We start from the raw sequence: 57,219 nt of genomic DNA, 5'->3' as shown, positions 1-57,219 counted from the left end.
AGACCGAACGCAAGGCACCGACCGTCGTCGTCAGCCGCGACGGCACGCTCAGAGCCGACCACGAGCACCTCCTGGAGCTGTTCGGTGCACTGGTCCGCAACGCGATCGAGCGCGATGCCGGCGCGGTCAGTCTCGGCGTGCTCCAGGCGACGAGGTCCAGAGTCCGCCGGCTCTCTGGCTTCTACGTCGAGGACGACGGCGACGTCATCCCGCGACGGGTTCGCGACCCGCCGTTCGATCCCTACGCCGGCGACGTGACGGTGGGACTCGAACTCGAACTCGCGCGCCTGCTCGCTCGCGATCACGGCTGGGAACTGACTGCCGACCCCACACAGCACGGTATGCGCTTTGAAATCACCGACGTCACGACGCTCTCGCCGACGAAGGAGTGAGCGTCAGGACGGCTTTTCGATACACTACTTCAGGACAGATCTTCGAGCACTTGTCGGTAGGAGTCGCTCTCGTCGAGCTGGAGCAGGGCCTCGTCGCTCTCCTCGCGGATGACGGCCAGCCGATCGACGAGGCGCGCGTACTCCTCGCTCGCTCGGAGTTCGGGCTCGGTCTTCTCGGCGTCCAGTAGCGCCTTCTTCGAGGCGAGCGCGAAGAACTGCTGGATGCGATCGTCGTACTCGCTGCGGAGGCGGAGCCGTTCGACGGTCTCGACGAGATCCTCCCGGGAGACGGGTTTGACGAGATAGTCGTCGAACCCCATCTCGACGATGTCGAAGTCCGGCTCGACGGCGGTGACCATCGCGACCTTGCAGTCGATCCCGCGCTCCGTGATCGCGTCGAGCACCTCGTCTCCGGAGAGGCCGGGCATCCGACGGTCGAGGAGGACGACGTCGATCGTGTCGTCGAGCGCATCGACGGCCTCGTCGCCGTCGTAGGCCGTCCGAACGGCACAGTGGTCGCCGAGCCAGGCGCTGTAGAGGTCGGCGAGATCTGATTCGTCCTCGACGATGAGGACGACCGGCTGTCGAGCGCCGGTCACGAGAGATCACCGTCGAAGCCGTGCATGCTTCGTCTAATTGGAGGTCCGATATTTCAACCCATCGGCGTTCGTGCAGGTGACTGTGGCGAGAAACGGATCTGAGCGGTGCGGGATGGACGACCGACCGGTGGCTTCCCGCCGTCGGTCGGTCAGAAACGAGTCGACGTGTACCGATCAGTCAAGCGCCGCGTCGATCGTCGACCGGGCCTCGGCGATCTCGTCGGCGGATGCTTCGAGGGTCTGCTCTCCGATGTCGATCGTGAGGCGGCCGTCGTCGGTCCCGGAGCCGATTCGGCGAACCGACGCGACGCCGTCGAAGCGCGCCTCGACCGCGTCCGGATCGGTCGTCTGGATCAGCGCCCGGCCAGGGGCCTCGGCGAAGAGCTCGCCGGCCGGATCCTCGCCGGGCAGTTCGACGGCGAGCCCGGCCGACTCCGTGACCATCTCAGCGAGCGACACCGCGAGGCCGCCGTGGGAGACGTCGTGGACGGCGAGGGTGTCGTCGCGTCGCGCCACGTCGGCGATTCCGTCGAGGATCGGTGCGGGGTCCTCGGGCGGCGCTGGGAAGGCGTCGGTCCCGCCGAACTGGGCGAGATACTCGGAGCCGCCCAGCGTCGTGGCCGCCTCGGCCAGCGCTGGCTCGCCGACGAGGAGGAGTTCGCCCTCCGGCTCGGCGTCGATCCCGGGCGCGTCGTACCCCTGGCGCGTACCGACCATCGCGAGCGTCGGCGTCGGCGGGATCGGGCCGGCCTGCGAGTCGTTGTACAGCGAGACGTTGCCACCGACGACCGGCGCGTCGAGCGCCGAGCAGCCGTCGGCGAGCCCGTCGACGATCGCTGCGAAGCCGCCGTAGACGTCTGGCTTCTCTGGGTTCCCGCCGTTGAGGCAGTTGACCGCGGCGAGCGGGGTGGCGCCAGCCGTCGCGAGGTTCGTGGCGTTCTCGACGGCGACGGCGCGGGCGCCCTCGTAGGGGTTTGCATCGGTCCAGTTCGGCGCGGCGCCGGCAGAGATCGCGAGGCCGACGCCCTGCCCGGTCGCGTCGGAGCCCGCCTCGATGTCCGCGGCCTCCCGGATCGCGAGGAGTGCGGCGTCCTCGCCGGGCTTCTGGGCCGTTCGAGCGCCCACTTCGTGGTCGTACTGTCGGTAAACCCACTCCTTGCTGGCGGTGGTGGGGCTCGCGAGGACGGCGTCGAACGCGTCGGCGACATCGACGCCTTCGGGGCGATCGCGGGACTGGGGGTCGGGCGCCTCCATCGGGAAGTCGTTAAACGGCGCGCCGTCGCCGAGGAACTCCGCGTCGGCGTCGACGACGGTTTCGCCCTCGAACGTGCAGACGTAGTTGCCCTCGGTGACCTCGCCGATGACCGTGCAGCCGAGATCGTAGCGATCGGCAACCTCGCGCACGCGGTCGACGTTCTCCGGGGTGACCTCATAGCACATCCGCTCCTGACTTTCGGCGAGCAGGATCTCCATCGCGTTCATGTTCGGCTCGCGCTGGTGGACTCGATCGAGGGCGATCTCCGCACCGAGGCCGCCCTGGGCGACCATCTCGCTGGAGGCGCCGCCCAGCCCCGCAGCGCCGAGGTCGCGGGCCGCTTCGAGCAGCCCCTCGTCGACGAGCTGTTCGTTGCACTCGATCAGGAGCTTCTCCGTGTAGGGGTCGCCGACCTGCACCGCGGGTCGGTCCTCCGTCTCTGCGTCCTCGTCCAGATCCTCGCTCGCGAAAGAGGCGCCGCCGAGGCCGTCGCGGCCCGTCGAGTTCCCGACGAGCACGAGCTTGTTCCCGGGCTCGTTGACCGCGGCGCGGACCAGCCGGTCCTCGGTCGTGATACCGACGCAGGCGACGTTCACGAGCGGGTTCCCCTCGTAGCCCTCGTGGAAGTCCACGCTGCCGCCGACGGTGGGCACGCCGATCGCGTTGCCGTAGTCGGCAATCCCCTCGACGACGCCTTCGAAGAGATAGCGGGAGTGCTCGCGGTCGAATGCGCCGAAGTACAGCGAGTCCGTTAGTGCGATCGGGTAGGCGCCCATCGACAGCGTGTCGCGGACGATCCCGCCGACGCCGGTCGCGGCGCCGTCGTAGGGGTCCACGTAGCTCGGGTGGTTGTGGCTCTCGATACCGAGCGTGACGTAAACGTCGCCGTTCGGTGCGTCGGAGAGATCGGGGACGGCGTCGCCGCCAGCGTCCTCGGCTGCGTCGGCAACGGCGTCCGCGAGTGGGTCGGGGAGCGCGACGACGGCCGCGTCGTCACCCGGCCCGACGACGATCCGGTCGCCCTCGGAGTCGAACGCTCCGAGCAGTGGGCGGGAGGAGCGGTAGGCGCAGTGTTCGCTCCAGAGGTTCTCGAACAGCGCGGCCTCCGCGCGGGTCGGTTCCCGACCGAGCTCTTCAACGACGAGTTCACGGTCGGCCTCGGCGAGGGGCATTCTGGTAGGGCGTTGCCCGAGACCGAATAAATGGCTTCCCATGTGCGAGGCTGCCGAGCGGTTCCACGCGGCTTCCCCGAACTGCGAGACGGAGTGAATTCCAAGTGAGATGAGTGAATTCCAAGTGAGATTGGTCACCCGATCTCCGGTTTCGATGCTCGCGCATGGCCGACCACAAAATATTTGACATGTTCCCTCTCAACTAGAATCCATGGTCAACCCGTTCGGATTCTTCCTCCTCGCCTTGGGACTCATCGCTGTGGCCTGGCCATACGAGGTCGCCCGGTTCGAGGAGCGTCTCGACGCGATCGGGAGCAAGCGGTCCTGGTCGGAGGTCGAGCCGGCCGACTGGCGGGTGCTGCTCACGCGGGGAATCGGGGTCCTGTTCGTGCTCGTGGGCGGCGGACTCTTCCTCTTCGGCTGAGCGGGCGGTAACGCGCGGTCGGCGACAACCGGCAGCGATGCAGTTGATGCACTTTACTAAGAGGGAGGAACGCGACTAGTCGATCGTGAACGTACTCATCACTGGCGCCCACGGCACGGTCGGCACGGCGATCACGGACAATCTCGGCGACGACGACCGCTTCGAGTTCACGCTCCTCGACGTCGCCGCTCCCGACGGTGCCTACGAAGGTGAGCCGCCGGGAGACGTCGTGACCGCCGACGTCACGGAGTACGACGAGCTGCGCCCCCACTTCGAGGGGCAGGACGCGGTCGTCCATCTCGCGCTGATTCCGGGCACCGGGGGTGCAGACGCGCGGGACATCCCGTGGGACGACGCCCAATCTGACAATCTCGAGGCGTTGCACAACGTCGCGGCGGCCTGTGAGGACGCCGACGTCGATTCCTTCGTCTTCGCCTCATCGAATCACGCCGTCGGCCTCGTCGAAGTGACGAACACACCCGACGTCTACCACGACCAAGGCATCGTCGCGGGCCACGACGAGCCCCATCGTCCCGACTCGACATATGGGCTCACGAAGAGCTACGGCGAGGATCTCGGTCGGTTCCTCGCGGAGGTCCACGACGTCCGGTTCTACGGCCTCCGGATCGGCGCGGTCCGGGACCCGGAGTACGACCACCCCTACGGCGACGCGGAGGCCGGTGTCGAGGAGGGTCGCTGGGACCGGGGAAGCGAGGAGTACGACGAGATGGTCGCGCGCATGAAGGGGCTCTGGCAATCCCGGCGCGATCTCGCACAGCTCGTCGAATGCTGTCTGACCGACGAGACCGTCGAGTGGGACCACTATTTCGGCGTCAGTGCGAACGAACGCCGGTGGCTCGACGATCTTGCGTACGCGCGCGAAACGATCGGATACGATCCCGTCGACAACGGTGAGACCTGGGACGCGCCGCCCGAGTGATCGTCGGCTCGGTGGTAGCCACTGCCAGCTACGATCCCTCGGCACTCCACAGGTCAGCGCGTCTCACATTCCGATCCCCTTTTGACGGCTGCGTCCGAACGCGAACCCGTGCTATCGTGCGAGCTCCATACGCACTCGGAGCTGTCCCACGACGGACGCGACCCCGTCGATCTCCTCGTCGAGCAGGCTGACGCCGTGGGCCTGGACGCGCTCGCGGTGACGGACCACGACGAGATCGAGGCCAGCGTCGAGGCAGCGGAGCTCGCGACCGAACGCGGTATGATCGGCATTCCCGGTCTCGAGGTCACCAGCCGCGCCGGCCACATTCTCGGCCTCGGCGTCGACCGTCGCATCGAGCCCGGGCTCCCGTATGAAAATACGCTCAACCGGATTCGCGACGCCGGCGGCATCGCGGTGATCCCACACCCCTTTCAGGAGTCCCGCCACGGCGTGATGGCGAACATCACCCGCGACCAGCTCGCGATGGCCGACGCAATCGAGGTGTACAACTCTCGGCTGTTCACCGGTCGTGCGAACCGGCAGGCCCGCCACTTCGCACAGGAGAACGGACTGCCGATGACAGCCGGCAGCGACGCCCACATCAGCGAAATGGTCGGCCAGGCTCGGACGCTGATCGACGCCAAAGAACGGACCCTCCAGGGCGTGCTCGACGCCATCCGGGCCGGCGACACGAAGATCGACGGCAAACGAACGCCCTGGCGCATCAGCCTCCGCCAGTTCGCCGGTGGCGTCACCCGGCGCATCCGGCGGCACGTCCCCTCACAGGGCTGAGGTGGCGCACGTGGACACCGACCCCAGCGAACGAACTGACGATACTGATTCGACGACGGACGCCGACTGCGTGGGATCGACGACGCCCCCCGATGAGTCGGTCTTCCGTGGCGATCGTGACCGGGCCAGGATCGCCGTCGAGCAGGGCGATCCGCTCTCGGGAGCGAACGGGTTCGCCGGGCTGCTCGAGCGGCCGGACGACCCGGACGCTGGACAGGCGCTCGTTCGGGACGTGCTCGGCCGGGAGCCACTCTTCCTCGAGCGGGACGCTCCGACGGACGAGCTGCCGAGCAGCGACGACTGGGCCGTCGACCCGACGACACTCGACGCTCCGGAGCCGTTCCCCGCCGGTTCGATCCAGGACGCCGACGGTCGCCGGCAGCGCCTCCGGCTGCCACGGAACTCCGGCGTCGGCGACGTCGGCGGGACCGCAGCCGCGGTGCCCGGCACCGAAGTCGACGAACTCCGGACCGCGATCGACGACGCCCTCGCAGCCCTCGATCCCGAGACGCCGGTGGCCTTCTCCGGGGGCGTCGACTCCGGACTGGTCGCGACCGGTACCGACGGCCCGCTGTACGTCGCCGGATTCCCGGACAGCCACGACCTCGAGGCCGCCCGCGACGCCGAAATTGCGATGGATCGCGAGCTCCACGAGATCGAGCTGACCCACGACGAGCTGCGTCGGGCGGTTCGCGAGGTCGCCGTGGCCACTGGACGGACCAACCCGATGGACGTCTCGATCGCGGTGCCGCTCTTCCTCGTCGCCGAGCGCGTCGCGGCGGACGGCCACGAGACTCTCGCAGTTGGACAGGGCGCGGACGAGCTGTTCGGCGGCTACGCGAAGGTAGCCAAAGCGGCGGGCGATCATCGGGTCGACGCCGATTCGGTCACGGCTGCGCGGGACGAAGTGTTGCAGACGCTCCCCGAGCAGCTCCCCCGAGACGTGCTCGCGATCAGAGCCGCTGGCGTCGAGCCCGTCGCGCCACTGCTCGACGACGCCGTCGTCCGCGCCGCGCTGGCACTTCCTGAGGCGCTGCTGGTCCGGGACGAGGAGCGCAAGGTTGCACTCCGACGCGTCGCTACCGATCGGCTCCCCGATTCGGTCGCGAACCGGGACAAGAAAGCGCTCCAGTACGGCTCGCTCGTCTCCCGGGAGCTCGACCGACTCGCCCGACAGAACGGCTACAAACGCCGGATGGACGACCACGTCGGAAAGTACGTCCGGGAGCTCGTCGAGGAGTGATCGACGGTTCTCAGTGACGGTTCTATCACCACCGACGGCTCAGTCGTCGCGAAGCCGTTCGTAGGCCTGCTGGACGAGCATGAACTCCGACCGATCGCCGTCGGCGCGGTCTGGGTGGACCTCCTTGACCTGCTGGAGGTAGGCCTGTCGCACGTCGTCGCTGGATGCGCTGCCTTCGAGTCCGAGGGCCTCGTAGGCCTGGGCCCGTCGGAGTTCGACGTCGCGGACGATGCCCTCTTCCAGCCCGTCGTCCTTGCAGTCCGGGCAGAACTGCTCGGTCCGGCCGTCGACCGTGACGACCTGGTAGAGTTCGATGGAGAACAGCCCACCACACTGATCGCAGGTGTTGTTCGTGGTCGCCGGTTTGGTGGTTGCGCCGTCCGTGACGGCGTCGCCGGCGTTCGTCGCCGCCTGGCCCGGCGTCTCACCGCTGGTCGACGAAGTGCTGGCCGTGGCGGCACCCGACTGCGCACCGGCTGGACCTGCCTCGTCGGCGTTCGAATCGGTTCGGGAAGCTCCTGCTGTCGTGGTCCCGGGGCTGTCGGTGTTGCTGACGCTTGGGGACGCACCGGCGCCCGTGGCGGACGGATCGGTGCCGCTGGCTGATGCCGATCCGTTGGCGCTGGCCGTGGACTCGGTCCCGGACTCTCCTGCAGCGGCGGTCACTCCGGCCGGTCGCTCGCCGCCTGCAACTGTCTCCCGGCAGTCTGGACAGAGAACCATCTCCGTGCCGTCTGGTAGTTCGGTCCGGGAGAGCGTCGCGGCGGTCACCCGATCGCCACAGCCCTCGCAGTCGGTAACGGTGCGCTCGGCGAGCTCTTCGGCGTGGTAGCGACACTCCGGACAGACCACCATCGAGCCGCTGGGGAGGATCACCTCCTCGAGCTGCTGTGCCGGGCCCTCCCGGTCGCAGCCGTCACACGTCTTCGTCCCAGCGGCGGTCATACGTGGAACGTTGGTCGCCTCCACACTAAATTCCTTTCGCGGTTGCGTCGGTGCCGGGACTCCATCGTCCGTCGATCTGGCTGAACCCAGTGCCGCTTGCGAACAGAGGATCGAACCGCAGACACTCCAGCACGACAGACGCGGCGCGCCGTGCGAGACGGTCAGAACGTGGCCAGCTCGCCATCGATCACGCGCTCGGTGATCGACGTGACGTCCGCGAGCCGGTCGTCGACGATCTCGGTGACCTCGGCCTCGATATCGGAGACGGCGATGCCGTCTTCGGTCACGACGTGAACGTCGGCGACGTGGGGCTGGTCGATCGGCCGGCCGATCTGGGAGAGGAGGCGGACGCGAAGGTCGCGGATCCCATCGACCTCGCTCACGACGTCCTCGGCGATCTCCGTCGAGAGCAGGTTGTAGATCTTCCCGATGTGGTTGACTGGGTTCTTCCCGGAGGAGGCCTCCATCGACATCGAGCGATTCGGCGTGATGAGGCCGCTGACGCGGTTGCCGCGGCCGACGGAACCGTCGTCGCCCTGTTCGGCGCTCGTACCGGTAACCGTGAGGTAGACGGACTCCTGCTCGTAGTCGTCGGCGGTGTTGACGTAGACGTCGACGGAGCGATCGGTGATCTCGTCGGCGACGGACTCGACGAACGATCGGACGCCCTGGACGGCCTCGTCGTACTCCTCGAGGTTCCCGACGTACTCGTCCACGATCGCGGCGGCGACGGTGACGTCGACGTGATCGCCCTCGCGCTTGCCCATGATCTTGACGTCCGGGCCGAGCTCGGGGTTGGTGTCGGCGTACTCGGTGTTGAGTCGGTGTTCGGCCTCGTAGACGATTCGCTCGGTCTCGGTCATCGGCGCGTGGCCGACGCCGAAGCTGGTGTCGTTGGCCATCGGGACGGAGACGCCGTCCTCGCCGAAGACCTCCTGGAGATCACCGCTTCCTTCGCCGAGTTTGACGTCGACGATGATGTCCGAGCCGACCTCGAGTTCGGGAATGTTCTCCTCGAGATACTCTCTGGCGGCTTCGAGCGCGATCCGCTCGGTCGGGATCCTCGTCCCCTGGTACTCCTTGGTCGCGCGCCCGACGATCAGCAGATAGATCGGCGACTGCACCTCGCCGCCGCCGTAGGCAGGTGCGGCCTCGCCGGCGACGAGCTGCGTCTCGTCGGTGTTGAAATGCAGTACTGTACCCACGCGGTCGAGATACGCTTGCGCCAGCGCTTCGGAGACGTGCTCGGCGACGCCGTCCGAGATAGAGTCGGGATGGCCAACTCCCTTCCGCTCGACGATCTCGACCTCCTGATCCTCGACCGCGTCGCGATCGATAGCCTCGACGCGGATGTTCCGGTCGGTCATTGCTCCGATGTATCGATCCCCGTTGCCTATAGCTTGCGATACTGGCGATTTCGGGCTGGGTCTGGCCCGTCCAGGTGCAGGGCCCGTCACTCCTCCGCCAGAAGGAGTCCGAGGTAGGAGGTCCGAATCTGGTCGTCGGGGTCACAGCCCAGATCGGTCAGGATCTCACGTGCCGCGTCCCTCGCGTCCGAAATTCCGGCGTCGTCTCGCTCCGTCTCCACTTCGACGTACTCTCCGAGGCCGTCGACGGTATCGAAGGTCACGGTGAACTCGCCGACGGCGTACCGGTCCCGCTCTTTCCGCACCTCGGCGGCCCGCTCGAACCCGAGTCGCTCGAACACCGTCTGCATGGTCTCTCCCTCCGCAACCTCGGTCTCGAACTCCTCTCGAGATTTCGATTCGGCCTCCAACAGCGGGCCCTTGTAGGTCACTGCGGTCGTCCACTCGCCGTCGCCAGCGGGGCGTTCGCGACGGAGCCGCAGTGCCTCGTCGCTCTGAGCGAAATTCCGGTGTGGCGCGTCGAAGTAGGTGTCGACCTGCTCGATGGTCCCCATCGCCTCGGCGTCGTCGGGGAGGCGTTCGCGGACGGTGTCGTGGTCCGCCGCCACTTTCACCTCGACTTCGTACATGTCCGTCAGGGCGGTCGGGCTGCCGATAAGGATGTCCCTCCGGTAGAACGGATTGGCGCGGTCCGTGCGGTCGACTTCGCGCCGCCCGATCTCTCCATTCGCACTACTTCCACCCACCTTTCCTCAGTTTCTCACAGTCTTCTCTCCTGGCCCCCATCACCTCGTCTCCGCATACCCTCAGTTTCTCAGTAGCTTCCTTCCTCACCCTCTGTCCTCACCCATCGGCGGTCTCGACGCCACGGATCTCGAACCGTGCACCACCCTCGGTCCCCTCGACGACGTCGATCTCCCAGCCGTGGGCGTCGACGACTTGCGAGACGATGCTCAGTCCGAGGCCGGTCCCCTCCGCCGACGTCGAGTACCCGAACTCGAGGACGTCGTCGCGGTCGGCGGCAGCGATCCCCGGTCCGTCGTCTTCGATGTAGAACCCTTCTATCCCCTCCTCCTCAGACTCGCTCTCGAGACGGCCGATCGTCACCGCGACCGCGTCGCAGTCGTCCCTTCCGTCTGGAGACGACTGCGGACCAGCGTCCGGTGGGCTATGCTCCACGGCGTTTCGGAAACAGTTCTCGAAGAGCTGCCGAAGCCGGTTCTCGTCGGCGATCACGGTCGAGTCCACCGGTGCGTGTAGCGTCGCCTCCGCCGTGTCGACGGCCTGCCAGCTTCGGCTGGCAACTGTAGCCAGGTCCACGGGCTCCGTTTCGGTCGGCGCCTCCCCCTCGCGAGCGAGCGTGAGCAGCCCGTCGATCAGGGTCTGCATCCGATCGTGAGCGTCGGCCACGATGTCGAGGTCCTCGCTGTCTATCTCCTCTCTCGCGAGCTCCAGCCGGCCGTTCGCGACTGCCAGCGGGTTGCGAAGATCGTGCGAGACGACGCTCGCGAACTCGTCGAGCCGGTCGTTCTGTCGCTCGAGCTCCCGCTGCCGTTCGCGAAGTTCGGCCTGCCGTTCGATGCGCTCGACCGCCGCGAGCATCGCCGCGACGAGGATCTCGGCGTGCTTTTGATCCTGCTCGTCGAAGGTTGCCCGGGTCGTCGAGACTGCCTGGAAGATCCCCCTGTCGGCGATCGGCACCGTCAACGCGGCCCTAATGGCGTCGTCGGTCGGCTCGCCCTCGGACGCTTCCGTGACGTCGTCGACGAGGCTCGCCTCCTTCGTCTGATAGACCTTTCCGGAGAGCCCCTCGTCGGTGCCGAACGGTCGGTCGCCGACCGCGAGCGGCGTGTCCTCGGAGATCGCCCGGATCTCGAAGACGTCCGGGTCGTCGTCAGCTGGCGTCGCCACCGTACACCAGTCGAAGCCGAGAATCGTCACCGCGGCGTCGATCATTATGTCGTAACACGCATCCGCGGATTGGGCTGCGTAGAGACGGTTCGCAGCCTCGTGGAGGCGTTCGAGGTTCTCCCGATGGCGCTGTAGCTCCCACTCTCGCTCTTTGCGGTCGGTGACGTCCTGGAACTGGGAGAAGATCGCGAGCACCGCCCCTTCCGAGTCGCTGACGACGCGATTGTGCCACTCGCAGACGATCCGCTCGCCGTCGCCGCGGACGTTCTCGTTGACGTTGTGATAGCCCGACTCGTCCTCGACGAGCGCAGCTGTCACGTCTTCGACGCCCGAGCGCTCGGATTCTGGTACGATCTCGCTCCAGTGGGTGCCGACCAGTTCCTGCTCGTCGTATCCGAGGATCTCCTCGGCCGCGGCGTTGACGCGTGCGAACTCGAACTCGCCGTTCCACTCGACGACGCCGAGGGGTGACCGTTCGAAGAAGAGGGAGAGTCGCCGCCGGCTCGCCTGAAGCTCGCGTCGCGAGCGGTCCTGCTCTACCGCGTTCGCGATCCGGTTGGCCAGGACGGCGTACTGACTCGTTCCGGTCTCCTTCTGGAGGTAGTCCGTGACGCCCGCCGAGATCGCCTCGCTCGCAACTGCTTCGCTGCCTCGTCCGGTGAACAGAACGAACGGAAGCTCCGGATACTCCTCACGGACGTTCTCGAGAAGCTCTACGCCGCTGAACTCCGGCATCTCGTGATCGCTGACGATGCAATCGACGGACTCGTCCAGTGTGTCCAGCGTCTCCAGGGCTGCATCCGCACTCGTCGCCGTCTCCACGTGGAACCGGTCGTCCTCGCGTTCGAGGAGGGTCGCACTCAATTCGAGGAACTCCGGATCGTCGTCGACGTGGAGGATCCGGATCGGCTCACTCATTGTCTCGTTCTCTCTGCCCGGTGTCAAATGAGTGTCGGCTATTTCGGCGATCGATAGCACCGCAGCGGCTGGCACTGGGCCGTTCCGGGCCGCCACTGACAGAATTTACATCTTGGCGGGCGCATCTGCTCGTCACGTACGTTCACCGGAGCGGCAGGCCGCTCCGAGCCGTCGCTCACGATGTTCGCGACGACCTCGCAGAATGCGCCGGGAGACTCACGTCGTTCGTCTCCCGAGCCCTGGCTCGATACTCTCGCCAGGACGCCGACCGGGAGTTCGCCGAGTGGAACGAGGCGACCGTCGATCGACGAAGTCGATCGGAACTGAGCAGAAGCGAAGCTTCTGCGAACGCCGTGAGACTCGCGGTGCTCGTCTCGCGAGAGCTGGCTCGCAATGCTCACCAGCAGGTCGGTCGGCAGCTGCGCGAGCGAAGCGGGGTCAAGTACAGAAACGGAGCGTACCGAAGTGTTCGGAGAAACGACCGCCGGGAGTGCGCCGACCGGGACTGAGCAGAAGCGAAGCTTCTGCGAAGGTCGGTCGGCAAGCGAAGGACGAGCGTAGCGAGGAATGAGTGCGCCGACCGGGATTTGAACCGAAGGAAGACGGTCCGGGCGTGCGGCCTCACTCCGTTCGGCCGTTCCGGGCTGCGACTTCCAGGATTCAAATCCCGGCGGGCGCATCTGCTCGTCACGTACGTTCACCGGAGCGGCAGGCCGCTCCGAGCCGTCGCTCAGGATATTCGCGCCGACCTCGCAGAATGCGCCGACCGGGACTGAGCAGAAGCGAAGCTTCTGCGAAGGTCGGTCGGCAAACGACCGAAGGGAGTGCGCCGACCGGGATTTGAACCCGGGCCATGAGCTTGGAAGGCTCAGGTCCTCCCACTAGACCACCGGCGCGCTTCGTCACTGCGTTTCTCGTGCGCCGCCCCTCGCCTCAGTTCGTTCGGCGAGACACCGGCGCTCACTCGGACGTATCAGGGTACGGAATAAGGGCCTTACCCTTCGCGTCGGCGATCACACGTCGAACACGACGTACGCCCGCCAGCCGTCGGGTGTCTCCGCCAGTTCCAGATCGGAGTACGTGACGGCCTTGATTTCCCGGGCATCGATGGCCTCGAAGGGCACGCCACGGGCGCTCGCCTCGACGACCCACCGATCTCCGGACTGCGTGACGATGGCGTCGTTGTCCACCGGGAGCACCGACCGGACGTCGCGCTCGTAAATCAGCTCGTCGAGGTAGTCGAAGAGGAGCGCTTCACGGCCCTCCGCGTCGACCCTGAGCTCGAACCGCTCGCCACCCGTGTCCGGAATGTCGTCGCACATCGTCGCCGCGAGACCATCAGCGACCGTGGCGACGGCGCCGTCGAGCGTTTCGGCCTCGGCCTCGACGGCGATGTCCGCGGTGTGCTCCCGGAGCCAGTACGGCATCGAGAGCCGGTTCGTGGTCAGCGCTCTTGGTTCGGTCGATTGCCCGCTCGGAGCGGAGCGTCTCGACGGCCCCGAACTCAGCAACCGCAACCGGAAAACCACCAGACGACGCACCGAAACCATTCAGTACCATTCAGCACCATCGTCGAACAAGCGACACGTAGTTACCCCAGGCGACCACATTTCACGGTAACACATGCAGGCGGCGTTGGTAATTCTGGACGGCTGGGGCCTCGGCGATCACGACAGGCGCGACGCGGTCAAGGCCGCCGACACGCCGGTCTTCGATGAAGCCGCCGAGGAAGGCGCCTACGGCACGCTGACCGTCTCCGGGCGTGCGGTCGGACTCCCCGACGGACAGATGGGCAACAGCGAGGTCGGCCACCTCAACATCGGCGCCGGCCGGGTGGTCAAACAGCCCTACACGAAGATCAACGACGCGATCGAGGCCGGCGACCTCGACGACAACGAGGCGCTCCTCGCGGCAATCGACGGCGCTCGCGAGCGCGGCGGCCGAGTCCACTTCATGGGTCTCGTCAGCGACGGCGGCGTCCACTCCGCACAGCAGCACCTCCACGCGCTGATCGATCTCGCTGCCGAGCGCGACGCCACGGCGGTCACGCACGCATTCACCGACGGGCGGGACACTGACCCCGACTCCGGTGAGGGGTTCCTGTCGGCGCTGGGCGCCCACGCCGAGCAGGCAGGGACCGGCGACGTCGCCACGGTCACCGGTCGCTACTGGGCGATGGACCGCGACACGAACTGGGAGCGCACGAAGAAGGCCTACGACGCGATCGCCGAACGTGAAGCCGAGTTCGAGGCGCCGAGTGGAGTCGCGGCCGTCCGACAGGCCTACGACCGCGGGGAAACCGACGAGTTCATCGAGCCGACGCTGGTCGAGGGCCAGCCCGCCCTGCAGGACGGTGACGCCGTCGTCTTCTTCAACTTCCGCCCGGACCGCGCCCGGCAGCTCGTCCGGATGCTCACCGACACGAAGCCCGCGTGGCCATTCGAGATCGATCAGCCGGCGATCGAACTGACGACCCTGACGGAGTACGACGAGACCTTCGAGTTCCCCGTCGCTTTCCCGCCGGAGGCGCCCGAAGCGACCCTGGGGAGCACGCTCGCCGATCACGGACTCACCCAGCTTCGACTCGCCGAGTCCGAGAAGTACCCCCACGTCACCTACTTCCTCAACGGCGGCCGCGAGGTCGCCTACGAGGGCGAACGGCGCGAGATCGTCGAATCCCCGGACGTTCCGACATACGACCTCCAGCCGGAGATGAGCGCGGAGGGCGTCACGGACGAGGCGGTCGGCATCATCGACGCCGACGATCCCGACGTGCTCGTGCTCAACTACGCGAACCCCGACATGGTCGGCCACACCGGCGACTACGACGCGGCCATCGCTGCCGTCGAGGCCGTCGACGCCCAGCTCGGTCGCCTGCTCGATACGCTCGACGACCACGGCGCGCACGTCCTGCTCACGGCGGATCACGGCAACGCCGACGACATGGGGACCGAGGCGGAGCCCCACACCGCACACACGACGAACCCTGTGCCGTTCGTCTCACTGGCGCCGTCCGCATCCGCCGCCGCGGCGGGCGATCGAACAGGCGGCCATCGCGTCAGATCGGGCGGCACGCTCGCCGACATCGCGCCGACGATCCTCGAACTGATCGGCGTCGAACAGCCACCGGTCATGACCGGCGAGAGCCTGCTTCTCGACGCGGAGTGAGAGGAGCTGCCAGCCGCTCACGCCCCCGAGCACCCGTGACGATGCCGAAACCATCTGCTACCATCTGAAAATGTCCCGTCAGCGTCGGACGATTCGCCGAGACGTGTCAGGTAAATAAGTGCGGCACGCTTTACCCGGTCCCTCTGCTACGCAGACCCATGGTACGAATCGTCGGCGTGGGGCTCACGCCGTTCGGAACGACGCCCGAGCGAACCGGGCGTGACATGTTCGCCGAGGCCAGCGACGCCGCTTTCGCGGACGCCGGCGTCCCGCGGACGGACGCCGAGGCGCTGTACTACGGCAACTTCATGGGCGCGCTCGCGGAGCACCAGGGCCACCAGGGACCGCTGATGGCCGAGGCAGCGGGGATCCAGGCACCGGCGACGCGGTTCGAGACGGCCTGCGCGTCGAGCGGCGCCGCGGTCCGGCACGCCGTCCAGACGCTCCGGAACGGCGAGGCAGACCTCCTGCTCGTCGGCGGCGCCGAGCGAATGACGAATCTCGGGACCGACGGTGCGACGGAGGCCCTCGCCATCGCTGCCGACGACCTCTGGGAGGTTCGAGCCGGCGTCACCTTCCCCGGCGCGTACGCCCTGATGGCGAACGCCTACTTCGACACCTACGGCGGCAGCCGCGAGGATCTCGCCCACGTCGCCGTGAAGAACCACGAGAACGCGCTCGAGAACGAACACGCACAGTATCAACAAAGGATCGACGTCGACACCGTTCTCGAGGCGCCGACGGTCTCGGCGCCGCTGGGTCTCTACGACTCCTGCCCGATCAGCGACGGGGCGAGCGCGATCGTCCTCGCCAGCGACGAGTACGTGGCCGAGAACGACGTCGACGCGCCGGTTTCGATCACCGGCACCGGCCAGGGCGGCGACAACCTCGCGCTCCACGATCGCGAGTTCCTTGCGCGCTCGCCCGCTGCGGAGGATGCGGCGACCGAAGCCTACGACGACGCCGGGATCGGTCCCGACGACGTCGAACTCGCGGAGGTGCACGACTGCTTCACGATCGCGGAGGTGCTCGCTCTTGAGTCGTTGGGCTTCTACGAGCCCGGCGAGGCGATCGGCGCCGCGCGGCGCGGCGAGACGACGGCGACCGGCGACCGCCCCATCAACCTCTCGGGCGGTCTGAAGGCCAAGGGCCACCCCGTCGGCGCGACCGGCACCGCCCAGATCGCGGAACTGACCCAACTCCTCAGGGGCGACCACGTCAACAGCGACGCCGTCCCCGACGCGACCGTCGGGCTCGCACACAACGCCGGCGGAACGGTCGCGAGCGCGTTCGTCCACGTCGTGGAGGTGGCAGAATGAGCGATCCCGACGACTCCGCGGGCGAAGCGGGCTACGACGAGTGGATCGCTGCCCTCGAGGATGGCGAAGGCTACTATCTCGCCTGTCCCAACGGCCACGGCTCGCTCCCGCCTCGCCGTCGCTGTCCCCACTGCAGTAGCGGCGAACTGACCGAGCAGGCACTCCCCGAGACCGGGACGATCGCGACGTTCACCGAGACGCAGGTGCCGATCCCGAGCTTCGCCGACGACGCGCCGTACGTCGTCGCTATCGTCGACTTTGGCGACGTTCGACTCACCGGGCAGCTCGGCGAGATCGATCCGGCAGCAGTCGAGATCGGGCAGGTCGTGGCGCCCGATATCGTCGAACGGGAGACGACGGGCGAACCGCTGGTCGCGTTCCGTCCGGTCTGAGGAAGCGCGCTCCGCACTCCACCTACACGGCGTTCTCTCTAATTGAACTGGCGACCGACTCTGAAGTCGCTCAGACGGTCGGCGGCACGAGGCCGAGTTCGAGGGCGGCCAGCGTCTCCGCCGGATGCTCGAGATGTGGCAGCCGCTTCGCGTAGTCGACGACGACCAGCCGCGCGTCGGTCGCGGCGGCCAGATCGCGGCCAGACTCCAGCGAGGGGTCGGTCGATTCGCGGCCCCAGAGCAGGGTGACGTCGGCTTCGACGTCCGCCAGCGCAGCCTCGACCTCGATACCGGGATCGAGGTGGCCGCCGAGATACGAGGCGGGAGCGTACCGCGCGCCCGGCTGGTGGGCGGCCGTCCAGCAGTACTCGAGGAACTCCGCGGGTGGTGCACCGTAGAACCGGGCTCCGACGGCGCCGCTTCGCAGTCCGCCACCGCTCGTCAGTCCGTTGTAGATCGCGGTCCCGAGGACAGGCGAGCGGAGCAGCGCTCGCCGTCCCACCGACTGACTACCGGTGTCCGCGACCGGCGTGACGAGCACGAGCTGCTCGACGTCGGCGCCCGGCGCGGCCAGCGCAGCGTAGCTCCCGGCGAGACCCACCGCGACGACTGCAGGACTGTCGTCGCTGGCCGGAACGTCCGCGAGGAAGTCGCCCACGAACGCTTCGTAGATGCTCGCGGAGTAGGTGAGCGGCGGGCGGTCAGAGCGGCCGTATCCCGGCATGTCCGGTGCGTAGACCCGGTGGTCCTCGGCGAGCGTCTCCGCCACGCCGACGAACTCCCGGCTGGTACCGACGACGCCGACGTCGTGAAACAGCACGATAGGCGGATCCTCAGGATCGCCCAGCGCGGCGTAGCTCACGTCCATGCCGCGCCAGCGGTAGTGGTCCTGATCGCCAGGCAGCCCCGGCGGGAGTTCCCCGCCGCCGCGACCGAGCGCCCGGTTCCCGACCGCTGCGATGCCGGCGCCGGCCGCGAGTGCGACGGATCGACCCTTCATGGCTCCACGTTCGCCCGGCCGGAACTTAGGCGTGCCGACGCTCCTGTACCATGTCTTCTCGCTGGCTCACGTGCACTGGTGGGATCTTCGAAGCGCCCCTCGAAGCGACTTCCGAACGATCTCCGCCGTGATCCAGCCTGTCACCTCTCCACGCCGACCGGGACCCTCCAACACCTGCCAGCACTGTTATGCCATCGTATCCCGTTTTGTCAGCACATGTGTATCGCGCCGACGGGGGTTCACAGGCCTCGAGGGCCGCTCCAGTGAGAGTGGAGAACGGCGATTTCGAGAGCGACGTCCTCGGAGCGATCAGCGAGGCGGTTCTGGTGACCGGGCGAGAGGGGCGGATCGTGTACCAGAGCCCCTCGGTCTCGAGCGCATTTGGCTACGAAGACGACGAACTCGTCGGAGAGCAGACGCTCGATCTCGTCCACGAGGAGGATCGGGAGGAGATCGCCGCCCTCGTCGAGCGGATCGGGCCCGACAGTACGGAGCAATCGGAGTGCCGAATCGTCGACGGAACTGGCTCCTGGCGGTGGGCGGAACTCTCCGTCACGGATCCGGTCGAGAGCTCTATCGACGGCTACGTCGTCAGCGCGCGAGACGTGACCGAAGAGGTCCACGCCCGCTGGGATCGTGAAGAGCTGCTAGACCGGATGGCTGAGGCATTTTTCGCCATCGACACCGACTGGCACGTGACGCACGTCAACCGACACACCGAGTCGCTCCTGGGCGTCGAGGCAGCCGAGGTCGTCGGGAAGCCGCTGCAGGAGGTCTTTCCCGGCGGGCTCGACTCGACGTTCGACGAGGAGTTCCGCGACGCAATGGCGACCGGGGAGCCCCGGCAGTTCGAGGGGTACTACGAGCCTCTGGACTCCTGGTTCGCCGTCGCGGTGTATCCCGGCGAGACCGGACTCTCGGTGTTCTTCGAGGACGTTACCGATCGCAAGCAGACGGAGCTCGCTCTCGCGAAAAACGAGAAAGCGCTCCGGGACCTCCACGACGTCGCGGCCGACAAGGAGCTGGCCTTCGAGGAGAAGCTCGTCAGGTTGCTCGATCTGGGCTGCGATCGCCTCGATCTTCGCCTCGGCTTCCTGACGCAGATCGAGCAGTCCAGCGACGCGCCCGACGGCGTCGGTACCCAGCGCGTGGTCGAGGTGCAGGGCGACCACGAGCTGCTGGTACGGGGCGAGTCCTGCCCGCTCTCGGAGGCCTACTGTCAGCGAACCATCGAGACTGACGACCTCATGGCGACGCGAAACCCCGAGACGGAGTGGGTTCCCGAGGAGGCCTACGACGTCTTCGGCCTCGAGACGTACGTCGGTGGGAAGCTGATCGTCGACGGCGAGATCTACGGCACGCTGTGTTTCGCCGACACGGTGCCACGGGAGACGCCGTTCCGCTCCGACGAGGAGGCGTTCGTGGAGCTACTCGTCGAGTGGATGGCGTACGAACTCGAACGAAAGCGTCGTGAATCCCGGCTCGAACAGCAGAACGACCGGCTCGACGCGTTCGCCTCGATGGTCTCACACGACCTCCGGAACCCGCTCACGGTCGCGCAGGGGAATCTGGATCTCGCTGCCGACTCCGGTGAGGAGGAGCACCTCGCGATCGTCGCCGAATCGCTCGACCGGATGGAACGACTCATCGACGACATGCTCCTGCTCGCCCGAGAGGGCCAGGACGTGGGCGACACCGACCCGGTCGATCTCGGTTCGGTCGCCCGCGACGCGTGGGGGTTCGTGGCGACGAAGTCGGCGACCCTGGAGGTCGTCTGCGAGGGGTGTACGGTCGCCGCGGACCGCGACCGGCTGCTCCAGCTTCTCGAGAACTGCTTCCGCAATTCGATCGATCACGGCCAGGCCGATGTACACGTCCGCGTCGATCAGCTTGACGACGGCTTCCTCCTCGAGGACGACGGCCCCGGCATCCCGCCGGACGTGCGCGACTCCGTGTTCGAGACCGGCGTCACGTCCGAGGAGAGTGGCACCGGGTTCGGGTTGGCGATCGTCGAGCGCATCGCCACGGCTCACGGGTGGACCGTGACCGTCGGCGAGAGCGCCGAAGGCGGCGCACGGTTCGAGTTCCGCGCCGACTAACCGATACTGCGGTCTGATTCTCTGCGGATCACACGCCCGACGCCGCCAACCCTTATCCGCCAACCGAGCGTAGCAACTGGTATGTCACTCGACGTGGGCCCTCCCGAACCGCCCGAACTGGAACCGATCGATCCCGACGACTACGAGGACGTCGAGGTCGTCTCCGACAGCGACTATCGCCGGGAGGAACTCGGGGACTTCCTCGAAGGCGGCGCCTGGGAGGAAGCCTTCGACACGTGGCGCGACGACACGGACATGGACGAGGACACCTTCGCCGTCGTCGAGGATCTCGGCCTCTTCGAGGAGTACGACTTCTTCTGGGACGCGTTCGCCGACCGCGTCGGCTACCACTCGCCGGGCGTGCCCGAGAACTGGAAGGAGATGGACATCCACCCGGAGCTGAACACCTGGGAGCGCGCCTCGACGATCAACGCGGAGCTCGCGGAGCTGGGCCAGATCGTCTGTGACGTGCTCAAAGCCAGCTACGTCGACTGGGAGAGCGAGTACGATGCGCCGGACGACCTCCCCGAGTTCGACTGATCGCCGGTCCCGGCCCTCCAGCGGTGCATCTATTCTACGCAGTGTTCGGACTCGCTGGGCTCACTCGACGCCGCCCTAAATCGTCACTCGGGAGCGAAGAACGTCGCTTAAGTGGAGGGGCACCCCTTGGTGTGACATGTACTTCGCCGGCGTCGACCTGGGCGCCACGAACACGCACGTCGCCGTCGCCGACGACGAGGGCACCATCATCGGCGAAGACGAGCGACCCACGCCCCGTGGGCCGACCGGGATCGCGGTGACCGAGGAGATCCTCGACGCGCTACGGACGGCGGCCGATCGTGCCGGCGTCGATCCCGTGGACATCGTGGCTGCGGGGATCGGCTCGATCGGTCCCCTCGATCTCGCCGAAGGAACGATCGAGGATCCCGCGAACCTCCCCGGAAATATCGGCACCATTCCACTGACGGGGCCGATCGGGAACCTCATCGAGAGCGAGGACGTCTACCTCCACAACGACACAAACGCCGGAGTCATCGGCGAGCGATTCTTCAGCGACCGCAACCCCGACGACATGGTCTACCTGACGATCAGTTCGGGGATCGGTGCGGGCGTCTGCGTCGACGGCAACGTCCTCGACGGCTGGGACGGCAACGCCGGCGAGGTCGGTCACATGATGCTCGACCCACAGGGCCATCTCACCTGTGGCTGTGGCTCCGACGGCCACTGGGAGGCCTACTGTTCGGGGAACAACATCCCGACCTACGCACGATTTCTCCACAACGACGATCCGATCGACACCGCCGTTCCGCTCGACGATCCCGACTTTTCCGCTGCCGACATCTTCGAACACGCTGGCTCCGACGCGTTCGCCGACCACGTCGTCGACCAGATCGCCCACTGGAACGCGATGGGCGTCACGAACGTCGTCCACGCGTACGCGCCGATCGTTATCTACGTCGGCGGTGCCGTGGCGATGAACAACCCCGAACTCACGCTCCAGCCGATCCGGGAGCGCCTCGACGACATGGTGTTCACCAACATCCCCGACGTACAACTGACCACGCTCGGCGAGGACGTCGTCGTCAAGGGCGCCGTCGCCAGTGCGATGACCGCCGGGACTGGGGATCAGCGTCGGCTCCGGAACTGAGGATTTCAGACGGTCCCACCCGGATCCGATCCCGCTTCTCGACCGCTTTCCCGTATCTCGCCACAGCTCGCCTCACCTCACCTCACCTCGCCTCACCTCGCCACAGCTCGCCTCACCTCACCTCACCTCGCCTCACCTCGCCACAGCTCGCCTCACCTCACCTCGCCTTACCTTCCCCCACCTTCCCCCACCTTCCCCCACCTCGCCCCACCTCGCCCAACTTCGACCGCCACCGGCACCTCGTCCTACTCGTCGGCTTCAAGCGCCGCCAGTCGATCCAGCGCGTACGCGATCCGGAGCATATCCGCAGCGTCGCCGCGGTCGAACACCAGCTCGTCCGTCGAGTGGACGTGCGCGAGGACGTCCTCGGAGGCGTGGTCTGGCGCCGCGGCGATCCCGGCGTTCTCGGCGCCGACCCACTCCATGATCCGGAGGTCGGTCTTCGAATCGCCCATCACGAGCGCGAACGGGTCGTCGATGCCGAGCACGTCGTAGGCAGCCGCCACGCCGTCGGGTTTGGTCAGCTCGCGACTGGTCAGCTCCGCGGCGTCCGCCTCGTAGTAGGCGACGTCGATGCGCTCGAGGACGGCGGTGAGTGACGAGGGCGCGTTTGCCAGGTCGCGATCCGGGATCGCGTCGCGAGAGTCGAGGACGGCGCGGATCTCGGGGTCAGCGGCTGCGTACGCCGCGCGGGCCCACTCGCTGGCTTCGGTGGGGTCGATCGACTCGATGGAATCGGTCGAATCGACAGCGGCGTCGTTCTTGGACGCGTTCTTGGACGAGTTCGTGGCCGCATCCGAGGCTTCGTTCGCGGCGATTTGCTCGGCCGCGACCGTGCCGAGCACGTCGATCTGGTGGACGAGCGCGTCGTCGATCAGCTCCCGAGCACGATCCGACCCCGTCGCGGCGTTGGGCTTGACGGTCACGTTGAACTCGTTGCCCTGGAGGTGCGATCCCCGGCGGAGGTCGGCCGGCGCGTCTCGAAACAGCCGGGAGCGGACGCCCTCGAAGATCGCGACGACGGTCTCGTCGAGCGTTTCGTAGAGGAGCCGCTTCGAGTCCGCGCCGTGGCCCGGGGTGAAGACGCCGTTGCCGGACTCGTAGACGATGGAGCAATCGCCGGAGTGGACGAGTTCGCTACCCAGCCCCTGGATGAGAAACCCCTTGACGTTCTCGAGGGTCTGGCCCGTACAGACGACGATCGGGACGCCCATCTCGTGAAACTCGGTGAGGAGGTGCAGCGTCTCTCGCGGTATCTCGTTGTCCGTGCTCCCAGCCGAGCGGAGCGTCTCGTCGACGTCGAGCACGAGCACGTTCACCGCCCGATCGTAGGTCGTGAGAAGGTCGAGTGCCGTAAACGCCTGATCGCGGGAGGCCCGCGCAGCGATCTCGGCGTAGACGGCGGCCGTCTCATTGTCCGTCGCGGCGATGTCGGGTCGCGTGGCGAGGGACCGCGGGGCGTCACTCACGAACGACTCGACGATCGCGGATTTCTGCTCGGCAAGCGCCTCGCTGACCGCCTCCCAGTGTTCCAGTGCTACCCGGGAGTCCAGCGCGGGGAACAGGTCGACGAACGCCTGGTGGTCGCGTAGCCGCCCGGTGTCGAACTCCGCGTAGAGCCGATAGAGGCGGTCGTACTGCTCCATGGTACAGGTCGCGTCGCAACCCGGGAAAAGGATTGCTTCCGGGACCATTGCTCCGAATCCGAGTACCATTGCCACCGGCGGCGGGGTGCCAGGAGCGTCGCAGGGGGTCGTACCGCGAGGGACGCAGTGCTGTCACCGGATCTGCTGCCACCCGCTGCCAACCACAACGAGCATACCACTCGCATCCAGAACCGATCCCATGGAGACGACGCGACATTTCACTGCGACGACCTACGTCGTTGCCGAGGGCGCGGTCGCCCTCCACTTGCACGACAGGATTGGGAAGTGGTTACCACCGGGCGGCCACGTCGATCGCGGCGAGCTTCCTCACGAGGCAGCGCTTCGAGAGGTCGCGGAGGAGACCGGACTCGACGCGACGCTCGTCGCCGAGCAGGACGAGATCGGGTCGCCGACCGTCGAGCCGCTACCCCAGCCCCAGCACCTCCAGCTCGCGGACGTGAATGTCCACGGCGAGGCTGGCACGGCCGACGCCGAGGTCGGACACCAGCACGTCGACCTGGTCTACTACGCGGCCGCGCCGGACCGCTCGATCGACCCGGCCGACGACGAGGAGCCCGCCGAGGCCTGGGAGTGGTTCGACGTCGAGACGCTGGCGAGCGACGACGAGCTCGACGCCGACGTCGCGGAGATCGCACAGCGGGCAATCCAGGCGGTCCGCGCCTGGCGAACGGAACAGTAATCGACCCGCTGTGGGGGAATCTCTTGTCGCTGGTTCGTCCTCCTGTCTCTTGTTGCGATCCCGTGCCGTCTGTTCAACCTCGTTCCGTGTGCATACTACCGTTCCATATCTGTGATTGCGTGCCGATCGCCGATTTACTACGATCTGAATACAAACGTTTACCCTCTGGCATGTGCATCGGTGTCGCATGAAGGTCGTCGCAGTTCGTGAGGGGGAGCAGACGCCGACGCTGATGGAGAAACCTCGTCCGGAGCCTGCCGCGGGCGAAGCGCTCGTTCGGACGCTCCGGGTCGGCGTCGACGGCACCGATCACGAGGTGCTCGGCGGTGGTCACGGCGGGTTCCCGGAGGGTGAAGATCACCTCGTGCTCGGACACGAGGCCGTCGGCGTCGTCGAGGATCCGAATGGCACCAGGTTCGAGGCGGGCGACGTCGTCGTGCCGACGGTTCGACGGGCGCCTGAGGGCCAGGAAGACAACGAATTCTTCGCGCGCGGGGAGCCCGACATGACGCCGTCGGGGCAGTACCAGGAACGGGGGATCGTGGGCGCGCACGGCTTCATGGCGGAGTATTTCACCAGCCCCGGCGAGTATCTCGTCCCGTTGCCGCCCGAACTGACCGACATCGGCTTCCTCGTCGAGCCGTTGTCGATCACGGAGAAGGCCCTGGAGCTGTCCTACGCCTCGCGCTCGTCCTTCGAGTGGAACCCCGAGAGCGCGATGGTGCTGGGCAACGGCTGTCTGGGCCTACTGACGCTGGGGATGTTCGAGCACACCGAGGGCATCGACCGGAGCTACTGTCTGGGTCGCCGGGACCGTCCCGATCCCACGGTCGACATCATCGAGGCAATCGGCGCGACCTACGTCGATTCTCGCGAGACGGCCGTCGACGAACTGCCCGACACCGTCGAGTCGATGGATCTCGTCTACGAAGCGACGGGGTACGCTCCACACGCGTTCCAGACGATCGAGGCGCTCGCGCCCAACGGCGTCGGTGCGTTGCTGGGCATCCCGGGGAGCTGGGAGTTCGAGATCGACGGCGGCGCACTCCACGAGGAGCTCGTGCTCCACAACAAGGCGCTGATCGGCTCCGTCAACTCCCACGTCCGGCATTTCGAGGGTGCAATCGAGGATCTACAGGCGCTGCCGGACTGGCTGATCGACGACGTGATCACCGGCGTCTACGGTACGGACGAGCTCGACGCAGCGTTCGACGACAGCAACACGACTATAAAAACGGCCGTCGAACTCTCGACGAGATGAAGAACGTCGACGACCTCATCGACAGCGCCTCGGAGCTCGCCGAGCAGGGGCTCTCCAAGGGCGAGATCGCGGACGAACTGAACGTCTCTCGCGAGACGGCGAGCTGGCTGGTCGAGCGCGGCGGCACGAACGCGAGCGCCGCGGACGTCGTCTCCTCGAGCGCCAGCGACATCCACGTCGACTGGAGCGCCTTCGGCCGGGACAGCACGCGATTGAACCACCTCGGCGCGGCGATGGCGGACATGCTCGCAAGCGAGTCCGAAGACGTCGACCTCACGATCGGCATCGAGAAAGCCGGCGTGCCGCTCGCGACGAGCGTCGCGCGCATTCTCGACACCGACCTCGGCGCCTACGCCCCGCGCAAACACCAGTGGGAGGAAGGGGACATCGAGGACCACGGCGGCACCTTCTCGCGAAATTTCGCCGGTATCCGCGACCGCGAGTGCTACGTGGTCGACGACACGATCACCTCCGGCACGACGATGACCGAGACGGTCGAGGCGATCCGCAACGAGGGCGGCGAGCCCGTCGCCTGCATGGTGCTCGTCGACAAGAGCGGCGTCGACGAAATCGAGGGCGTTCCGGTCTACTCGCTGTTGCAGGTCATCTCCGTCGCCGGCGAGTAACCCGAGCGTACGAGGTCGTCCGGAGTGCGGTCGGTCGAAATCCCGGCTGTCTGATCGCCGGTCCAGATGTGTCACGGCTCGCCGATCGTTTTCCACGATTACGCGTCGCCAGGTGGATCACAGGCCGACGTTACTCCCCAGCGTGCGAGCCGTTGGCTTGCCTCTGCTATCTTTTCCCAACAGGTTTTCTGCCGTAACGAATGGTAGCCACTATAAGTTCCCGAGCCCTAGTATCGATCGACCGCTTACCTGCCGCAGCTCTCACCCCAATCATGTCATCGGAAAACACAGCGAGCGTCTACCGGCTCCACTCCACCCTTGAACTGCCTCTCGAGGACGTCCACGAACTCATGGACGACGGCGAGTTCCCGGAGGGTGTCGCCGACGTCGACGTCACCCGACGGAACAACACGCTCATTCTCAGCGCCACGGCGGAGGACACCTCGATCAGCAAGTACACGCCGACGGCACAGCTCAAAGCCAGCGTCGTCGAGAACCGCGTCTACGAGGAGGACCCCGAAGAGGTCCGCCGACGCCAGGGCGGCCCCAGCTGGGGCGACGAGGAAGAAGAAGAAATCGAGTCCGAGCTCGTCGAGTACGCCGCGTTCAAGGGCGACCGCGAGACCGTGCTCCAGAACACGCAGCTCCAGTACGAGATGTTCCAGGTGCTCCGCGAGATCGCACTCATCTCCGAGAAAGGCACGCTGACCGCGATCACCTGCGACGACGGCGAACTCGACTCCTGGCGCATCGTCGAGGGCGACGAGCGCCCCTCGAGCATCGAAGTCGTCGAAGGGCCTGCCGACGAGGACGCCGCACAGAGTGGCGTCAACTGGCGGGACAACAAGTTCATCAGCGACTGATTCCTGCGGCAGCGTCGGTGCGTCTGGTCCGTTCGATCGTCGTCCATTTCTCCTTGCGTTCGATTGTCAGATTCACTCTCGCGTTCGACCCTCCATTCCACTCCGTCGTTCGATCGTCCTCGCTACTACTGTTCTTGCACCGGGAATGCGACCTCCAGCGTCGTTTTGAACTCGACGATCTCTCCGTCCTCCACCGTCGCCGTCCGGTCTTCCACCTCGACGCCGGAGATGCCCTCGATCGTGTGACTGGCCGTCCGGACGGCCTCCTCTGCGGCGTGATCCCACGACTCTTCGGAGGTTCCGAGCACTTTGACGATCTTGACTGTGGTCATGCAGTCACCGTACGTCGGGACGGGATTTAGCTAGGCGCCGAATAGATCCCCGTCCACGTCCGGTGGCTCTGCCTACCGGCGTGGAACGGCCAATCTGTCCACGGTTCCCCTCCATTGATTGTCCGGCTCGTCGAACTGGATGGTATGTCGACGATTCCCGACGCTCTCTGTTGCTCGTTCGGTGACGAACATTCCGGTCGACTCGTTGGAATCCAGCGAACCGACGGCTCGCTCCAGACGGCCGACTCGCTGGCTGTTCCGGCACCGATGTTTCTCGCCGTGGCACCAGATGGTGACCACGCCTACGCAGTCCTCGATCACGACGGTGGTGAGATCCGTACGGTCGCGATCGCAGACGATGGCGGGCTCGTCGAGCTGAACCGCCACCCGACCGGCGGAGCGGAGCCGTGTTACGTCAGCGTCGATCGGGCCGGCGAGTTCGCCTTCACCGCGAACTACACCGGCGGCTCGGTCTCACTGTTTCCGATCGAGCCCGACGGCAGCCTCGGCGAGCGAGCCCAATTGATCGAGCACGAGGGCTCCGGCCCGAATACCGAGCGCCAGGACGATGCCCATCCCCACTCGATCGTCCCTGGGCCCGACGATCGGTTCGTCTACGCACCCGACCTCGGCACCGACGAGATCTGGTGTTACGAGCTCGATCGCGAGGCCGGTCTACTCGAGCCAGCAGCCCAGCCCCCCGTCGAGATTCACGCCGGCGCCGGCCCGCGCCACCTGGCCTTCCACCCGAACGGCGAAACCGCCTACCTGCTCAACGAACTGGACTCGACGTTGACGGTGCTGGCACGCGAGGGGTCCTCCGGCGCGCTCGATCCCCTCGAGTACGTCGACGCGCTCCCCGGTGATCTTCCGGACGAGGAGCGAGCCGAGAGCTACACCGCCGACATTGCGGTCCATCCCTCCGGAAACTGGTGTTACTGCTCGAACCGCGGCCACGATTCGATCACCATCTTCGACCTCGGCGGGGCCGACGGTCGCGCGGTCGAGCGGATCGCGAACGAGCCCGTTCGCGGCGAGTGGCCTCGCGACGTCGCGCTGACCCCGGACGGCAGCCACCTGTTCGTCGAGAATCGTCACACCGACGAGATCGTCACGTTTGCCGTCGACGCCACGGACGGCTCGCTTTCGGCCACGGGCGACACCCTCTCGATCACGGAACCGATCTGTCTGGCGTTCCGCGAGGATCTGTAGACGGACTACAGCGGCGCGTGCCGTTCGAGTTCGATCTGGGGCACGCCAGGCACCCCAACGGACTCGACGGTGATCGTCGGCCAGTCGCCGGTGACGGTCAGGGGCTCGATGCGATCGGCGGTCACGAGCTGTGTGTCCTCGCTCTTGGCGCCCTGGATGGTCGGGTTCCAGCTGTAGGCCATCGGCGCGTGGACCGGATCGGTGGCGTCCGGGGTCGCGATCCACTCCCGTCCAGCGAAGCCCGCGGCACCGCCCTGGTGGTGGCGCTCCCACTCGCCCTCGTACCCGACGGCGGCGTAGGCGTCCTGGATCGCGCCGAAGACGTCACCGGCAGTTCCGGGTCCGTTTGTGGCTGCGTCGTTGGCGGGATAGTCGCCGTTCGCCGCGGCTCGCGTCGCGGCGAGCGCGGTGGCTTCGACGCGAGCAGCGTCTCGGGTGCGCTCGGCGAGCCACTCGGGCGGATCGAAAGCGACGGTTCGCGAGCAAGACGCGTAGAGCCCCTCGCGCTGGGCGGTCACCGAGAGGAGTGCGTACTCCCCAAGCGCGTCATCTCTGGCGGTGTAATGGCGATAGCGCTGTGCCCGGCGGCTTCCCCCGACGAGCGCGACCGGGGCTTCGATCCCGCGACGGCGCAGCGCCGCGGTCAGCTCCACCGCGACGTCGGCCTCTACGTCGTCGGAATCGAGCGATCGGCAGACTGTTTCGACGGCGTCGGCGGTGTCCCGCGCGAGCGAGCGATACCGTTCGACGTCGTCCTCGTTCAGCGGCTGTCGAACCGCGCTAGCGTCGAGCGATTGGAACCCTGGTACGTCGAAGTCGGCTGCTGCCGGCGTCGGCGATCGCTCTGCGAGTTCGGTCGCGAGGTCGGAGTCGTACCAGGTGAACTCCTCGATGGCAAACGCGTCGGGAACTTCCTCGTCGCGGATGCGCTGGCCCTCGATCGAGTCGGTGACTGCGCGAAACGTTCCGTCGTACCCCGCAGCGGCGACGCCCACGTCGCCGTCGCGATCGACGACGTTCGAACCCCCTGTCAGCCACGCGAATCCGTTCGGCCGCGCGAACCAGATCGCGTCGAGTCCTGCTGTATCGAGAAATTCGTCGAGCCGGTCTGCACGTGCATCGAGATCGACCATACGCGATGCTCACCGGCCGTGACCTTGAACGCACGGGAGCCGGCGACAGTCGAACAGCCGAAAGCTCCGCCGCTTGGACACCGGCATCGGTCGGCGAGAACCGCCAGATCTGTCAGGCCGTGCTCACGACCGTCGCGTCGGCGGAGGTCCGGCCGCGGTTGAACGAATCTACGCGTGCGCGAACGACGTCGCCCTCGCCCGCACCGCTCGGGACGTCGCCAGCGAACAGCACGAACCCCTCGACTTTCCCCACGGCGACCTGCTCGCCGGAGTGGTGGTCAGTGAACTCCGTGATCGCAAACTCGTACTGCTCGCCGATCTCGACGGGTGGCTCTCGGTCTTGCGCCTCCTCGTGGGCGCGCTTCGACGCCGCCACGTCGCTGGAACGGCGACGGAGCACGACCAGGAAGAAGAGTAGGAGGACGAGGAGCCCCGCCCCGCCTGCCGCGATATATAGCTGCTCCATACCACTCGTTGCTCGGTGGAGGACCGTATTCGTTTGGGGTTCGCGATCCGCTATCCTGGCGGTGAGCTTCTGCGACCGAAACGGGCCAGTCTTCGCTTGTCCCGGTCGGTGGCCGGTCACTCGTAGGCCGATAGTTGGGACTGGACGCCGGCGACCATCTCGGATTTCCGACGGAGCTGCTCCATCTGCACGGGGAGCTCCGAGGACACCCCCTGCACGGCGTCGTGGAACGTCTCCGCGGTGGCCGGGCGGTCCATGACGCCGTCACCGAAGGCGTTGCGAACTGCCTCGCGGACCTGCCAGACGCCGACGGGTGCCCAGTACTCGTCGGTGACCTCCCGGAGGACCAGCACCTTGGCCTGGCGGTCGCGCTCGACGAGCTCTTCGAGGACGCCGAGTCGAGCGGCGTAGTAGGCGCCGGCGGTCTCGTCGACGTAGCCGGTCCGGCCCTCGTACCCTTCGCTGGCGGAGGCGAGGAAGTACTCGGCCTCGTCGGGGTTCCAGACGCTGCCCGGTCCTTTCATCTCGACCAGTTCGTACTCCCACTGCCCCGGCGCGAGCACGACCCAGTAGCGGTTGCCGACGTACTCGTTGTACCAGACTTCGACTTCGTCGACGCTCGTGCTGTTCCGGATCTGCCCGTGCATGAACTGCCCGACGGTGTCGTCGACCGCGGTGATCGACCATCGAGTCGGGACGAGCCGTCGGTTGGCCGACTGACCCAGCGCGCCTGCCGAGAGGATGCTGTTGATCTCGTAGACGTCGAACCCGCGCTGCCAGAGGTAGTTCATCGCCCCCTGGGCCTGCCAGTCGTCGTCCTCGAGGGTCTTCTTCACGGCCCGCGGGACGTAGGGGTTCTCCGTGAGATCGACGCGCTCGGCGTTCGCATTCGGTCCGGTCGGCGTGGCGACCGCGTCGGTCGTGAGGTCGATCTCCGGGCTGTCGTCGAGCCCGATCTCGACGCCGACCGGCCGATCGGCGATCGCGACCTCACGCTGCGCCCCGACGACACCATCCCAGACGTCGTCGACGGCGGCGTCCGTGACGTTTGCGCGCCCCTGGGAGTTGAGCATGCCAGTTCGGCGCTGGAGAACCTCGCTCACGCCCAGTCCGTTGTCGTACCACTGGCCGCTCGTCGCGTACTCGCCGGCCTGCTCCTCGTCGCCGACGGGGGAGAGAACACCCGTCGAGATGTTGGGATAGCCCGATCGGCCCACGAAGATCTCCGGCGACGTCGAGCCGACGAGCGTGTCGTCGGAGAGCACGTCGTTGAATCTGGTCTCGACGGTATCGAGGTGGTCCGTGATGGCGTAGGACTTCTCCTCCGCGAGCCGCCGCTTCTCGGCGTCGAGGTCGCGGTCGAAGTCGTCGAGGAACTCGTCGAGCCGCATCTAGGAATTCGTAGGGAGTCCGTTCGTTTGAATCTCCCGCTAGGGACGCCTGCTTCAGCTTGGTACTGCACGACGGCGACCGCAAACAGCTTGGAAGCCCCCTCCCGCTGGCGGGATCTAACTCGCTGTGCGCTTCGCTCGGTCGCTACGCTCCCTCACTGCAGTGCTTACTTCGGTAGATCCCGCCAGCGGTCGGCCCCTTCCAGTCCCTCCCAGAATGTCTGGGTCACGGGCTGCTACAGTCCCCAGTTTGCTCGCGGGTCCGTGGGATCGCCAGCGTCAAGCGACCGCGGTGGAAAGGCGGGGTGTGAGCGAGTTTCGTGCCGTCCTCTTCGACATGGACGGCGTTCTGGTCGACACGGAGTCCCACTGGCACGAGCTCTGGGAGTCCGCGGTGTTCAGCGACGCCATCGACGGCGAGCCATCCCGTGACGACGTTCGCGGCCGGAGCTATCCCGAGTCGATCGCCGACCTCGAGGCGAACTACGGTCTCGACCGCGACATGGCCTACTACGAGGAGCTCCTCGAAGAGCGCGCGATCGACCTCTACGGCGAGGAGGCCGACGCCGACACCGCCGTCCACGAGCTGTTCGAATTCGTGCGCGAACGCGGGCTCCCCGTCGGAATCGTCTCCTCGGCCCGCGGCGACTGGATCCAGGCGGTCGTCGACCGGTTCGATCTCGACCCGCTGGACGTCCAACTGAGCGCGTTCGACGCCCCCGGAGAGGGAAAACCGGCGCCGGACGTCTACGAGCACGCAGCGGCGCAGCTGGGCCTCGATCCCAGCGAGTGCGTCGTGATCGAAGACTCGACGAACGGCGTCCGGGCGGCGTCCGCGGCTGGCGCGACGGTGATCCGATTCGCGCTCGGCGAGGACGTCGAGCTGGCAGAGGCGGACTACGTCGCGACGGACGCCGCCGATCTGAAGCGGATTCTCGGCGAGCTACTCGACGGCGATTCCTAAAGTCGACAAACGGCGCCCCGGAATCCCAGTTTTCAGTCGTCGCTGGGCGCCGCCTCGGGCCGGAACTCCCGCGAAATCGCCTTCCACTCGCCGGTCGCGAACCGGTGGTAGTTCACCGCGGCCGGCACGATCGTCTCCGCGAGGATGGACGCGTAGATCCCCCAGAGCGCCAGCGGCGTCCACGCGCCAAGTGCAGCCAGCGGGATCGCGAACCCATACCGGCCCAGCAGGTTCGCGTAGAACGGCCATCGAGTGTCGCCACTCGCCCGGAGCGGCCCGGTGGCCGCACCGCTAACGCCCCAGAACACCACGCTCAGCGCCGCTACCCTGACGAACTTAGTTGCGAGCGGGAGCGTCGACGCCTCGTTGACGAACCCCATCGCGATCGGGCGGGCAAAGATCACCGCTAACGCCGCCCCGATCACGTACGTCGCGACCGCCAGTCGGAGGATGTCGCGGCCGTAGAGCCCTGCCTCGTTCTCGTCGCCCGAACCAAGCTCCTGGCCCACGAGGCTCGACGATGCGAGGCTGAACCCCCAGCCGGGCGTGTTCAGGAGGTTCCGGACCTGCCGGCCGATGACGTACGCCGCGACGGTGGTTTCGCCGAACTGCCCGACGAGGAAGAGCAGCGGGAAGCGAGCGACGTTGCCGGCCGTGTTCGAGACGACCAGCGGGCTCGCGATTCGCACGAGGTCCCGGAGGATGTCCCGATCGAAGATGGGCGCGCTCCGGAGCGAGACGGTCACAGGGAACTCACCGATCCACGGCAGGCTGCCCCGGAGCATTCCGGCGGCGAACGTGCCCGCGACGAGGACGTTCGCCAGCACCGTGCCGAGCGCGGCGCCCGTCACGCCCATTCCGAGCCCGAAGATGAACGTCGCGTTGAGCCCAATGTTGACGATCGCGCCACCACCCCGGACGAGCATCGGCGTCCAGGCGTCGTCGGCACCGACGAGGGCACGCGATCCGATGAGGTTCAGTCCGGCGAGTGGCACGCCGACCGCGAGCACTCGAATGTAGTCCGCACCGTACTCGATGGAGGCCTCGCTCGAGCCGCTACCGACGAGCTCGATCAGCGTCTCGGGAATCGCGGCGAAGAGGATCCCGATCGGGATCGTGATGAGCAGGGCAGCCACCGCCGAGCAGGTCACGACCGTACTCAGTTCGTCGTAGGCCTCCGCACCGTACCGCTGGGAGACCAGCGAGATCGTACCGCCAGCGACGCCGCCGCCCAGCGCGAACGCGAGTCCCCAGAACGCGCCGCCGAAGCCGACGCCCGCGATGGCTGCTGGGCCGATCGCGAGCCCGACCATCGCCACGTCGGCGACGGATTTCGACATGCGCGCGATCCCCGTGAGTATCCGCGGCCACGCGAGATCCGTGGTCCGCTCGATCCGCTCCCGGTCGACCAGCTCGAGGTCGGAGAGCCAGCGGCCGACCGCCAGCAGGAGCCAGCGGAGGGGGTTGGGGACCGCCACGCTCCGGCGTAGCCCACTCCGGTATTAAGACGTTGTCTCCCCGGAAAGCCCCGTGGGCGTTCGGTCGCGACGATCGCTTCCGACGGGGCCTGTATCGATTACCCGCCATCGGCCATCTCATCGGTCCCTTCGTCGGTCCTCTCATCGATCGTTTCATCGCCTTCACTGCCGGTATCCTCCTCCACCGCTTCGTCGACTTCCTCGGTCAGGTACTCCTCGGTCCCGACCAGCGCCCAGTCGCGCGTGGGCTCGGGCACGTCCCAGTCCAGGGATTCGATGTCGCTCTGTTCCTGGAGGATGAACGGCCCTGCAGCGAGGGTCCGCAGGGTCACCGACACCGACCGCACGATGTAGGACGTCAGAACGAGGTAGGGAGCGAGTGCAACGGTGTAGGCGAAGATGATACTGAGGAGCAGCGGCGTGAGTCCATAGAAGGAGACCGACGGGAACATCTGCGCGTCGACGGCGAGAATGACGTATGACGTGAACACGATCACCGGCAGAGCGACGTAGAGCAGCCGGCTCGAGAGGAAGGCGAGCTCCCGCTTGTAGTAGAGCGATTTGAAATACTCGCGGCTCGTGCCGACGTGCTGTAACACGTCGATGAGCTCGTCGATCGCCTGGCCCTCTTCGTCGGTGAGCTCGCCGGCGTGCTTGCGTTTGAGCCCTCGGATCGCGTGGAGCTGTTCGGAGTACTCGTAGTCCAGCCCGGCGAGGAGCACCTCGAAGGCCCCCATATCGGCATCCTCGAGCGCCCAGCGTGCGTTCTGTACCGCTTCGGAGATCTCTGTGGTGAGCGTCTCCACGTCGGCCCTGAACTCCTCGTTGGTACTGTCGGCGGCCACGCTGGTCAGCTCACGGAGCTGAACGGAGATGCCATAGAGTACGGCGACCATGAAATCCGCCGGCCGCGCTGGCGTCACGTCGGCCTCGATGAACCCCTCGATTCGCCGATGGAAATCCAGCGATGCCTCGATCCGTTCCTCCTGGTTCTCGAGGTCGGTGATCTCCTGGGAGAGCACGACGGAGTTGATCGAGACGACGACCGAAACGAGCAGTATCGCGCCGCTGAGCAGGGAACTGAACAGTCGCTGGGTGGCGTTCGTCTCGTTGAGCAGGTCGTGCATCCCGACCGGTTTGACGAGTGACAGCACCAGGATGACGCCGAAGACCCCGATCATGAGAACGAGCGTGACGGTCAGTCGGCCGCCGGTCAGCAACAGCCACCGCTTCACTCGGCTCTCTCCGGGCGTCGAGAGCGGGACGTTCAGCGGCCCTCTCTCATCAGAGTTGCTCACGCGTGTGTGGATGCCCGACGGCGTTTCGACGACGTTCTCACTGGCGTTCTCCGGCTGGGATCAGTCCACGGCCTCCCCGACGATATTGTGACAATTTTCATTTTTGTTCTGTGATCTGTGGACAATGTCGAGTCGAAAATTCGGGGTACAGCGGTAAAATTACTGTGGGGGTATCGACGATACAATCTGTATATAATTTCCGAGTTGTCTGGTACGTGGATGGCTATCGACGACGATTTGACGGCGAGCACTCCGGCCGGTCCCGGGCCCAGTCAGTGCCGCCACTGAACCCTCTTAGCTGAATCGTGGGAGTCGTCAGCTTCTTGGCCGGCGAGCACCGATTCGCGTCCAACGCAATGGTCTCCGCCGTCGGTTTTCTGGAAGCACTCGGTGGCTACTCCACGCCGCTGATCTGGCTATCGATTCTGGCGTTCCTGGCTGGTGCGGTCCTCGAGGTGACCGACCGCCGCTCGCTGGCAGTACCGATCGTCGCCGGTGGCTGGATCCTGTTCGGGGTCTACTGGTTCTCGATGTTCCACTACTTCTACGTCGAGTTCGGGAGCCCGCTGGAGGGCGTGCTGAGTCTCGCAGCACTTCCACTCTCACTCTACGCGGCATATCTCCTGCTTGACGGGCGGGACTCGCTGCTCGTCGTTTCGCGGGCGATCGCCTGCATGGGGCTCATCTATCTTCCCGTCGCGACGATCGACGTGGTCAAAGTGTTCCTCATCGAGTCCGTCGCCCAGCAGTCCGCGTGGGGGATGGAGCTGCTCGGCTACGACGTCTGGCTCACGGAGGGCGCGAACGGCTACGACAGCCGTTTCACCTTCGCGAGCCGCCCCGAGGACAGCTACGGGACGTACATAGTGCTCGCGTGTACTGGCCTCGGCTCCATCTCGATCTTCGGCGGCCTGACCGCTGCCGTCCAGGCTCCGCTCCGCAGGAAACTCGGTGGATTCATCGCCGCAACGGGAATCATCTACGTTCTGAATCTCTTCCGGAACATCTTCGTCGGCCTCGCCGCCCCCTTCGGCTGGTTCGGCGGCCCACGGTTCGAGACGATTGCCACGACCCTGGGCGGCGGCGACGTGCACACGTCGTTTTTCATCTCCCATCACCTGATCTCGCAGTCGCTCTCCGTCGTCGCGCTCATCGCGATCACGCTGATCGTGATCCGGCTCGTGCCCGAAGTCGTGCAGCCACTGGAGGAGGTGCTCTACGTCCTGACGAACTCGGAGGTCGATCTCGCTGCGGCGATCGGGCAACCAAGCTCCACTGCCGGCGGAGCAGACGCCGCCAGAGGCACCGGTGACGGCGGCGCTACCGGGGACGGGATCCGAACCGCGTCCGGCGATCCCGACGACGTGCAGCCCGACGGCGGCAGCGACGATGGGGTGCCCACCGACGCCAGCCGGCGCCCGAACGCCGATGACGACGCCTGAGCTCTGCGATCGAGCCGCTTACTTCCCCGACGACGAGGCACTCGTCTGTGCCGATCTGCACCTCGGGCGGGACGCCAAATCCAACGTCGAGTTGCCCCTTGGCGAGCGACGCCGCGTCCCCCAGCGCATCTCGGCGCTGCTAGAGCGGTTCGCTCCCGAGCGGCTGGTCGTCGCCGGCGACGTGTTGCACGCCTTCGATTCGGTGTCCGAATCGGCCGCCGAGTCGTTGGCGTCGGTCGAATCCGTAACCGCCGACGCCGGCGTCGAACTGGTGTTCGTCGCTGGCAACCACGACGGTATGCTCGAGACCGTTGCCGAGGCCGAGATCGTCGAGGCCGTCGCGCTCGGGACTGGCACCGTCGTCCTCCACGGCGACGAGCATCCGTCGGTGGTCGCAGAGTGCGTGGGTGCCGAGACAGCGGACGCTGCCTCGCTTGCCGACGAAATCCTCGCTGCAGATCGGTACGTGATCGGCCACGAACACCCTGCCATCGTCATCGAGGGCCAGCGCCACGCCTGCTACCTCGACGGGCCGGCACCGGACTCCAGCGCGTCGGTGTTCGTGCTGCCAGCGTTCAATCGCCTCGCGCGCGGAACGGTCCTGAACGGCGCTACGAGTGGGGATCAGTCCTCGCCACTGCTCCAGGACGTCCGACGGTTCCGGCCAGCTGTTCGGGATGCAGCGGCAGAAGAGACGCTCTGGTTTCCGCCCTTTTCGGAGCTCCAGCCGCTCCTGTAGATTCCATCGCTGTCCCGGGGTTTTGACCAATGGAGTCGCCGACGGAGCGGTAGATCCAGACGGGTCGTGGCCCGGAGAGCGCAACAGGTATACCGATCCGGGCAGGACACATCCACCATGAAGGAGTACAAGATGCGCCGCGGCGAGTACCTCGACGAACGGATGCCAGACCTGGAGGCCACGATCGAAGAGGAGTTCGGACCGATCACGGACACGGAGTCCTACAAGGGCAACGACCTCAACGTCGTCGAGGAGCCGGACAACCCCGTCTTCGAACGCATCGTCGTCGGCAAGACCGAGTACGGCTCGAAGAAGGACAAGATCGCGGTCGAGTTCCACGAGCGCGACGTCGCCGACCTCGGTCCGGAGGAACTCGAGTACGCCGAAGAGGCCGTCTCGCTCAAGAACGATTTCCTCGAGGCAGCGACCGGCCGCGACGCCAAGTCCCGCCGCGAGTCGCTCAAGCGGGAGGTCGAGGACGACCCGGACCACGACGTCGACGCGTAGTCGCTCTTTCTACTGCCGTTCCGGCCAGCGTCTCGTCGCTCACTGCGTCCAGCCAGCTGCCTCGCTCGGCGACCACAGACTTACGCTCCCGACGGCCCTAGAGTAGTTCGTGTGTACGATCGCGTTCGCGTGGCAAGCGCTCGCCGACGCGCCGATCGCCGTCGCCGCCAACCGCGACGAAGCGCTCGGTCGCGAGTCGTTGCCGCCCCGCGTTCTCGACGGCGAACGGGAGATCGTTGCGCCCCAGGACACCGAGGCCGGCGGGACCTGGATCGGCGTCACCGAGCGGGGACTGTTCGTCGCAATTACGAACCGCTGGACCGCCGACGGTCCGCCGGATCTCCCGGCGGAACGGTCGCGAGGGCTCCTGGTTCGCGACGCGCTCGGCGCTCCTGACGCGACGGCGGCTGCCGATATCGTGCGCGAGCAGGTCGCTTCCCACGGCTACGCCGGATTCAACCTCCTGGTGGCCGACGCCGAGCGAGCGGTGTATCTCGAGTGGGACGGTGCCCTTCGCGTCGACGATCTCGATCCAGGTGTCCACGTGATCGTCAACGCCGGAATCGGCGACGCCGACGAGCGAGCCGTCCGGCTCCGCGACGCGCTGGTCGAGCGCCTCACTGACGACGAACCGCCGACCACCGACGCGGGCGTCGATGCACCGCCAGCAGTCGACGCGGCTGCCGGTTCGGGACCGTCCCCTGCGAGCGAAACCGACGCCTCGCGGACGGCCGCCCCCTGGCTCGACGATGCCGCGTCGCTGCTCCGCGATCACGAGTTCGAGGCGTGCATCCATCGCGACGAGTTCGGCACGCGATCGTCCTCGCTGGTCTCTATCGACGCCGACGGCCGGGCGACCTACAGCTTCGCAGATGGGCCGCCCTGTGAGACCGAGTACGACTCCGTCGAGCTGTCAGCTTCCTTCCTCGACAGGAGGGGTTAAGTAACTCCACGGCGGTCAGTGTACATACGTATGCTCAGCGACCGCGATTTCTCGGGTGGTGCGCCGTGAGCGCGACGGCTGCGGAGACGGAGCTCTCCGAGGAGGAGCGTGCCGGCCTCGAGCTGGTCCGTGAGACCGGGGGGATCCACCAGAGCGAGTTCTGGAAGGAACTGGACGTTTCCTCGCGAAAGGGGAGCCGAATCGTCGAGTCCCTCTACGAGAAAGGGCTCGTCGACCGCGAAGACGCCGTCTACGAGGGGCACAACACTTACTACATCGCTCCCGTCGCGCGCGACCTCGATTTCTCCCTGCTGATGGCCGGCGACATGCTCTCGCCGTTTATCGGCGAGGAGGAGGTCGATCCACAGAGCGACGCCTTCTCGCAGTGGATCATGAACCTCGCCTACGAGGAGTAATCGTACCGCCGTCGGTGCCGCCCGTGCCGTCCGTTTCTCTGTCGCCGCCTGGCCTGCTGCCCCTTCTTCTATCGCCGCTCTCGTCGCGCTAGAGTAGCTGGCCAGGGATCCCCGTTTTTCGAACTACCGAGCGCCGCCAGCGCCGCGTTCGTCCCTCGGCAGTTGAAAAGAGTTAATGCCGCAGCTTTGCTCCCCACTGACAAGCAGTTTCTGCAGGTCAACGATGGCAGATACACCCACACCCGACGGCGACGAGCAGCTCCGCACCCCGATCGTCGCCGTGCTCGGGCACGTCGATCACGGCAAGACGAGCCTCCTCGACGAGATCCGTGGCTCGGCAGTCGCAGCCGGCGAGTCCGGCGCGATCACCCAGCACATCGGCGCCACGGCCGTCCCGCTCGACACGATCTCCGGGATCGCGGGCGCACTCGTCGATCCCGACGACTTCGACCTTCCCGGTCTGCTGTTCATCGACACCCCGGGTCACCACTCCTTCTCGACGCTCCGCTCTCGCGGTGGCGCCCTCGCGGACATCGCCGTCCTCGTCGTCGACGTCAACGACGGCTTCCAGCCCCAGACCGAGGAGGCGGTGGACATCCTCCGTCGCACGGAGACGCCCTTTGTCGTCGCGGCGAACAAGGTCGACACCGTGCCGGGCTGGCGACCGAAGGAGGGGTCGCCGATCCAGCAGAGCTACGACGCTCAGAGCGACCGGGTCCGCTCCGATCTCGACGAGGGGCTCTACGAGATCATCGGCCAGCTCTCAGACGCGGGTTTCTCCGCGGACATGTACTGGCGCGTGCAGGACTTCCAGGCAAACGTCGGCGTGGTGCCGGTTTCCGCCGAGACCGGAGAGGGCATTCCGGACCTCCTCGCCGTGATGATGGGGCTCTCCCAGCGCTACATGCGCGAGGCGATGGAGATCGACACGACGGGCCCCGGCGTCGGCACCGTCCTCGAGGTCAAGGAGGAGAAAGGGTTCGGCGCGACGATCGACGTCGTGCTCTACGACGGCAAGCTCGAGCCCGGCGACACGATCGTGGTCGGAAGCCAGGACGACCCGATCGTGACGGACGTGCGCGCGCTCCTCCAGCCCAAACCCCTCGCGGAGATCCGCACCGACAGCCGTTTCGACAAGGTCGACTCCGCCGTCGCGGCGGCGGGGATCAAGGTCGCCGCGCCGGAGCTCGACGACGCGATGGCCGGTGCTCCCCTCCGTGTCGTCCGGGATCGTCCAGTGGAGCAGGTCCTGCGCGAGGTCCAAGAGGAACTCGCCGAGGTCGCCGTCGAGGCGGCCGACGAGGGCGTCGTCGTCAAGGCAGACACGCTCGGCAGCCTCGAAGCGATCGCGAACGCCGCGGAGGAAGCCGAAATCCCGATCGTTCGCGCGGAGGTCGGTGACGTCGCACCACGCGACGTCGCCGTCGCCGAGACCGCCGACGAGCCACGCCACAGCTCCATCTTCGCGTTCAACGTCGACGTGCTCGACGACGCCAGGGAGGAGATCGAGCGAGCCGACGTCAATCTGTTCGCCGACGACGTCATCTACCAGCTCATCGACGAGTACGACGCCTTCGTCACGGAGCGAGAGGAAGCCCAGCAGGAGCAGATCTTCGAGAACATCTCCCGTCCCGCCAGGTTCCAGATCCTCCCCGACCACACCTTCCGGCAGTCCGACCCCGCGGTCGTCGGCGTCGAGGTCGTCGCCGGGACGCTCAAGAACAACTCGAACGTCGTGCGCTTCACCGGCAGCGAGCCCGAACGCATCGGCGGTCTCAGCGGCATCAAAGACCAGGGCGAGGACGTCGACGAGGCCCGCCGCGGCGATCGCGTCTCGATCGCGATCGACGGCCCCACGGTCGGCCGCCAGATCGAGGAGGGCGACGAGCTGTGGACGGAGATCCCCGAAAAGCACGCGAAGATCCTCGAACAGGAGCTGACCGACGACCTCCCGGGCGACGAGATCGAGGCGCTGAACATGTACCTCGAGAAGCACCGGAATCGCGATCCGTTCTGGGGGAAGTGAACTAACGGATTGCTGTTGCTCGGCATCGTATCCTCCCGCACCGTCCTCGCGTTAGCCCCACACCGGGGTCGGCTTGCACACGCTGTAATAATATTTAATTAGGTCGCGCCACTCGTCTGTCGTGTGCAGCGATCGGTCTCCAAATACGACTTCCTGCTCGCCGCCATCGCCCTCCCCGTCGCCATCGCTGGCGTCCTCGGCGCAGTCTCGACGCTCGCGATGTCCACGGCGCTCGCAGCTGGCAGCGTGCCAGCAAGCGGTGGCATCGGCTACGCACTGTTCGTCGAGCAGCCGACGGAGCAGTAATCTTGGACAGATCGTTCTAATACGGTTTCGAGCGAGTCGGCGGCTGGGCATAGCAATTTCCGGCACACATTTGTATGCGCCATTCGAGCCGCCGAGTATGCCCTGCCGTCGCTCCCTCCTCGCGAGCATGGCTAGCGCAGCCGCTCTCGGCCTCGGTGGCTGTTCCTTCGTCGACGACTCAAACTCCAGTACCCGACCGGTCACACTCGACGCGGTTGACGTGTTGAACCGTCGATCGACGACGCGCTCCTATCAAATTGCAGTGCAGCGCGATGATCGAACCGTTCTCGCCCGATCTCGGACGATCGACGGAACCGACAACTCTTCCCAGCCCACCGGCCAGATGTTCGAAGATTGGCCCGATGAACGCGCCGAGTACGAATTCGCGCTCAAGATCGATTCTGAGGAGGTGTGGCTCCGAACGACACCGAGTGCGCTCAACGTTCGAGAGGAAGGAGCTGACTGCGTCCGCGCTGTTTTCGTGATCAATCTGGGCGGCCGTCTGACTGCCCATGCCCGACGACCTTGTGCCGGATTGTAGTTTCCGAAGCATTTCCTCGACGGTCCCAGTTCTCTTCTGATCGTCTGCGCTCGCGTGCGACAGCCGCCTATCCTCTCACGTGGTTTTCATCGCAATGCATAAGCCGCCCAGCCACGGATTTTGATCTCCGCCACGGTGGCAGAGTCCGGCCGAACGCAGCGGCCTGCAGTTCGTGTCGGACTCGCTGACGCTCGCCCGACAGCGTCGCACCTCGCTTCGCTCGCGTGCGACAGCCGCCCATCCTCTCACGTGGTTTTCATCGCAATGCATAAGCCGACCAGTCACGGATTTCCACCTGCGCCACGGTGGCAGAGTCCGGCCGAACGCAGCGGCCTGCAGAGCCGCCCATCCCCGGTTCAAATCCGGGCCGTGGCTTTTCTGACGAACGGACGTGAGGAGGAAAAGCCTCCAGAGGATTTGAACCAGACGAGTCGCAGCCCGGAATGGCGAGCGGAGCGAGCCACACGCCCGGACCGTCTCGGCGAGGTTCACAGTCCGGGCCGTGGCTTGCTCCGGTGAACGAACGTGAGGAGCGCACGCCATTGCCGGATACGAACGGCGGAACGCTACCTGAGGCTATCTTCAGAACGAGCTGGCCGGTAACGGTCGAGACGGTCAGTCGGGCTGCTCCGTGTCGAAATCGATGCCGGTGATCTCGAAGCGCGCTCCGCCGACGTCACTCTCCGTGATAGCGACGTCCCAGCCGTGGCCGTCGGCGATCTGCTTCACGATCGAGAGGCCGTAGCCGGTGCCGTCGCTGCTCGTCGAGTAACCGTACTCGAACACGTCGTCGCGAATCGACTCCTGAATCCCTGGGCCGTCGTCCTCGAGGTAGAGTCCGTCACCGTCGGGGAGCCGACCGACGCGGATCGAAACGTCGTCTCCGCCGTGCTCGATGGCGTTGCCAATGAGGTTCTCGAAGAGTCCATGCAAACGGCTTTCGTCGGCCTCTACGGTCCCGATTTCGGGATCCGTGTGGTAGTCGGCGCCTCCGGTGTCGACGTTCCGCCACGCATCCGCGACGACCTCCGAGAGGTCCACTCGTTCCGTGCTGCCGATCGTTTGCCCGTCCTTCGATAGCGCGGCCACGTCGTCGACGAGCTCGTCGATGCGCTCCAGGGGTTCGACCACTCGATCGAGCTCCGGGACGTCGTGTGTTTCCTGTGCGAGCTCGGCGTGGCCACGGGCGACGGAGAGCGGATTCCGAATGTCGTGGGTGAGAATCTCCGAGAAATCGTCGAGGCGGTCCTTCTGGTCGCGGAGTTGCTCTTCGCGGCGTCGACGTTCTGTGATGTCGCGGATGATCCCGGTAAAATACCGGTCGCCGTCGTGCTCGTGTTCGCGCAGACTGATCAGCGTCGGCACCTCGTGTCCGTCTTTGTGAAGCGCGGGGAGTTCGATGCCGTCCCAGTCGATGTTCCGGTCACCCGACGTGACGTAGGCCTCCAGGGCAGCGGCGTGGGCGGTCTGGAGCCGATCGGGGATGATCTTCATCTTGGAACTCCCGATCAACTCTTCCTGTGAGTAGCCGAGAATGTTTTCGACGGCCGGATTCGCGTAGACGATATCACTATTCTCGTCGATGGTGAGCATCCCCTCTGCAGCGTTTTCGACGAGCGTCTGGTAGAATTCCTCAGACTGAACGTCTGCTCCGGTTCCATCCATTTGCTAGCGGTGGGAATAGGGAAGAAGTACGTAAAGATTTGCTGGGCGGCTCCACCACTGCGACGATCCCCGACTCTCGCCAGCGCGCCAGGGCCGTCGAGGGACCCCATCACAGTATCGGGGGCCGGCACCGACGAGCAAAACCGAGACGACCCAGAGGAGTCGCCGACGGCCGCTTACTTTCGATCGGGCCGTTGCATCTCCTCGACCCGCCGGATCGCATCGGTCTTCTCGATCTTCGCGTACTGATCGCTCCAGGTATCCGGGTCGAAGATGCCGTTCTGATCGAAGAACGCCCGCGCGTCCTCAGTTACGTAGTAAAAGACGTAGGGGAGGTCGCGCGAGCGCTCGCCGACTGGAATCTCGCTTTTCGCGACGATACCGGCCTCCTGAAGCTTGTCGAGGTGCTCGCTGATCGCGCTGCGGTGGACGTCTGGGTTGACGTAGTCGAGCTCGGGCACGGAAGGCATGCCTTCCGGGTGTCCGACGACGTCGGCGACGATACTCGCGCGGGTCTCCTGGGTGATCACCTGCATCGCTCTCCAGGTGTCGAACCCGTCTGCTGGGTCGTCTGCGCCGGGATCGATCGCTGCCATACGTGTTTCAACGGACCGGCGCACAATAACTGTGTGGGTATCAACCGTTACGGTCACGAACGAGCTGGTTCTGATAGTGATGATCCGATGTGTGAACGCTGATCGCCGAGCCAGACGCGGCGGTATTATTACCGATGGCCTCCCAGTGCCCACGATACGATGGCCGAGGATTCGGAGCTCGCGAGCGTCTTCGACGAGACGAGAGAGCTCTCCGCGACGGAGACGCTCACGCCCGAGGAGTATCAGGCCATCAAGCGCGCCGTCTTCGGCGACGTCTTCCAGGGGATCGTCCAGGCCGAGACGGCCTACTTCCTCCTCGGACGCTACGACGACGGCGAGAAGGAGCGCCGCCTCGAGGCAATCAAAGCCCGGCTCGACGACCGCGACGGCGCCTTCGCTTACCTGATGAAGGACGTGCCCGAGGCCTGGGAGTTCTGGCCGACGAAGTTTCGCATTCTCGCCGACCGCGCGGACGTCATCGTCCCCGTGCTCGAGGACACCGACGGGAGCCACGAGTGGGAGTTCGGCGTCGTCTCCGGCCCGAACTACCGACCGAAGGTCCACGTGCTGAAACGAGGGTATCCGACGGAGGCCGACGAGCACGACCACTTCGACGCGCTCCCGGCGCAGTTCGTCGACGTGCTGGACCGCGACGGCCGGGTGTTTCGCTGGGACTCGGAGGCTGCACTGGCGGCCGCGATCGAGAAACTTCCCTGATCGTCGGATGAGTGAGTGTGTGAGTATGTGTCTGTCTGAGCGCAGACCGACGTACGTCGCCTGCTAGTTTATCTTCTCATCCGTCGTCTCCGTCGCATGCACCGCCAGTGGCTGCTCGTCGGAACCGTCGTCTTGCTCGCGATCGCGGCCGGCTGTACCGGCAGCGGCGGCGGTGACGGTGGCGGCTCGGGCACCGCCGACTGGTGTACGACCGGTGCGTTTCAGACGGTTGCTGGCCAGCAGGTCGACGGCTCCATGACCGTCCAGAGCCAGGGAACCGTCGAGCGCGACGGGCGTGAAGTCTGCCGGGTTTCGTACGCATTCGAGGACACCGACTCCCCGTACGCAACGGTCGATGTCTTCTTCAACGAGGCCCAGGAGCACGTCGAGTTCATCTACTACGACGTCGACGGCAACGAGGTTCGGCGACTGAACTTCGGCAGCTCGACCGGAGGCGACGACGGTTCGACTGACGGCACCATAGACGGGACCGACGGTGACTCGGCCGCCGGCGACGCGGCCGATTGGTGTCCCGTGGGGCAGACCACGTCCACCTCGGACGCCGAGGCTGGCACAGGGATGACGTTCGTCGTCGAAGAGCAGTTCGAACGCGATGGCACGACGCTCTGCCGCGCATCGTACGAGCTGTCTGGTCAGGACCTGGAGTACAGCCGTATCGAGTTCGTCTTCGACGAGGACGAGAGCTACCAGCAACTGATCTACTACGACCAGGACGGGACGGTCGTCCAGGACGTCACGATTGCCGACGGGTCCTAGGCGAGGATTCTCTGTCGGTGGAGAGGGACCGATTCGACCGTCGAGGAACGGGGCGGCGATCGATCGCTACAGCTCGATTCGCGAGCGGAACTCCGTTTCTCCTTCGACGCCGGGATCGAAGCGGAACAGCGAGCCTGCGCCGTCGCCCTCGACGTCGCGGCCGGTGTCGCCCTCGCCGAGCGCCGTCGTCACGTAGGCGTCTTCGTTGTTCTCGCCGCCGAACGTGATGCAGGAGACCTTCTTCGCGGGGAACTCGACGCGTTCCTGCTCGACGCCGTCGGGATCGTACCGAGCGACGCGGTTGCCGTCCCAGAACGCGATCCAGACGTCCCCCTCGCCGTCGACAGTGAGGCCGTCGGGGACCTCGGGGCCGTCGACCTCGAGGAAGGGGTCGAGCTCGGTGAGGTCGCCAGTGTCGCGGTCGTAGTCGAACTGGTGGACGAGCCGTGCGTCGGACTCCGCGAAGTACATCCGCTCGCGATCGGGCGTGAACCCCATCCCGTTGGGAATTGCGAGATCCTCGACGAGCCGCTCGATCTCGCCGTCGGTGTCGAGGCGATAGAGGTTGCCGCCACGCTCCTCGGTGGGCATCGTCCCCGCGAACACGCGCCCCTCCGGATCGGCGATCACGTCGTTGAACCGCGTCTCCGTCTCCGCCGGAATCTCCTCGATCACGACCTCGATGTCCCCGTCGTCGAACTGTTCGACCCGGCCACGGTCCTCGAAGAGCAAGAGCGAGCCATCGGGCTGGATCGTGTAGCCGCCGATGGCGTCCGGATCGTCGTAGACGAGCTCGTTCTCTCCGGTGTCGGGATCGTAGCGGAACAGCTCCCCGTCGGGAACGTCGAGCCAGTAGAGCACGTTCTCGTCGGGGTGCCAGATCGGTCCCTCGCCGGTGAGGCTGTGTGAGTCGACGACGCGTTCGGGTTCCATGCCCTCGCGTTTCTGGTCGGCGACTATAGTTCGGTCGTATCCACCCGGTCGGTGAGGCCGGTATCGAGGGACGAACTGCTGGCCTCGGAATCCCTCGCAAATGACCGATTCCCCACGCCCCGACGCTCCTCGACACTGTCCACCGGGGCTCAGGCCACCCGACGAACCTACCGGGTGGGACTGAGCAGGATCTTTGATCCTGCGAAGGTCGGATGAGCTTGCTCTTCCGGAACTGGAAGGGGCCGAGCACTCCGGGAAGCACGGCGAAGCAACCACCGCAACGAGCGAAGCGAGTGAGGAGCGCAGCGAGCCGCGCGAGTCACGCGAGCGAAGCGAGGGTGACGTCGTCGGAGCGTGCTCCGACGGAACCGGAGCGCTCGGGGGCTTCCAAGCGGACTGCTGTCGCTGTCAAGTACATGACCCAAAAACGATCCCAACAGTGTCGTTCCGTCCTATTCGCTCTCGAACTCCAGCGAGACGGAGTTGATGCAGAATCGCTCGCCCGTTGGCTCCGGCCCGTCCTCGAAGACGTGACCGAGATGTCCCTCGCAGGTCGCGCAGACGACTTCGGTGCGGACCATCCCGTGGCTGGTGTCCTCGCGGTACTCGACGCGGTCGTCGGCGATTGGCTCGTAGAAGCTCGGCCAGCCGCAGTGGTGGTCGTACTTGGCTTCGCTGTCGAAGAGGGCAACGTCACAGCCCGCACACCGGTACGTGCCGTCCTCCCAGTGGTCGTCGTAGACGCCGGAGCCGGCGGGTTCGGTGCCGGCCTCGCGCAGGACGTGGTAGGCCTCCTCCGAGAGGGCCTCGCGCCACTCGGCGTCGGTCTGGGGAAGTTCGTCGGGAGCGGATTCGGACATACACTCGCGTAGACGTCCCGGGGCCAAAAGCGCGTGGTCGTCGGAGATCGAGTGCGCGACTGTGCCGGAACTCTGCGGATGCCCGGAACCCGGGAACTCTGTGCCGGAACGGCGCCCACGAGCCACTTTTCCCCACCGAGCCCATCGGATGCCAGTAGATGCAGCCCGGCCGGCTCGCCGTCGTCGATTCGGATGCCCTCTCCGCGCTCTCCGCCGAGCAGCTCCAGGACGCGCTCGACGCGGCCGATCCTCACGCCATCGTCGCGACGGCGCCGCCGGCGCGGGTCCGACTCCGATCCACGCTCTCGGATCTCGACCGCCCGATTCTGACGCCCGACGCCGGGACCGATACAGATTGCCCGCAACGCCACGTGTTCGGTGACGTCGAGGTCGTTCTCGTTCCGTCGCTCTCGGCTCTATCCGCTCTGGGCGACATGGCCGACGGCGATCTCGATCCCGCGACTGAAACCTACGTCCTCTCCGATCTGCTCGACCTCTCGGTCCGCCCCACGGAACTCAGGACAGTCCGACAGGGCCTTTCGGCGTACCGCGACGCGCTCGCCACCGACAATCCTTCTCGCGACCATTCGCTTCCCGATTCCCAGACCCATCTCTCGACTGGACTGCCGGCTGGCTACCACGGTGACTGGGACGGACTCACCGTGCGCGGGACCGCACCCGGGGGGATCGACGGAGCGCGATCGGGCGGAGCGACGGATGGCGAATCCGCCGTCGCAAGCCTCGCGCTGGGCCCCGACGGCACGGTCGCAACGACGCAGTACCGCCGGGATTCGCTCGGCCTCCGCGCGATTGACGGGATCGGCGAGCAACGTGCACGAACGCTCCGGGACGCGGGATACGCAACCCGGGACGGCCTCGCGAACGCTCCCATTGCGACGATCGCCGACCTCGACGGGATCGCTCGCTCGACCGCGCCGCGTCTCGTCGAGCGCGCCCGCGCATTCGACGCTGGCACGGTCCGTCGACGAACCGACGAGTCGCTTCCACGGCCTGAACCGATCTTCGTCGACATCGAGACCGACGGGCTCTCGCCGTCGATCGTCTGGCTGATCGGCGTCCTCGATCGGGAGGCGTCACCGGGCGAGCGCTACCGATCGTTCCTCGTTCGCGAGCCCAACGAACCCGGCGCTGCACTCGCGGCCTTCTGTACCTGGCTCGAGAGCGCCGCCGCCGACCGCCCGATCGTCGCCTACAACGGCGACTCCTTCGACGTCCCGGTGCTCACCGAGCAGATCGAGCGCCACTGCCCGGAGCACGGGGAGTTCTGGGCGGCGCGTCGTACGTTCGACCCCTACACGTGGGCCGTTCGAGAGGGGAACGCGGTGCTCCCCGGTCGGACGAACGGGCTGGAGACCGTCGCAAGCGCGCTCGGGTTCACGGGAGCCGATGCCGCCTCCGCTGGGGCCGATATCGGCGACGACAGCGCTGCGTCGGTCGACGCCACTCCGCTCGACGGCGCCGAAGTCGCGCGGATCTACCGCGAGTGGATGGCCGATCCCATTCCAGAGAACGAACCGGACTGGCAGACGCTTGAGGCCTACTGCGAAGCAGACGTGCGCGCACTCGCGTTCGTCTACGACGCGATCGACGCTGCCGATCGGACCGCCGGAGCGTCGCCAGCCGAGCGTGCTGGCAGCGAATCGGCCAGTGAGACCACGCAGGGACGCCTGGGTGATTTCTGAATGAGTGACGACCCCCATTCACCGGCCGAACGCACCCAGCGCGGGAACGACGACCACGGATCCAGCGACGGCGGCTGGAGCGCCCACGCAGACGTGCTCGACCCCGACCACCTCCGCGAGCGCTTCCCTAACTACGACGATCAGATCGTCCACACACAGACGCAGCCGGCCGAATCAGCCGACACCGTCCCAGCCAGCGAGGTCCTGCCCGACGACCTCGCGGATCGGCTCGGCCACGACCTCTACACGCACCAGGCCGAAGGGATCGACCGACTTCGCGAGGGCGAGAACGTAGCCGTCGCGACGCCGACGGCGTCGGGCAAGACGCTGATCTACGCGCTCTACGTCGCACTTTGCAAGCGCGAGGATCCCGATGCGCGGGCGATCGTCTGCTATCCGACGAAGGCGCTCGCGCGGGACCAGCGCGAATCGCTCGTCGCGCTCTACGATCGGCTCGGTCTCGACCTCGAGGTCGCAGTGTACGACGGCGACACGCCGAACCACCGCCGCCCGGAGATCCGAGAGGAGGCAGACGTGATCCTCACGAACGCCGCCGGACTCAACGTCTATCTCGCCCACCACACCCAGTGGCGGGAGTGTTTCGGGAACTGCGCGCTGTTGGCGATCGACGAGGCCCACGCTGCTTCGGGCATCCACGGCATGCACGTCGCGTGGGTCCTCCGGCGCCTGCGCCGCATTCTCGACTTTTACGACGCCGATCCGCGGATCGTCTGTACGTCGGCGACGATCGGGAACCCCGCCGAGCACGCCCGCCGCCTGACCGGCGAGCCCCACGTCGTCGTGGACGAGGACGGCAGCCCGCACGGCCGCCGCGAGATCGCGTTCTGGAAACCACCCTTGGAGGAAGACCTCGGCGAGGAGTACAGCATGGACGAGTATCTCGGCGCGGTCAAGCGAGCGGGTGCCGCGACCGGCGAGATCGTGGCGCACCTCGGCCTCCACGGCGTCCAGACGCTTGCCTTCTCGCGATCCAGGCAAGGGACCGAACTCACGGCGAAGACCGTCGAGCGCGAGGCCGGTGACCACCCGGCGAGTGGTACCGGCGGCGGTGGGGTCGCCGACAGCGCTGGCGGGGGCAGCAGTGGCTACGTCTCCGTCGCGCCCTACCACGCCGGCCACGGCAAGCAGACCCGCCGCGACACCGAGCAGCGGCTCCAGTCCGGTGATCTCGACAGCGTGATCTCGACGAGCGCGCTCGAACTCGGAATCGACGTCGGGAGCGTCGACGCGACGGTGCTGGCCGGCTACCCCGGCTCGCGACAGTCCTTCTGGCAGCGACTCGGTCGCTCTGGCCGTGGGACCGACGACGCGCTCTCGGTCCTGGTCGGTCGCGCCGACGCTATCGACCAGTACGTGCTCGACCATCCCGAGTTCCTCTTCGAGGAAGACGTCGAGAACGCCGGAGGAGCAGGCTCCTCCGAGCCCTCGTCCGCTGGCGCGTACGAGGACGCCGTCATCGACCTCGGCAACGACGCCGTCTACGCTCGGCACCTGCTGGCCGCCGCCTCGGAGCTGCCGATCGACCGCGACGACGAGCGGTGGTTCGGTGCGGAGGCCGTGCCAGACGGCGAGGGGACCAACGTGGAGGATCGGCTCGATCGCGGCGTGACGATGTGGCGCGAGGCCGGCCGTCTCGTCGGCGACCTCGACCGGTCGGTTCGCTACGATGGGCCGCCGCGTCCGGAGGCCGACGTCTCGATGTACGCGACCGATTCGGAGACGTTCCAGGTCCGAAGCGTCGATGGCGCGGACGATCTCGACGTCGCGCCGATCGGCAAGGATCGGGCCTACCGGGAGTACCACCCCGGCGCCGTCGTCCTCCACGACGGCACCGAGTACGAAGTCGTTGAGTTCGAGGAGGAGCGCCCGCAGCCGTGGGTCACGCTCCAGCCGATCGACGAGGAAGTCTATACGAAGACGCACTCGACGAAATCGGTCTCCGACGTCGAGCCTCGCGCGTCCCGCGATCTCGGCGACGGCTGGCACCTCAAATTCGGCGTCGGCACCGTCAGCATCCACTACGCTCACTACGAACGCCGCGACGTCCAGACCGGCGACCTGATCGGCGACGTTCGAGAGACCGGGCTCGGTCCGATCGAACTCCGGACCCAGCTCACGTGGGTCGAGGCGCCGAAATCACTCCGCGAGACTGCCCTCGAGGACGTGCCCTTGGGCGATCTCCTCTCCGAACCCGCTCAGTACGGGAAGGGCCAACGGCAGTACACCTTCCTCGGCGGGCTCCACGGCGCCGAGCACGCCATGATCGAACTCGCGCCGCTCGAACTCAGACTCGACAGCTCGGAGATCGGCGGCCTGAGCATCGATCCGCACCCGGAGACGGGCGTCCCGACGTGGTTCATCCACGACGCCGTCGACGGTGGGATCGGCTACGCTCGGGGGATCTACGAGCACGCCGACTCGCTGGTCGCGCGGACCCGCGAGCACGTGGCGGCGTGTGGCTGCGACGGCGTTCGGGGCTGTCCCTCCTGTCTGATGGACGTGCAGTGTGGAAACCGAAACGAGCCGCTCCACCGGCCCGCGACGATCGCGATTCTCTCGGCGCTCGAATCGCGGCTGGACTGAACCCTTCGCTCACAGCGGAACGCTTTCCGGGGAGATACGGACGAATCTACCGTTGGCGCGGGTTGTCAGGCCGCGGCGCGGGGCGCCAGGCCGCAGTACGAGCGGGGACGGCAAGCGTTTTTGCGGGGTGTCTCCACCGATCGCACATGGACACGGTCACCGATTCCGACGGCGACACCCTCTACGTCGCCACGGACGAAGGCGATCGCGGCTCTCGGGGTCCCTTCTACGTCGCCTATCGGGATCGCGACCGCGAGCGACGCTACGGCTGGCTCTGTGGCGTCTGTGACGGTCTCGACGCGATGATGGACACGATGGGCCGGATCGAGTGCCCGGATTGCGGCAATCAGCGAAAGCCGACGGAGTGGGACGCGGCCCACGAGTGATGCCGACCCGCTTGCGGACGGGCGATCGACTCCCTTCTGTGCCTATTCGCGGCCGAAAACGGCTTCGACGACCGTCGTACGCGAACTTTTAGGGTGGTGTGTGCCCACTGTTCACACGGATGGCGAGCGCCTCCCCCTCCCTGACGACCCGAGCGCGATCGATCTTCGACGACCTCGGCTACACCATCCTCGGCGACGGTGCCGAGTTCCGTGCCGAACGCGACTGGAAAGTGGTCCGCGTAACGGCGACGGATGGCGCGGCTGAGCCCGAGGCCGACGGACTGCACTGCTACGTCACGTCGAGCGACCGCGCCGGAGCGCTCCGGCGACGGCTCGACGGAAGCGACGCCGAAGAGTGGGCGATCATCGCGATCGACGGCGAGGAGTACGACGTGATCCGGGCGCCGCCCGGGCCGTCGGTCCCCACCTGACTCTACAATCGACCCGTCGACTCGATTCGGACTCCACGGGTCCAACCGCATTCCTCAGAGCGTCTCCGCTACTCCGCTACTCTGCTCCCCCGCTCCCCGTCCCAGCAGCTTTCATCCTCAGTAGCGTGCCTCCCCAGCAGCTTTCGTCCCAGCGTGAACGGCGACGCGTCCAGCCCCGAACCGCCAGCCGGAGCCGACGCGATCACCAACACCTAAATGCGTTCCTGAGTATTCCAGAACCGATGCCCTCCACAGGCCTGTCTCGCCGGTCGTTCCTCGCTGCTGCGGGGAGCGGCGCCGCTGTAGCGACCGCAGGCTGCTTCTCCGAACTTCGCTCGCAGATCACGTACGACGCCGCCGAACAGGTGTCACTCAGCGTCAAGACCGTCCCCGCAGACCGGGATCCGAGTGCCGTCCAGATCGGCCAGCGGCTCCAGAACAACCTCGACGCCGTCGGCGTTGACGCCTCGCACGAACTCCTCGATGAGGTGCAGCTTCTCCGGGACGTCCTGCTCAACAACGACTTCGACATCTTCGTCTCGGAGATGCCGGGCCACCGCGATCCGGACGAACTCCGCGCAATGTTACACTCACTGTTCGCGCCGGAGCTGGGGCTGCAAAACCCGTTCGGATTCGCATCCTCGCGCAGTGACGAACTGCTCGTCGCCCAGCGCCTGCCTCCTGAACAGCTCCAGTCGGGCGACGATCAGACCACTGACGGCGAGCAGTCGACCGGCGATGGAGCCTCCGACCAGGATTCGGACGCCCCCGACACGAACGTCGCCATCGACGGTCGATCGGACATCGTCGAGCAGCTGCAGTTCCAGCTGCTCGACCAGCAGCCGTTCCTCACGGTCGTTTCGCGTCCGCATACGGCAGCCGTCTCACAGGACGTCACCTTCGACGGCGCGGTGAACTTCGCGTCGGCGCTGGCCTATCTCACGATCGAAGGGGACGGCAACAGCCTGGAGACGCTTCGCGTCGGGCTCCAGCGTCCGAACGTCACCGAGAACCGCAACGTGCTCGCCGCGGAGTATCGACTCCACGACCGGCTGACCGACCTGCTCTACGACCCGCTCGTACGCCGGATCGAGGGCGACTACGTTCCCTGGATGGCGCGGGAGTTCTCGATCTCCGAGTCCGACACCGCAACTGTCCAGCTCCGGCCGAACCTCTCCTGGCACGACGGCACCCCGCTCACCGCCGAAGACGTCGCTTTCACCTACCGCTTCTGTCAGGATACTGCCCTCGGCGCGACCGATTCCCCGGTGCCGGCCCCGCGTTTTCGCCAACAGACCAGTCTCGTTCAGGACGCGACGGCGGTCGACCAGACGACCGTCGAGTTCGATCTCGAGCCGACGCGAGCGGCCCTCGCACCGTCGGCGCTGACGGTGCCGATTCTCCCGAAAGCGAAGTGGCAGAGCCGTTCCTCGCGTGACCACGAGTATTTCACGAAGGCGCTGACGGCGTCGATCGATTCGCCCGTGGGCAGCGGGCCGCTCCGTTTCGAGAGCGCGAACGAGAACAGATCCGTCACGTTCCGGCGCTTCGAGGATCACTTCCTCCGGACGACCTCCGGTCTGGCCGATCCTCTGCAACCGTTCTCCGGTGGCCCCGTCTACGAGCAGTTCGAAGCGGAAGGCGCGCCAAACATCAGCGTCGTCCTCGACGACATCGCGGAGGGCTCCGTACAGGTTCTCGACGGCACGCTACCGGTCGAGGACGTGCCCGACGCTCGCAGCCGTGCGGACGTCCGAGTCGTCGAGTCACCGACGCCCGATTACTACATGATCGGGATCAACGCCCGGCGACATCCGCTCTCGAACTACACGTTCCGCTCCGCTCTGGGTCGGCTGATCGATCGCGACGCCATCGTCGAGTCAGTGTTCGACGGCGTCGCGGCCGCGACGGAGACGCCGCTGCACCAGACGCAGTACGTCTCGGAGGACCTCGAGTGGGACGGACAGAGCGTCACCGGTCCCTTCCCCGGCGAGAACGGCAATCTCGACGCCGAAGCCGCTCGGCAGCTGTTCCGAGACGCGGGCTTCCGGTATCACGACGGGACGCTTCGCGGCCGATAGCGAGCCAGCCGATACCGGCGAATCGCGGCTAGCTTTTATTGGGACGCCCGCCGACGTATCGGGTCCATGGTCTTCAAGAAGATCACCCTGATCGGCACGAGCTCCGATAGCTTCGACGCCGCGGCCGACGACGCGCTCGATCGCGCGGAGAACACCCTCGACAATATCCACTGGGCAGAGGTCGAGGAGCTCGGCGTGGAGGTCGCGTCCGTATCCGGGCGCGAGTACCAGGCGGAGGTTACCGTCGCGTTCGAACTCGACTAGTAGAACAGCCCTGCGGCTCGCGGTTTCGATTCATCCGTTACTCAGTTCGCGTGGACCGTTACTCGATGCTCTCGATCGCCCGGAGACGCCGGCGTACCGGTCCGGGCGTCGCTCCGTAGCCGCCGTCAACGCGGTGATCGGGGAGCACGATGGGAATCGGATTGTTGGCGAGCGCGGCCCTGACGGTCTCCGGTGAGTCGTCGGCATCCGGATCGAGTCCAGGCGTCCGGCGAACCAGCGAATCGACGCTGCTCGACTCGCCGTAAGGGACGGCCCTGAGCGTCTGGAGCACGGTGCGCTGGTCGGTGGGAACGGTCAGCGCGATCTCGACGTCGCGGAAGTCGTCGTCCGTCTCGCCGGCCGCGTAGGTCTCGATCCGATCGAGGAGCTCGTGGTCCGCGATGGCATCCTCGTCGGCCTGCTCGGGAAAGGAACACTGGATGAGATTGCCGCTCGCGATACCGAGTTGTACCGTGGCCTCGAGGTCCGGTACGTCCCGCCCGTAGATTCCGGCGATTTCGTCCATACCCACGATGCGTGGCGTGGCTCCTAAACAGTCCCGACGACCGACGCAACCGAGTGGGTGGGCGCCACCGCGACGCCACTGCCGGGATCGGATCCAGCGGCTCGGGGTACCGCTCGTTCCTCAAGGAACGTTTCACATACTTGCAGACGCTGCAACACTGGAACCGGGTTTAGGGAACTGCGTGAACTACCCAGTCGTATGACTCCAACGAGACGTCGCGTCCTTCGGGCGCTCGGGGCGACGGGTGCGATCGCCGCCGCGGGCTGTACGAGCAGCGACGGCGACAACGATTCCAACGGCAGCGACCCAACGATCAACGGATCGACGCCGGAGAACGGTTCGGACACCGACGACGGCGAGACCGCCTCTGATCCGACATCGTCGACAGAGGCAGCCACGCAGGCGATCGACCTGCTCCGGGCTGGCGAGTACGAGGCGATCTACTCCCGGTTTCCGTCGGCCTATCAGTCAAGCGTCACCATTGCCGCGATCGAGCGCATCCACCTCGGGCTGCTCGCCGCTGGCGGCGAGATCCAGTCGACGGAGGTTACCGACACCGGGATGAGCTCCGGCCTCCAGACCGTGGATCTGCGCCTCGAACTGGAGCGCCGGCCCGCAGACGTCCGGATCAGCACGACCGAGGAGTTCGAACTCGTCGGAATTGGGCTCGTCGGCGAGTACGAGCGGGCGTCCTATGCCGACCCCGATAGCTTCCAAGCTACCGAGCACACCCTGGAGCCCGATGGCTGTCAGCTCGGCGCGACGCTCACCACGCCGACGGACGTTGATGCTGTACCGGGCGTCGTGATCGTCCACGGTAGCGGGCCGAGCGATCGCGACGCGACGGTCGCGGCCAACAAACCGTACCGAGATATCGCAGAGGGGCTCGCCTCGCAGGGCATCGCCGTGCTCAGATACGACAAGCGGACGATGGCGTGCAACGTTTCGCCCGCGGAGTACACGGTCGATCGGGTCACCGTCGACGACGCCCTTCACGCGATCTCGTGGCTGCGCGATCGTGAGGCGGTCGCGAGCGACGACGTCACCGTCCTCGGCCACAGTCTCGGTGCGATGCTGGCCCCCGAGATCGCGGATCGAGACGGCGAGCTAGCGGGCGCCGTCGGGCTCGCTGCACCCGCTCGCCCGCTGACGGACGCGTTCCTCGATCAGATCTCACACCTCGCGAGCGTGACCGAGCACGAGTCGCCGGCGTACAGTCAGCGCCGCGATCAGTGGGAGAATGCCGCCGAGCAGATCGCCACCGGGAACTACGACGCCGACGAATCGCTGATGGGCTACCCCGGGGCGTTCTGGACCAGCCTCGACGGCTACGATCCCGTCGACCGTGCGGAGTCAGTGGCCACCGAGCAGTTCTACCTCCAGGGCGAGCGAGACTACCAGGTCACGGTCGAGGGCGATTTCACGCAGTGGCAGTCCACGTTCGGCGACTCGACGGCGGTCTCCCTCTCCACATACGAGGATCTCAACCACGCGTTCCTGCCGGGCGAGGGTCCCTCCGTCCCGGCGGCCTACGGCGTGTCGAACCAGGTGGAGAAGACGGTCGTCGACGACGTAGCGGCCTGGATCACGGACTGATTTCTTCCCCTCCACTTTCCCCTCCACCTTCCTTTCCACCTCCCCACCTCCCCACCTCCCCATCTCCCCACCTCCCCATCTCCCCACCTCCCCATCTCCCCACCTCCCCATCTCCCCACCTCCCCATCTCCCCACCTCCCCATCTCCCCACCTCCCCATCTCCCCACCTCCCCATCTCCCCACCTCCCCATCTCCCCACCTCCCCA

Annotated in this window: 53 protein-coding genes, 2 tRNA genes and 1 pseudogene (1 of these 56 only partly in view); 34 read left to right on the top strand and 22 right to left on the bottom strand. The window is 66.5% G+C overall.

Annotated elements, in window-relative coordinates; translation table 11 throughout:
- On the top strand, positions 1-392 hold the end of the coding sequence (locus tag MXF70_RS00280; protein WP_259370371.1) for a PAS domain-containing protein. It extends 1,462 nt beyond the left edge of the window; 392 of the gene's 1,854 nt are visible here — the last part of the coding sequence; its start codon lies off the left edge, out of view; its stop codon occupies positions 390-392.
- Between the two features lie 29 nt (positions 393-421).
- Here MXF70_RS00280 and MXF70_RS00275 read toward each other — a convergent pair whose 3' ends face one another.
- Both MXF70_RS00275 and purL read right to left on the bottom strand, forming a co-directional pair.
- The gene (locus tag MXF70_RS00275; RefSeq protein ID WP_248516595.1) at positions 422-991 is read right to left on the bottom strand and encodes a response regulator transcription factor; all 570 of its coding nucleotides are present in this window, start codon (positions 989-991) and stop codon (positions 422-424) included.
- Positions 992-1,165: 174 nt separating this feature from the next.
- Positions 1,166-3,418, bottom strand: coding sequence for a phosphoribosylformylglycinamidine synthase subunit PurL (gene purL / locus MXF70_RS00270; RefSeq protein ID WP_248516594.1), 2,253 nt, complete (start codon positions 3,416-3,418; stop codon positions 1,166-1,168).
- Positions 3,419-3,629: 211 nt separating this feature from the next.
- Between purL and MXF70_RS00265 the strand changes: the two genes are divergently transcribed.
- The 4 genes from MXF70_RS00265 (at position 3,630) to MXF70_RS00250 (ending at position 6,817) form a co-directional block, all read left to right on the top strand.
- Complete coding sequence (locus tag MXF70_RS00265) at positions 3,630-3,842, top strand: DUF6199 family natural product biosynthesis protein (protein WP_248516593.1); 213 nt, start codon at positions 3,630-3,632, stop codon at positions 3,840-3,842.
- Positions 3,843-3,927: 85 nt separating this feature from the next.
- Positions 3,928-4,782: an NAD-dependent epimerase/dehydratase family protein gene (locus tag MXF70_RS00260; protein WP_248516592.1), complete on the top strand. Its 855-nt coding sequence runs from the start codon at positions 3,928-3,930 to the stop codon at positions 4,780-4,782.
- A gap of 108 nt (positions 4,783-4,890) precedes the next feature.
- Complete coding sequence (locus MXF70_RS00255; RefSeq protein WP_248516591.1) at positions 4,891-5,574, top strand: PHP domain-containing protein; 684 nt, start codon at positions 4,891-4,893, stop codon at positions 5,572-5,574.
- 70 nt (positions 5,575-5,644) lie between these two features.
- Positions 5,645-6,817 carry an asparagine synthase C-terminal domain-containing protein gene (locus MXF70_RS00250; protein ID WP_248518416.1) on the top strand — a complete coding sequence of 391 codons (1,173 nt, stop codon included), beginning with the start codon at positions 5,645-5,647 and terminating at the stop codon, positions 6,815-6,817.
- Positions 6,818-6,856: 39 nt separating this feature from the next.
- Here the strand turns inward: MXF70_RS00250 and MXF70_RS00245 are convergent, their stop codons facing one another.
- From MXF70_RS00245 to MXF70_RS00220, 6 genes are all read right to left on the bottom strand, one after another.
- A complete protein-coding gene (locus MXF70_RS00245; protein WP_248516590.1) occupies positions 6,857-7,762 on the bottom strand; it encodes a J domain-containing protein in 906 nt (301 codons plus the stop codon).
- Positions 7,763-7,923: 161 nt separating this feature from the next.
- Entirely contained in the window at positions 7,924-9,129 is a 1,206-nt protein-coding gene (locus MXF70_RS00240; RefSeq protein ID WP_248516589.1) for a methionine adenosyltransferase, read from the bottom strand.
- 86 nt (positions 9,130-9,215) lie between these two features.
- Positions 9,216-9,758: a class IV adenylate cyclase gene (cyaB, locus tag MXF70_RS00235; RefSeq protein WP_248516588.1), complete on the bottom strand. Its 543-nt coding sequence runs from the start codon at positions 9,756-9,758 to the stop codon at positions 9,216-9,218.
- A gap of 214 nt (positions 9,759-9,972) precedes the next feature.
- Positions 9,973-11,958 (bottom strand): hybrid sensor histidine kinase/response regulator, encoded by a 1,986-nt coding sequence (locus MXF70_RS00230; protein WP_248516587.1) that lies wholly within the window; start codon positions 11,956-11,958, stop codon positions 9,973-9,975.
- Between the two features lie 825 nt (positions 11,959-12,783).
- Positions 12,784-12,854 (bottom strand) — tRNA-Gly (locus tag MXF70_RS00225).
- A gap of 117 nt (positions 12,855-12,971) precedes the next feature.
- Entirely contained in the window at positions 12,972-13,385 is a 414-nt protein-coding gene (locus MXF70_RS00220) for an archease (protein ID WP_248516586.1), read from the bottom strand.
- Between the two features lie 196 nt (positions 13,386-13,581).
- Here MXF70_RS00220 and gpmI point away from each other — a divergent pair, with 196 nt between their 5' ends.
- The 3 genes from gpmI (at position 13,582) to MXF70_RS00205 (ending at position 16,837) form a co-directional block, all read left to right on the top strand.
- A complete protein-coding gene (gene gpmI, locus MXF70_RS00215) occupies positions 13,582-15,126 on the top strand; it encodes a 2,3-bisphosphoglycerate-independent phosphoglycerate mutase (protein WP_248516585.1) in 1,545 nt (514 codons plus the stop codon).
- 158 nt (positions 15,127-15,284) lie between these two features.
- Positions 15,285-16,445, top strand: a complete 1,161-nt coding sequence (locus MXF70_RS00210) for a thiolase domain-containing protein (protein ID WP_248516584.1) — start codon at positions 15,285-15,287, stop codon at positions 16,443-16,445.
- Positions 16,442-16,837, top strand: coding sequence for a Zn-ribbon domain-containing OB-fold protein (locus tag MXF70_RS00205; protein ID WP_248516583.1), 396 nt, complete (start codon positions 16,442-16,444; stop codon positions 16,835-16,837). The genes MXF70_RS00210 and MXF70_RS00205 overlap by 4 nt, the downstream gene beginning before the upstream one ends.
- A gap of 70 nt (positions 16,838-16,907) precedes the next feature.
- Here MXF70_RS00205 and MXF70_RS00200 read toward each other — a convergent pair whose 3' ends face one another.
- Positions 16,908-17,837, bottom strand: coding sequence for an alpha/beta fold hydrolase (locus MXF70_RS00200; protein ID WP_248516582.1), 930 nt, complete (start codon positions 17,835-17,837; stop codon positions 16,908-16,910).
- A 263-nt stretch (positions 17,838-18,100) separates the two neighbouring features.
- On the opposite strand from MXF70_RS00200, the gene MXF70_RS00195 reads away from it, so the two are divergent.
- From MXF70_RS00195 to MXF70_RS00185, 3 genes are all read left to right on the top strand, one after another.
- Complete coding sequence (locus MXF70_RS00195; RefSeq protein WP_248516581.1) at positions 18,101-19,936, top strand: PAS domain S-box protein; 1,836 nt, start codon at positions 18,101-18,103, stop codon at positions 19,934-19,936.
- An 81-nt stretch (positions 19,937-20,017) separates the two neighbouring features.
- Positions 20,018-20,476: a DUF7992 family protein gene (locus MXF70_RS00190; RefSeq protein ID WP_248516580.1), complete on the top strand. Its 459-nt coding sequence runs from the start codon at positions 20,018-20,020 to the stop codon at positions 20,474-20,476.
- Positions 20,477-20,612: 136 nt separating this feature from the next.
- Positions 20,613-21,584 carry an ROK family protein gene (locus MXF70_RS00185; protein ID WP_248516579.1) on the top strand — a complete coding sequence of 324 codons (972 nt, stop codon included), beginning with the start codon at positions 20,613-20,615 and terminating at the stop codon, positions 21,582-21,584.
- A gap of 245 nt (positions 21,585-21,829) precedes the next feature.
- On the opposite strand, the gene MXF70_RS00180 is transcribed toward MXF70_RS00185, so the two are convergent.
- Positions 21,830-23,230: an HAD family hydrolase gene (locus MXF70_RS00180; protein WP_248516578.1), complete on the bottom strand. Its 1,401-nt coding sequence runs from the start codon at positions 23,228-23,230 to the stop codon at positions 21,830-21,832.
- Between the two features lie 199 nt (positions 23,231-23,429).
- Between MXF70_RS00180 and MXF70_RS00175 the strand changes: the two genes are divergently transcribed.
- The 4 genes from MXF70_RS00175 to MXF70_RS00160 all read left to right on the top strand — a co-directional run bounded on the left by MXF70_RS00175 (position 23,430) and on the right by MXF70_RS00160 (position 26,680).
- A complete protein-coding gene (locus tag MXF70_RS00175) occupies positions 23,430-23,930 on the top strand; it encodes an NUDIX hydrolase (RefSeq protein WP_248516577.1) in 501 nt (166 codons plus the stop codon).
- 187 nt (positions 23,931-24,117) lie between these two features.
- The gene (locus MXF70_RS00170; protein WP_248516576.1) at positions 24,118-25,191 is read left to right on the top strand and encodes a glucose 1-dehydrogenase; all 1,074 of its coding nucleotides are present in this window, start codon (positions 24,118-24,120) and stop codon (positions 25,189-25,191) included.
- Entirely contained in the window at positions 25,188-25,817 is a 630-nt protein-coding gene (gene gfcR / locus MXF70_RS00165; RefSeq protein WP_248516575.1) for a transcriptional regulator GfcR, read from the top strand. Before MXF70_RS00170 ends, gfcR begins: the two co-directional genes overlap by 4 nt.
- 272 nt (positions 25,818-26,089) lie before the next feature.
- Complete coding sequence (locus tag MXF70_RS00160) at positions 26,090-26,680, top strand: DUF7110 family protein (RefSeq protein ID WP_248516574.1); 591 nt, start codon at positions 26,090-26,092, stop codon at positions 26,678-26,680.
- Between the two features lie 125 nt (positions 26,681-26,805).
- Here the strand turns inward: MXF70_RS00160 and MXF70_RS00155 are convergent, their stop codons facing one another.
- Positions 26,806-27,012, bottom strand: a complete 207-nt coding sequence (locus tag MXF70_RS00155; RefSeq protein WP_248516573.1) for a dodecin family protein — start codon at positions 27,010-27,012, stop codon at positions 26,806-26,808.
- Between the two features lie 144 nt (positions 27,013-27,156).
- Between MXF70_RS00155 and MXF70_RS00150 the strand changes: the two genes are divergently transcribed.
- Positions 27,157-28,224, top strand: a complete 1,068-nt coding sequence (locus MXF70_RS00150; RefSeq protein ID WP_248516572.1) for a lactonase family protein — start codon at positions 27,157-27,159, stop codon at positions 28,222-28,224.
- A gap of 5 nt (positions 28,225-28,229) precedes the next feature.
- On the opposite strand, the gene MXF70_RS00145 is transcribed toward MXF70_RS00150, so the two are convergent.
- The 3 genes from MXF70_RS00145 to nreA all read right to left on the bottom strand — a co-directional run bounded on the left by MXF70_RS00145 (position 28,230) and on the right by nreA (position 31,214).
- Positions 28,230-29,357 (bottom strand): M24 family metallopeptidase, encoded by a 1,128-nt coding sequence (locus MXF70_RS00145; protein ID WP_248516571.1) that lies wholly within the window; start codon positions 29,355-29,357, stop codon positions 28,230-28,232.
- 112 nt (positions 29,358-29,469) lie between these two features.
- Entirely contained in the window at positions 29,470-29,823 is a 354-nt protein-coding gene (locus tag MXF70_RS00140; RefSeq protein ID WP_248516570.1) for a TRAM domain-containing protein, read from the bottom strand.
- 116 nt (positions 29,824-29,939) lie between these two features.
- A complete protein-coding gene (gene nreA / locus MXF70_RS00135; protein WP_248516569.1) occupies positions 29,940-31,214 on the bottom strand; it encodes a DNA repair protein NreA in 1,275 nt (424 codons plus the stop codon).
- A gap of 307 nt (positions 31,215-31,521) precedes the next feature.
- Here nreA and MXF70_RS00130 point away from each other — a divergent pair, with 307 nt between their 5' ends.
- The gene (locus MXF70_RS00130) at positions 31,522-32,178 is read left to right on the top strand and encodes an HAD family hydrolase (RefSeq protein ID WP_248516568.1); all 657 of its coding nucleotides are present in this window, start codon (positions 31,522-31,524) and stop codon (positions 32,176-32,178) included.
- Between the two features lie 32 nt (positions 32,179-32,210).
- Here the strand turns inward: MXF70_RS00130 and MXF70_RS00125 are convergent, their stop codons facing one another.
- Positions 32,211-33,656, bottom strand: coding sequence for an MATE family efflux transporter (locus tag MXF70_RS00125; RefSeq protein WP_248516567.1), 1,446 nt, complete (start codon positions 33,654-33,656; stop codon positions 32,211-32,213).
- Between the two features lie 98 nt (positions 33,657-33,754).
- Positions 33,755-34,954: a DUF7972 family membrane protein gene (locus MXF70_RS00120; protein WP_248516566.1), complete on the bottom strand. Its 1,200-nt coding sequence runs from the start codon at positions 34,952-34,954 to the stop codon at positions 33,755-33,757.
- 356 nt (positions 34,955-35,310) lie between these two features.
- Here MXF70_RS00120 and artA point away from each other — a divergent pair, with 356 nt between their 5' ends.
- From artA to MXF70_RS00080, 8 genes are all read left to right on the top strand, one after another.
- Positions 35,311-36,396: an archaeosortase A gene (gene artA / locus MXF70_RS00115; RefSeq protein WP_248516565.1), complete on the top strand. Its 1,086-nt coding sequence runs from the start codon at positions 35,311-35,313 to the stop codon at positions 36,394-36,396.
- A complete protein-coding gene (locus MXF70_RS00110) occupies positions 36,383-37,135 on the top strand; it encodes a metallophosphoesterase (protein WP_248516564.1) in 753 nt (250 codons plus the stop codon). Before artA ends, MXF70_RS00110 begins: the two co-directional genes overlap by 14 nt.
- Before the next feature lie 117 nt (positions 37,136-37,252).
- Positions 37,253-37,642: a DUF5611 family protein gene (locus MXF70_RS00105; RefSeq protein ID WP_248516563.1), complete on the top strand. Its 390-nt coding sequence runs from the start codon at positions 37,253-37,255 to the stop codon at positions 37,640-37,642.
- 109 nt (positions 37,643-37,751) lie between these two features.
- On the top strand, positions 37,752-38,585 hold the full coding sequence (locus tag MXF70_RS00100; RefSeq protein ID WP_248516562.1) for an NRDE family protein: 834 nt from the start codon (positions 37,752-37,754) through the stop codon (positions 38,583-38,585).
- Between the two features lie 65 nt (positions 38,586-38,650).
- The gene (locus MXF70_RS00095) at positions 38,651-39,001 is read left to right on the top strand and encodes a helix-turn-helix transcriptional regulator (RefSeq protein ID WP_248516561.1); all 351 of its coding nucleotides are present in this window, start codon (positions 38,651-38,653) and stop codon (positions 38,999-39,001) included.
- Positions 39,002-39,224: 223 nt separating this feature from the next.
- Positions 39,225-41,027 (top strand): translation initiation factor IF-2, encoded by a 1,803-nt coding sequence (infB, locus tag MXF70_RS00090; RefSeq protein WP_248516560.1) that lies wholly within the window; start codon positions 39,225-39,227, stop codon positions 41,025-41,027.
- Positions 41,028-41,150: 123 nt separating this feature from the next.
- The gene (locus MXF70_RS00085; protein WP_248516559.1) at positions 41,151-41,333 is read left to right on the top strand and encodes a DUF8015 family protein; all 183 of its coding nucleotides are present in this window, start codon (positions 41,151-41,153) and stop codon (positions 41,331-41,333) included.
- Positions 41,334-42,173: 840 nt separating this feature from the next.
- A tRNA-Cys gene (locus MXF70_RS00080) sits at positions 42,174-42,249 on the top strand.
- A gap of 240 nt (positions 42,250-42,489) precedes the next feature.
- On the opposite strand, the gene MXF70_RS00075 is transcribed toward MXF70_RS00080, so the two are convergent.
- Together MXF70_RS00075 and MXF70_RS00070 are read right to left on the bottom strand one after the other, a co-directional pair.
- Positions 42,490-43,539: a PAS domain S-box protein gene (locus MXF70_RS00075; RefSeq protein ID WP_248516558.1), complete on the bottom strand. Its 1,050-nt coding sequence runs from the start codon at positions 43,537-43,539 to the stop codon at positions 42,490-42,492.
- 176 nt (positions 43,540-43,715) lie between these two features.
- Positions 43,716-44,135, bottom strand: a complete 420-nt coding sequence (locus MXF70_RS00070; RefSeq protein WP_248516557.1) for a helix-turn-helix domain-containing protein — start codon at positions 44,133-44,135, stop codon at positions 43,716-43,718.
- Positions 44,136-44,294: 159 nt separating this feature from the next.
- Here MXF70_RS00070 and MXF70_RS00065 point away from each other — a divergent pair, with 159 nt between their 5' ends.
- Positions 44,295-44,852, top strand: coding sequence for a DUF8170 family protein (locus MXF70_RS00065; RefSeq protein WP_248516556.1), 558 nt, complete (start codon positions 44,295-44,297; stop codon positions 44,850-44,852).
- Positions 44,853-44,948: 96 nt separating this feature from the next.
- Positions 44,949-45,629: a hypothetical protein gene (locus tag MXF70_RS00060; protein ID WP_248516555.1), complete on the top strand. Its 681-nt coding sequence runs from the start codon at positions 44,949-44,951 to the stop codon at positions 45,627-45,629.
- A 66-nt stretch (positions 45,630-45,695) separates the two neighbouring features.
- Here the strand turns inward: MXF70_RS00060 and MXF70_RS00055 are convergent, their stop codons facing one another.
- The gene (locus MXF70_RS00055; RefSeq protein ID WP_248516554.1) at positions 45,696-46,562 is read right to left on the bottom strand and encodes an SMP-30/gluconolactonase/LRE family protein; all 867 of its coding nucleotides are present in this window, start codon (positions 46,560-46,562) and stop codon (positions 45,696-45,698) included.
- Positions 46,563-47,014: 452 nt separating this feature from the next.
- Positions 47,015-47,422, bottom strand: a complete 408-nt coding sequence (gene msrB, locus MXF70_RS00050) for a peptide-methionine (R)-S-oxide reductase MsrB (RefSeq protein WP_248516553.1) — start codon at positions 47,420-47,422, stop codon at positions 47,015-47,017.
- Between the two features lie 158 nt (positions 47,423-47,580).
- Here msrB and MXF70_RS00045 point away from each other — a divergent pair, with 158 nt between their 5' ends.
- The 6 genes from MXF70_RS00045 (at position 47,581) to MXF70_RS00020 (ending at position 54,891) form a co-directional block, all read left to right on the top strand.
- Positions 47,581-49,125 (top strand): ribonuclease H-like domain-containing protein, encoded by a 1,545-nt coding sequence (locus tag MXF70_RS00045; RefSeq protein ID WP_248516552.1) that lies wholly within the window; start codon positions 47,581-47,583, stop codon positions 49,123-49,125.
- Entirely contained in the window at positions 49,126-51,729 is a 2,604-nt protein-coding gene (locus tag MXF70_RS00040) for a DEAD/DEAH box helicase (RefSeq protein WP_248516551.1), read from the top strand.
- Positions 51,730-51,875: 146 nt separating this feature from the next.
- The gene (locus tag MXF70_RS00035) at positions 51,876-52,115 is read left to right on the top strand and encodes a DUF5816 domain-containing protein (protein ID WP_248516550.1); all 240 of its coding nucleotides are present in this window, start codon (positions 51,876-51,878) and stop codon (positions 52,113-52,115) included.
- A 119-nt stretch (positions 52,116-52,234) separates the two neighbouring features.
- Positions 52,235-52,546, top strand: coding sequence for a DUF7116 family protein (locus MXF70_RS00030; RefSeq protein ID WP_248516549.1), 312 nt, complete (start codon positions 52,235-52,237; stop codon positions 52,544-52,546).
- A gap of 242 nt (positions 52,547-52,788) precedes the next feature.
- Positions 52,789-54,627 carry an ABC transporter substrate-binding protein gene (locus MXF70_RS00025; protein WP_248516548.1) on the top strand — a complete coding sequence of 613 codons (1,839 nt, stop codon included), beginning with the start codon at positions 52,789-52,791 and terminating at the stop codon, positions 54,625-54,627.
- A gap of 66 nt (positions 54,628-54,693) precedes the next feature.
- Positions 54,694-54,891 carry a dodecin gene (locus MXF70_RS00020; RefSeq protein ID WP_248516547.1) on the top strand — a complete coding sequence of 66 codons (198 nt, stop codon included), beginning with the start codon at positions 54,694-54,696 and terminating at the stop codon, positions 54,889-54,891.
- Between the two features lie 58 nt (positions 54,892-54,949).
- On the opposite strand, the gene MXF70_RS00015 is transcribed toward MXF70_RS00020, so the two are convergent.
- Complete coding sequence (locus MXF70_RS00015) at positions 54,950-55,417, bottom strand: MGMT family protein (protein WP_248516546.1); 468 nt, start codon at positions 55,415-55,417, stop codon at positions 54,950-54,952.
- 198 nt (positions 55,418-55,615) lie between these two features.
- Between MXF70_RS00015 and MXF70_RS00010 the strand changes: the two genes are divergently transcribed.
- A complete protein-coding gene (locus tag MXF70_RS00010; RefSeq protein WP_248516545.1) occupies positions 55,616-57,013 on the top strand; it encodes an alpha/beta hydrolase in 1,398 nt (465 codons plus the stop codon).
- Here the strand turns inward: MXF70_RS00010 and MXF70_RS00005 are convergent.
- A pseudogene (locus MXF70_RS00005) lies at positions 57,003-57,219 on the bottom strand (hypothetical protein); the annotation flags it as partial. The gene MXF70_RS00010 and the pseudogene MXF70_RS00005 sit on opposite strands and share 11 nt — an antisense overlap.

Origin of the sequence: Salinarchaeum laminariae (genome assembly GCF_023204835.1) — an archaeon.
Taxonomy (GTDB): domain Archaea; phylum Halobacteriota; class Halobacteria; order Halobacteriales; family Salinarchaeaceae; genus Salinarchaeum; species Salinarchaeum laminariae.
The sequence above is the reverse complement of the archived record's forward strand: the minus strand, read 5'-3'. Positions and strand labels throughout refer to the sequence as shown.

Coding starts and splice junctions, on each gene's coding strand:
- MXF70_RS00210 (WP_248516584.1), top strand. CDS start 15,285: ATGGTACGAATCGTCGGCGTGGGGCTCACGCCGTTCGGAACGACGCCC.
- MXF70_RS00065 (WP_248516556.1), top strand. CDS start 44,295: ATGGCCGAGGATTCGGAGCTCGCGAGCGTCTTCGACGAGACGAGAGAG.
- MXF70_RS00030 (WP_248516549.1), top strand. CDS start 52,235: ATGGCGAGCGCCTCCCCCTCCCTGACGACCCGAGCGCGATCGATCTTC.
- MXF70_RS00010 (WP_248516545.1), top strand. CDS start 55,616: ATGACTCCAACGAGACGTCGCGTCCTTCGGGCGCTCGGGGCGACGGGT.
- MXF70_RS00040 (WP_248516551.1), top strand. CDS start 49,126: ATGAGTGACGACCCCCATTCACCGGCCGAACGCACCCAGCGCGGGAAC.
- gpmI (WP_248516585.1), top strand. CDS start 13,582: ATGCAGGCGGCGTTGGTAATTCTGGACGGCTGGGGCCTCGGCGATCAC.
- msrB (WP_248516553.1), bottom strand. CDS start 47,422: ATGTCCGAATCCGCTCCCGACGAACTTCCCCAGACCGACGCCGAGTGG.
- MXF70_RS00245 (WP_248516590.1), bottom strand. CDS start 7,762: ATGACCGCCGCTGGGACGAAGACGTGTGACGGCTGCGACCGGGAGGGC.
- MXF70_RS00035 (WP_248516550.1), top strand. CDS start 51,876: ATGGACACGGTCACCGATTCCGACGGCGACACCCTCTACGTCGCCACG.
- gfcR (WP_248516575.1), top strand. CDS start 25,188: ATGAAGAACGTCGACGACCTCATCGACAGCGCCTCGGAGCTCGCCGAG.
- MXF70_RS00060 (WP_248516555.1), top strand. CDS start 44,949: ATGCACCGCCAGTGGCTGCTCGTCGGAACCGTCGTCTTGCTCGCGATC.
- cyaB (WP_248516588.1), bottom strand. CDS start 9,758: ATGTACGAAGTCGAGGTGAAAGTGGCGGCGGACCACGACACCGTCCGC.
- MXF70_RS00240 (WP_248516589.1), bottom strand. CDS start 9,129: ATGACCGACCGGAACATCCGCGTCGAGGCTATCGATCGCGACGCGGTC.
- MXF70_RS00200 (WP_248516582.1), bottom strand. CDS start 17,837: ATGAAGGGTCGATCCGTCGCACTCGCGGCCGGCGCCGGCATCGCAGCG.
- MXF70_RS00025 (WP_248516548.1), top strand. CDS start 52,789: ATGCCCTCCACAGGCCTGTCTCGCCGGTCGTTCCTCGCTGCTGCGGGG.
- MXF70_RS00140 (WP_248516570.1), bottom strand. CDS start 29,823: ATGGAGCAGCTATATATCGCGGCAGGCGGGGCGGGGCTCCTCGTCCTC.
- MXF70_RS00230 (WP_248516587.1), bottom strand. CDS start 11,958: ATGAGTGAGCCGATCCGGATCCTCCACGTCGACGACGATCCGGAGTTC.
- MXF70_RS00070 (WP_248516557.1), bottom strand. CDS start 44,135: ATGGCAGCGATCGATCCCGGCGCAGACGACCCAGCAGACGGGTTCGAC.
- MXF70_RS00020 (WP_248516547.1), top strand. CDS start 54,694: ATGGTCTTCAAGAAGATCACCCTGATCGGCACGAGCTCCGATAGCTTC.
- MXF70_RS00180 (WP_248516578.1), bottom strand. CDS start 23,230: ATGGAGCAGTACGACCGCCTCTATCGGCTCTACGCGGAGTTCGACACC.
- MXF70_RS00220 (WP_248516586.1), bottom strand. CDS start 13,385: ATGCCGTACTGGCTCCGGGAGCACACCGCGGACATCGCCGTCGAGGCC.
- MXF70_RS00145 (WP_248516571.1), bottom strand. CDS start 29,357: ATGGTCGATCTCGATGCACGTGCAGACCGGCTCGACGAATTTCTCGAT.
- nreA (WP_248516569.1), bottom strand. CDS start 31,214: ATGCGGCTCGACGAGTTCCTCGACGACTTCGACCGCGACCTCGACGCC.
- MXF70_RS00185 (WP_248516579.1), top strand. CDS start 20,613: ATGTACTTCGCCGGCGTCGACCTGGGCGCCACGAACACGCACGTCGCC.
- MXF70_RS00155 (WP_248516573.1), bottom strand. CDS start 27,012: ATGACCACAGTCAAGATCGTCAAAGTGCTCGGAACCTCCGAAGAGTCG.
- MXF70_RS00055 (WP_248516554.1), bottom strand. CDS start 46,562: ATGGAACCCGAACGCGTCGTCGACTCACACAGCCTCACCGGCGAGGGA.
- purL (WP_248516594.1), bottom strand. CDS start 3,418: ATGCCCCTCGCCGAGGCCGACCGTGAACTCGTCGTTGAAGAGCTCGGT.
- MXF70_RS00160 (WP_248516574.1), top strand. CDS start 26,090: ATGTCATCGGAAAACACAGCGAGCGTCTACCGGCTCCACTCCACCCTT.
- MXF70_RS00110 (WP_248516564.1), top strand. CDS start 36,383: ATGACGACGCCTGAGCTCTGCGATCGAGCCGCTTACTTCCCCGACGAC.
- MXF70_RS00205 (WP_248516583.1), top strand. CDS start 16,442: ATGAGCGATCCCGACGACTCCGCGGGCGAAGCGGGCTACGACGAGTGG.
- MXF70_RS00045 (WP_248516552.1), top strand. CDS start 47,581: ATGCAGCCCGGCCGGCTCGCCGTCGTCGATTCGGATGCCCTCTCCGCG.
- MXF70_RS00175 (WP_248516577.1), top strand. CDS start 23,430: ATGGAGACGACGCGACATTTCACTGCGACGACCTACGTCGTTGCCGAG.
- MXF70_RS00075 (WP_248516558.1), bottom strand. CDS start 43,539: ATGGATGGAACCGGAGCAGACGTTCAGTCTGAGGAATTCTACCAGACG.
- MXF70_RS00170 (WP_248516576.1), top strand. CDS start 24,118: ATGAAGGTCGTCGCAGTTCGTGAGGGGGAGCAGACGCCGACGCTGATG.
- MXF70_RS00015 (WP_248516546.1), bottom strand. CDS start 55,417: ATGGACGAAATCGCCGGAATCTACGGGCGGGACGTACCGGACCTCGAG.
- MXF70_RS00150 (WP_248516572.1), top strand. CDS start 27,157: ATGTCGACGATTCCCGACGCTCTCTGTTGCTCGTTCGGTGACGAACAT.
- infB (WP_248516560.1), top strand. CDS start 39,225: ATGGCAGATACACCCACACCCGACGGCGACGAGCAGCTCCGCACCCCG.
- MXF70_RS00265 (WP_248516593.1), top strand. CDS start 3,630: ATGGTCAACCCGTTCGGATTCTTCCTCCTCGCCTTGGGACTCATCGCT.
- MXF70_RS00105 (WP_248516563.1), top strand. CDS start 37,253: ATGAAGGAGTACAAGATGCGCCGCGGCGAGTACCTCGACGAACGGATG.
- artA (WP_248516565.1), top strand. CDS start 35,311: ATGGTCTCCGCCGTCGGTTTTCTGGAAGCACTCGGTGGCTACTCCACG.
- MXF70_RS00190 (WP_248516580.1), top strand. CDS start 20,018: ATGTCACTCGACGTGGGCCCTCCCGAACCGCCCGAACTGGAACCGATC.